The following is a 56411-nucleotide window of genomic DNA, read 5'->3' on the forward strand; positions in this document are numbered from 1 at the left end:
CCAGGACGTCGTTGCGGACCATCGTGACCTCGCCTTCCAGCACCCGGCAGCAGCAAGCGCTGCACGCACCCTCGCGGCAGGAGTACGGGGCGGGGACGCCCGCGGTGAGCAGGGCGTCGAGCAGCGGGGTCCCGGCGGGCCAGTCCACGGTGTGCACCCTCCCCTCGAACTCCACCTCGGCGGTGGCGCCGTCCCCCGCGCCGGGGGCGGAACCGGGGGCGGGGACGGGCCCCTGGCCGGAGTCGGGAGCCGGGCCGGAGGCCGGGCCGGTGAAGACGTCCCCGCTCAGGGAGAAGTACCGCTCCCGGTGGATCGTCCGGCCCCGGCCGCCCGAGGCCCGCAGCGCCGACTCCGCCGCGTCCATGAGCGGAGCGGGCCCGCACAGGTAGGCCTCGCGGCTCGCGTACGGGGCCAGGAGCGGGCCCAGCTGCGGGGCGGTCGGCAGTCCCTGGAGGGTCTCCAGCCAGTGCACGACGGTGAGCCGCCCGGGGTGTTCCTCTGCGAGCCCCCACAGCTCGTCGCGGAAGATCACCGAGTCGGGGTCGCGGTTGGCGTACACCAGCGCGACGTGACCCCCTCCGGCCACGAGCGCCGACTTCGCGAGGGAGAGCACCGGGGTGATCCCGCTGCCGCCCGCCACCAGTAGCAGGTCCAGGTCCAGGTCGGGCGGGGTGAAGGTGCCGGCGGGCGGCAGGATCTCCAGCTCGTCGCCGATGCCCACGTCCTGGCACAGCCAGCCGGAGCCGACCCCGCCGGGGACCCGTTTGACGGTGATGCGCAGCGGGTCCCCGGCGTGCGGGGAGCCCGCCAGGGAGTAGCAGCGGGCCGCGCCGCCCGCCCCGGTCGACAGGGGAAGCCGGAGGGTGAGGAACTGCCCGGGGCGGTACGGGAGTTCCGCGTCGAGTACGAGGGAGACCGCCTCGGGGGTCTCCTGGATCCGGTCCGTGACGCGGACCAGCAGCCTGCCGTCGGCTCCGCCCCGGGCGGCAGCCGGGGCCGGGCTCCGGACCTCCGCGGCGCGGGACGTCGTACGGGCGTCGGTGTCAGACATCGGCCGGCACCTCCAGGCGGCCCGAAAGGACGGCGGCCCCGATGGCCGCGCCCAGGGCCTCGCAGGAGCGGACCCGGCCGCTGGGGCGGCCCGCCCCGACCTCGGTCGCGATGCGCGGGCATCCGCCCGGGAGCACGGCCGCCTCATCGGTCCACTGGACCTGGGTGTGGGCGGGGCTGAACTTCTCGCACAGCACCTGGGTGCCGCACTCCCCGCACACCACGGGGGTCATCACGGGGTCCCGGCCGCGCGGCGCGCGAGGTTCTCGGCGACCTCGGCCTTCCAGGCGGCGGTGGCGCGGGCGGTGTCGATCTCGAACTCGAAGCGCCGGACCATCTCGTCCTTGACGTCGGCGGCGTCCACGTAGAACTGCTCGTACCAGCGGCGGAGCTGGTAGACGGGGCCGTCCTCCTCGGTGAGGAGGGGGTTGTCGATGCGGGTCTTGTTCTTCCATATCTCGACGTCCTGCTCGAAGCCCACGGCGAGGCCCTGGGAGGTGAGGCGGGCGGCTTCGGCGGCCTGTTCGTCGCTCATGCCGGGGAGCTTCTTGACGATGGTGCCGTACATGAGCATGAAGCTGTTCTCGTCGATCGGGTAATGGCAGTTGATGAGGACCGATTCGAGTTCGACGCCGCCGCCGACATCGCTCCACAGCTTGTCGATCATGTAGGAGGGGCCGTGGTACGAGGCGTCCGAGCGCAGGCCGCCGCCGGTGGAGAGGGTTCCGAGGTCCACGTCGCCGCGCGGGGTGGACTCCATGTACTGGGTGGCGACGTGGCCGTCGAAGACGTTCTTGAAGTAGTGCGGGAAGGCGTAGTGCACGTAGTAGAAGTGCGCCATGTCGACGATGTTGTCGACGATCTCGCGGCAGTTGGAGTTCTCGACGCGCAGGAAGTTCCAGCTCCAGTCGCTCCACTCGGGGTCGCCGACTCCCTCGATGACGGGGATCGTGACGGCGGGCGGCGGCGGGTTGCCCTCGGGGTCGTGCCAGACGTAGAGCTGGCCGTTGCGTTCCAGGGTGGTCCAGGCGCGGGTCCGGGCGCGCGGCGGGACGCGGCGGGCGTAGGGGATGGCGGCGCAGCGGCCGTCTCCGGACCAGCGCCAGTCGTGGAAGGGGCAGGCGACGGTGTCGCCCTTGACGGTGCCGTGGGCGAGGTTGCCGCCCATGTGGGGGCAGTAGGCGTTCAGGACGCTCAGCTTCCCGCTCCCGGCGCCCTGGAAGACGACGAGCTTCGTGCCGAAGGCCTCGATCTCGTGAGGGGCACCGTCTTTGAAGGCGGCGGCGAGGCCGAGGCAGTGCCAGCCGCGGGCGAACCTCGCGGGCACGGCGGCGGCCTCGATGACGCGGGGCGCTTCGTCGACTGCGGTCGTTTCGGCCATGGGTGGCCCTCCACTTCGTCGTGGTGTGGTGAGGTGAGGTTCGTGGGCGGGCCGGGCCGCCCACGGGGTGAGAAGACGGGGTCCCGGGCTCGGCCCCGAACCTCACACTCCGGCGGGGCTGGATGTGGCGGCGAGCTCGACCGCGATGTCGATGATCTGGTCCTCCTGGCCGCCGACGAGGCGGCGTTCGCCCGCGCGCAGGAGGATCTGCGCGCCGGAGACCCCGTAGCGCTCGGCCTGCCGGTAGGCGTGCTTGAGGAAGCTGGAGTAGACCCCGGCGTGGCCCATGAGCAGGGCCATGCGGTCGAGCGTGCACTCGTCTTCCATGACCGGGCGGACCACGTCCTCGGCCGCGTCGATGATCTTCAGGACGTCGATGCCGGTGCGGATTCCCATCTTCCGGCAGACGGCGGCGAAGGCCTCGACGGGCGTGTTCCCGGCGCCCGCGCCGAGGCGCCTGGTGGAGCCGTCGATCTGGAGCGCGCCGGCGCGGACGGCCGCGACCGAATTGCCCACGCCCAGACCGAGGTTCTCGTGGCCGTGGAAGCCGACCTGGGCATCGGTGCCGAGCTCGGCGACCAGCGCCGTGACCCGGTCGGTGACCTCGTCCATGACCATGGCGCCGGCGGAGTCTACGACGTACACGCACTGGCAGCCGGCGTCGGCCATGATCCGGGCCTGCCGGGCCAGGTTCTCGGGGGTGGTGGAGTGGGCCATCATCAGGAACCCGACGGTCTCCAGGCCCATCTCGCGGGCGAGCCCGAAGTGCTGGACGGAGATGTCCGCCTCGGTGCAGTGGGTGGCGACCCGGCAGATCTGTCCGCCGCTGCCGTGGGCGGCGCGGATGTCGTCCTTCACGCCGAGGCCCGGGAGCATCAGGAAGGCGATCTTCGCGTGGCGCGCCGTATCGGCGGCGATCTTGATGAGTTCCTGCTCGGGCGTCTTCGAGAAGCCGTAGGTGAAGGAGGACCCGCCGAGGCCGTCGCCGTGCGTGACCTCGATGACGGGGACCCCCGCGCCGTCGAGCGCGGAGACGATCGACCGTACGTCCTCGCCCGTGAACTGGTGCCGCTTGGCGTGCGACCCGTCGCGCAGGGAGGAGTCGGTGACCCGGATGTCGAGGGTGTCGGAGTAAGAGGTCGCGGGGGTTGCGGTGGCTGGGGTGGTTGCGGTTGCGCTGGTCACGGTGGTCACTTCTGCGTCCCCTTCGCGAACTCCTCGCCGACCTTGGTGGCGGCGGCGGTCATGATGTCGAGGTTTCCGGCGTAGGGCGGCAGGTAGTCGCCGGCGCCTTCCACCTCCAGGAAGATCGCGACCCTGGCCATGCCGCCGTTGAGCGGGGAGGGGTCGTCGAACTGCGGCTCGGTGCGCAGCCGGTAGCCCGGTACGTACGAGGCCACGTCCTCGGCGACCTGCTTGACGGAGGCCGCGATGGCCTCGCGGTCCGCGTCGGCCGGGATGGCGCAGAAGACGGTGTCCCGCATGATGACCGGCGGATCGGCGGGGTTGAGGATGATGATGGCCTTGCCGCGGGCGGCGCCGCCGATCTCCTCGATGCCCCGGGAGGTGGTACGGGTGAACTCGTCGATGTTGGCGCGGGTGCCGGGGCCGGCCGAGACGGAGGCCACCGAGGCGACGATCTCCGCGTAGGCGACGGGGACCACGCGGGAAACGGCGTACACCATGGGGATGGTGGCCTGGCCGCCGCAGGTGATCATGTTGACGTTGGCCCGGTCGAGGTGGGCGGTCAGGTTCGCGGGCGGGACGACGGCGGGGCCGACGGCGGCCGGGGTCAGGTCGACGGCCTTGATGCCGAGTTCGGCGTACCGCGGGGCGTTGGAGCGGTGCACGGAGGCGGAGGTGGCCTCGAAGACCAGGTCCGGCAGCTCGTCCTGGGCGAGCAGCCAGTCCACGCCCTCGGGAGAGGCTTCGAGTCCGGCGCGGCAGGCGCGGGCCAGACCCTCGCTGTCGGGGTCCACGCCGATCATCCAGCGGGGTTCTACGTGCGGGGAGCGCAGGAGTTTGTAGAGCAGGTCGGTACCGATGTTCCCGGAGCCGACGATGGCGGCGGTCGCCTTCGCCTTCTGCGTCTGCGTCGTCTTCTGCGTCTGCGTCGTCGTACTGATCGTGATCACCTCAGGAGAAGGAGAGGGACACCGGGCCGAGCCCGGTGAAGTCGGCGGTGTAGGTCCGCCCTGCGGCCACGTCCACGGCGCGGGTGCAGGACCCGGGCAGGATCAGGTGCCCCTTGCGGAGCTGGACCCCGAAACGGGCGACCGTACGGGCCAGCCAGGCGACGGAGGCGGCCGGGTCCCCGAGCACGGCGTCGCTGCGGCCGCTCGCCAGGGTGTCGGATCCGCTGGTCAGCGTGGCGTCGACGGTCTTCAGGTCCAGCTCGCGGGGATCGCGGCCCTCGCCGATGACGTATCCGGCGGAGGAGGCGTTGTCGGCGATGGTGTCGGCGATGGTGATCCGCCAGTCGGCGATCCGGCTGTCGATGAGTTCCAGGGCCGGGACGACCCGCTCGGTGGCCGCCAGTACGTCGGCGGCGGTGCAGCCCTCGCCGGGGAGGTCGGCGCCGAGCACGAAGCCGACCTCGACCTCGACGCGCGGAGCGCAGTACGCGGCAGCGGGGACCGGGGTGTCCTCGTACAGCTCCATGGACTGCAACAGGTGCCCGTAGTCGGGTTCGTCGACGCCCATCATGGCCTGCATGACGGGGGAAGAGAGCCCGACCTTGTGCCCGGTGACGCGGTCGCCGGCCGCGAGGCGGTGGCGGATGTTGAGGAGCTGGATCTCGTAGGCGTCCTCGGTGTCGATCCCCGGGAAGCGGTCACCGAGCGGTGCGACGGGCGTCCGCCCGTGCTCGGCGGATCGCAGCTGCTGCGCGACGTGAAGCCGGTGGCGGTCCGAGAGCATGTGCGGGTCCTTGCGTACGGGGGGCTGGTTCGGTGCGGCGAGGCTAGACGGCCCGCCTCCGGCGCCGGGAGGGCGTTTTCCCGGCCACCGGGAAAGGCCCGTCCGGAAGGGAATCCGCGCGTTCCGGGCAACCCCGGGAGCCGTTCGGGCCGCGGCTCGCGACTGCCCCACGCCCGTGGGGCCCGGCCGGCGCACCGCCCGGGAACACCAGGGCCGCCAGCCCCCCAGCACCAGCAGCCTGCACGAAACGGGGGCCGGCGCCCGCCCAGCCCCCGCCCCCCGCCCGGCCCCCCGCTCGCCCCGCCCGTCAGCGGGACCCGTACACCGGATGCGGCGGCTCCGACCGGGCCAGGAGCTTCGTAGTCGCCTCGCCCGCCTCCGACGGGGTCCACCTCGCTCCGCAGTCGGCCGTGGGTCCGGGCCGCCAGCCCTCCATGACCGTGATGCGGCCGCCCTCCGCCTCGAAGACGCGGCCCGTGACCCCGTCCGAGGCGTCGGAGCCGAGCCACACCACCAGCGGGGACACGTTCTCCGGGGCCATCGCGTCGAAGGCCCCGGCCTCCGGGGCGGCCATGGTGTCCGCGAAGGTCCGCTCCGTCATCCGGGTCCGCGCCGCGGGGGCGATCGCGTTGACCTGGACCCCGTAGCGGCCCATCTCCGCCGCCGACACCAGGGTCAGCCCGAGGATCCCGGCCTTGGCCGCGCTGTAGTTTCCCTGGCCCACGGAGCCGAGCAGCCCCGCCCCCGAGGAGGTGTTCACGACCCGGGCGGCCACCTGCCGGCCCTCCTTCGCCTCCGCCCGCCAGTACGCCGCCGCGTGCTTCAGCGGCAGGAAGTGCCCCTTCAGGTGGACCCGCATCACGGCGTCCCAGTCGTCCTCGTCCAGGTTCACGAGCATCCGGTCGCGCAGGAACCCCGCGTTGTTGACCAGGGTGTCCAGGCGGCCGAAGGCCGAGACGGCCGTCTCGACCAGTGACGCCGCGCCCTCCGCCGTGGCGATGTCGCCGCCGTGCGCCACCGCCTCCCCGCCCATCGCCAGGATCTCGGCGACGACCAGCGCCGCCGGGCCCTCCGGTCCCGGCAGTCCGTCCAGGCCGACCCCGAGGTCGTTCACGACGACCCGGGCCCCCTCTTCGGCGAAGGCCAGCGCGTGGGCCCGACCCAGCCCCCGTCCGGCGCCCGTCACGATGACCACACGGCCTTCGGCAAGTCCCATGTCAGCTCTCCTTGTTCGCAGTTGCCGCATCCAAAAACGCCGGCCGCTCGCCGCCCCCGTGCACGAGCAGGCTCGCCCCGCTCACGTACCCCGCCCGGCCGGAGGCCAGGAAGACGGCCGCCTCGCCCACGTCCGAGGGCTCCGCCAGCCGTCCCAGCGGCACGGTCGCGCCGACCGCCGCGATCCCGCTCTCGTCGCCGTAGTGCAGGTGCGACAGCTCGGTCCGCACCATGCCCAGGACCAGCGAGTTGACCCGCACCTCGGGAGCCCACTCCACGGCCATGGAGCGGGCCAGGTTCTCCAGGCCCGCCTTCGCCGCCCCGTAGGCCGCCGTGCCCGGCGAGGGCCGGGTCCCGCTGACGCTGCCGATCATCACGATCGAGCCCCGGGTCTCCCGGAGCCAGGAGTACGCGGCGACCGAGGCGGTCATCGGGGCGATCAGGTTGAGCTCGACGACCCGCGCGTGGCGCTGCGCCTCGCCCTCCCCCAGCAGCCGGTACGGGGTCCCGCCGGCGTTGTTCACCAGGCAGTCCAGCCGCCCGTGGCGCGCGGCGACCGATCCGAAGAACTCCTGCACGGCGGCCGGATCGCGCAGGTCCAGGGCGGTGAAGAGCGCCGAGCGGCCCGCCGCCTCGACCGGTTCGTCCGGTGGCCGGCGCGCGCAGACGACGACTTCGGCCCCCGCCGCGAGGAACGACCGCGCGATCCCGGCGCCGACGCCGCGGGTTCCGCCGGTGACGACGACAACCCTCCCGTTGAGCTCCATCGGCTGCTACCTTCCTCACCTAACAAATGTTTGGTGGAAAGGTAGCTGATCCGCTCATGGGTGTCTCCACCTCAAGCCCCGACAAGGCCATCGCACTCGTCACAGTCGACTTCCCGCCCGTCAACGCACTGCCCGTGCAGGGCTGGTACGACCTGGCCGACGCCCTGCGCGCGGCCGGCCGCGACCCCGAGGTCCGGTGCGTGGTCCTGGCCGCGGAGGGCCGCGGCTTCAACGCCGGCGTCGACATCAAGGAGATGCAGCGCGATACCGGCCACGCCTCGCTCATCGGCGCCAACCGGGGCTGCTACGAGGCCTTCGCCGCCGTCTACGAGTGCGAGGTCCCGGTCGTGGCGGCCGTGAACGGCTTCTGCCTCGGCGGCGGGATCGGCCTGGTCGGCAACGCCGACGCCATCGTCGCCTCCGAGGACGCGACCTTCGGGCTGCCGGAACTGGACCGGGGCGCCCTCGGGGCCGCCACCCACCTGGCCCGGCTCGTCCCGCAGCACCTCATGCGGACCCTGTACTACACCTCGCGCACCGCCACCGCCGCCGAACTGCACGCGCACGGCTCGGTGTGGAAGGTCGTCCCGCCGGGCGAACTGCGGGCGGCCGCCCTGAAGCTGGCAGCCGAGATCGCGAAGAAGGACGGGTACCTCATCCGGCTCGCCAAGGCGGCCATCAACGGCATCGACCCCGTGGACGTGCGCCGCAGCTACCGCTTCGAGCAGGGCTTCACCTTCGAGGCCAACCTCAGCGGCGTGGCGGACCGGGTCCGCGACACCTTCGGCGGCAGCGGTCCCTCCGGAAGCACTGAGGCAAAGGCGGAATCGGCATGACCGACAAGAGCATGACCCCGGAGGAAGCGGTCGGCCGGCTGAGCAGCGGGATGACCGTCGGCATCGGCGGCTGGGGTTCGCGCCGCAAGCCCATGGCCCTGGTGCGCGCACTGCTCCGCTCCGAGATCACCGATCTCACCGTGATCTCGTACGGCGGCCCCGACGTCGGCCTGCTCGCCGCGGCCGGCCGGATCCGCACGCTGGTCACCCCCTTCGTCACCCTCGACTCCATCCCGCTGGAGCCGCACTACCGGGCCGCCCGCGAGAGCCGCGCCTTCGCCCTCACCGAGCTCGACGAGGCCATGTTCATGTGGGGCCTGCACGCGGCCGCCAACCGGATGCCCTTCCTCCCGGTCCGCGCCGGCCTCGGCTCCGACGTCATGCGCGTCAACCCCGAGCTGCGCACCGTCACGTCCCCGTACGCCGACGGGGAGGAGTTCGTGGCGGTCCCGGCCCTGCGCATGGACGCCGCGCTGGTCCACCTCAACCGGGCCGACCGGCTCGGGAACGCCCAGTACCTGGGCCCGGACCCGTACTTCGACGACCTCTTCTGCGAGGCGGCCGACGCCGCCTACGTCTCCTGCGAGCAGCTCGTCGAGACCGCGGAGCTCTCCAAATCCGGGCCCCCGCAGTCGCTCCTGATCAGCCGCCACTCGGTCACCGGGGTCGTGGAGACCCCGAACGGCGCGCACTTCACCTCCTGTACCCCCGACTACGGCCGCGACGAGGCCTTCCAGAAGCTGTACGCGACCACCCCCTGGCCCGAGTTCGCCGAGCGCTTCCTCTCCGGCGGCAGCGAGCACGCCTACCAGTCGGCCGTCCAGGCCTGGCACGAGGAGCAGAAGTGAGCACGCCCTCCACGACGACCACGGCCGCGGTCACCCGCGCCGAGTACTGCGTGATCGCCTGCGCGGAGGCCTGGCGGGACAACGGCGAGGTGCTGGCCAGCCCGATGGGCCTGGTGCCCTCCTTCGGGGCCCGGCTGGCGAAGCGGACCTTCTCCCCCGACCTGCTGCTGACCGACGGCGAAGCCATGCTGGTCGGGCTCGACGGCTCGGCCGAGGGCTGGCTGCCGTACCGCCGTCACCTGACGATGGTCACCGGTGGCCGCCGGCACGTGATGATGGGCGCCAGCCAGATAGACCGGTTCGGCAATCAGAACATCTCCTGCATCGGGGACTGGGAGCAGCCGGCCCGCCAGCTCCTGGGGGTGCGCGGCGCCCCGGTGAACACCCTGAACAATCCGGTGAGCTACTGGATCCCCAAGCACTCCACCCGGGTGTTCGTCGAGCGCGTCGACATGGTGAGCGGCGTGGGCTACGACCGCGCCGAGGCGGCCGGGGTGACCCGCTTCCACCGGCTCCCCCGCGTGGTCAGCGACCTCGGCGTCCTCGACTTCAGCGGCCCCGGCCACGCCATGCGCCTGGTCTCCCTGCACCCCGGGGTCACGGTGGAACAGGTCCGGGCGGCGACCGGCTTCGAGCTGGACCTGCCCGAAGAGGTCCCGTACACGCGGGAGCCGACGGCGGAGGAGCTGCGGCTGATCCGCGAGGTCATCGACCCCAAGGGCCTGCGCGACCGGGAAGTGCGGGTCTGAGCCGATGGAGACGGCATTCACCGAGCTGGTCGGGGTCGAGCACCCGATCGTGCAGACGGGCATGGGCTGGGTGGCGGGTCCGCGCTTGGTGTCGGGGGCGGCCAACGCGGGCGCGCTCGGCATCCTGGCCTCGGCGACCATGACGATGGAGCAGTTGCGGGCGGCGGTCCACGAGGTCAAGTCCCGTACGGACGCACCGTTCGGGGTCAATCTGCGCGCGGACGCCGGGGACGCGGCCGAGCGCGCGCAGCTGATCATCGACGAGGGCGTCCGGGTGGCCTCCTTCGCGCTGGCCCCGTCCAAGGAGCTGATCGCGCGGCTGAAGGACGCGGGCGTGGTCGTGGTCCCGTCGATCGGGGCGCGCCGGCACGCCGAGAAGGTCGCGGCGTGGGGCGCGGACGCGGTGATCGTGCAGGGCGGCGAGGGCGGCGGGCACACCGGTGACGTCGCCACGACCGTGCTGCTGCCGCAGGTGGTCGACGCGGTGGACATCCCGGTGATCGCGGCGGGCGGCTTCAGCGACGGCCGCGGTCTGGTCGCGGCGCTCGCCTACGGGGCCTCGGGCATCGCCATGGGCACCCGGTTCCTGCTGACCTCCGACTCGACGGTCCCGGACGCGGTGAAGGCCGAGTACCTGAAGGCGACGGTGAAGGACGTCACCGTGACGACGGCCGTGGACGGGCTCCCGCACCGGATGCTGCGCAGCGAGCTGGTCGCTTCCCTGGAGCGGGCCGGCCGGGCGAAGGCACTGGCCAAGGCGGTGCGGCACGCGGCCGGATTCAAGAAGCTATCGGGTCTGACCTGGGCGGAGATGATCCGGGACGGCCTCGCGATGAAACACGGCAAGGACCTGTCCTGGAGCCAGGTGCTGCTCGCCGCGAACACCCCCATGCTCCTCAAGGCGTCCATGGTCGAGGGCCGTACGGACCTCGGCGTCATGGCATCGGGCCAGGTCGCGGGCGTGATCGAGGACCTTCCGTCCTGTGCGGAGCTCGTCACCCGCGTCATGGCCGAGGCACACGCCGTCCTGGAACGGCTGCACGGCCTCACTCCCCCACAGCGTCTTTCCCTCCCTCCGCACCCGCTCGGCACCCTGCCACCACCAGGGTGATTCCCCATCTCCGTGACAGGAGTTGCCCCAGATGAGCCGTGCCCGAATCCGCCTGGCGACCGCGGTGCTCGCTTCCGCCCTCGCCATCGGAACCCTGCCCGCCGCCGCGTACGCCGCTCCGGCCGACAGTGCCTCCGTCTCCCGCCACCACTGGCCCGCGCAGTCGACGGAAACGATCCGCCAGATCCCCCTCCAGGGCGCGGTCAACTTCCGCGACCTCGGTGGCTACCGCACGTGGACCGGAGGCCAAGTCCGTCAGGGGCTGGTCTACCGTTCCGACGCGCTGGGCAAGCTGACCGCCTCCGACGTCACCACCGTCGGCGGTCTGGGCCTCACCAAGGTCCTCGACTTCCGCATCCCGATGGAGGTCCAGTACGACGGGGCCGACAAACTGCCCGCCGGCCTGGTCTCCACCGCCCGCCCGGTCAGCGACCTCGGTCTGTACGGGACCCTGGTCGGCGCGATCGGCAGCGGTGATCCCGTGAAGCAGGAGCAGATGCTCGGCGGTGGCCGCGCCGAGGCGTACATGCGCGACATCTACCGCTCGTTCGTGACCAGCCCCGAGAACCGGGCGCAGTTCGCGACCACGCTCCGCGAGATCGCCGACGGCAGCCAGGGCCCGCTGCTGTACCACTGCACCTCGGGCAAGGACCGGACCGGCTGGATGAGCTACGTCCTGCTGAACGCCCTGGCCGTCCCGAAGTCCACGGCCGAGCGCGACTACCTGGCCTCGAACACGTTCCGCGCGGCGTACGACGCCCAGGTGCGGGCGGGCATCAAGGCATCCGGCCGGATGCAGAACCCCGATCTGCTGATCCCGCTCCAGGAGGTCCGCCAGGACTACCTGGACGCGGCGACCACGCAGATGGAGGCCGACTACGGCAGCCTCTACGGCTACCTCACCGACGGCCTCGGCCTGGACCTGCGGACCCTGGCGAAGCTCCAGGTGAAGCTGGTCCGCTAGGCACCGGCCGGACCCGGAATACACCACTGCGCCGGGCGGCGCGTGCCGCCCGGCGCAGTGGTTCGTACGTAATGCTCCAGGTCAGGCGGAGCGGCGACGGCCCTGGCCGGCGCCACCCACCCGGCTGCGTGCCGAAGCGGCGGCGGCACCACCGGAGGGAGCGCCTCCGGTACGCCGGCCGCGCTCGCCGGAACCGGCCGTGGAGCCGCCCTGCCCGCCCTGGCCACGGCGGGCCTGGCCGGAGCCGGTGGCCGGAGCCTGCCCGGCAGCGCCGCCGCCGGTGCGACGGCCGCGGCCGCCCCCGGCTGCCGGAGCCGCACCCGTGCCGGCGCCCGTACGCGGTCCGCCGGAGCGGCGGCGCGCGCCGGAGCCCGCACCCCCGCCGGCGGAGCGCTGACGCGGCGGGGTCGCCTGCGGCACCTCCATGACGACCGGGATGCCCGAGGGCTCCTTGGCGCCGGTGATGCGCACGAGCTCCTCGTCGGAGGACTTGATCTGCGCGGTGCGCGGGGAGATCCCGGCGTCCGACATGAGGCGGGTCATGTCGCGCTTCTGGTCGGGCAGGACCAGGGTGACGACGCTGCCGGACTCGCCGGCGCGGGCGGTACGGCCGCCGCGGTGCAGGTAGTCCTTGTGGTCGACCGGCGGGTCCACGTTGACGACGAGGTCGAGGTCGTCGATGTGGATGCCTCGCGCGGCCACGTTGGTGGCGACCAGCGCGGTGACCTCGCCCGTCTTGAACCAGTCGAGGGTCCGGTTGCGCTGCGGCTGCGAGCGGCCGCCGTGCAGGCCGGAGGCGCGGACGCCGTCGGCGAGGAGCTTCTTGACCATGCGGTCGACCCCGCGCTTGGTGTCGACGAACATGATCACCCGGCCGTCGCGAGCGGCTATGCGCGTGGCCACGGCCTTCTTGTCGGTCTCGTCCATGACGTACAGGACGTGGTGCTCCATCGTGCTGACCGCACCGGCGGACGGGTCGACGGAGAAGGCGACCGGGTCGGTGAGGAACATCTTGACGAGCTTGTCGATGTTCTTGTCGAGCGTCGCCGAGAACAGCATGGTCTGGCCGTCGGGCTGGACCTGCTTGAGCAGGGCGGTGACCTGCGGCATGAAGCCCATGTCGGTCATCTGGTCGGCCTCGTCGAGGACCGTGATGGAGACCTGGGAGAGGTCGGCGTCACCGCGGTCGATGAGGTCCTTCAGGCGGCCGGGGGTGGCGACGAGCACCTCGGCGCCGCGGCGCAGGGCGCCGGACTGCCGGTTGATCGACATGCCGCCGACGACGGTGGTGATCCGCAGGTTGACGGCCGTGGCGTACGGGGACATCGCGTCGGTGACCTGCTGAGCGAGCTCGCGGGTCGGTACGAGGACCAGCGCGAGCGGCTGCTTCGGCTGTGCGCGGCGGCCGGCGGTGCGGGCCAGCAGGGCCAGGCCGAAGGCCAGCGTCTTGCCGGAGCCGGTACGGCCGCGGCCGAGCAGGTCACGGCCGACGAGGGAGTTCGGGATGGTCGCGGCCTGGATCGGGAACGGCTCGGTGACGCCCTGGGCGGCGAGGGTCTTCAGCAGCGCCTCGGGCATGTCCATGTCGCCGAACGAGTCCACCGGCGGCAGGGCCGGGGTCAGCGGGTCGGGCATGGTGAATTCTTGGGGCCTGGCTACGGGGGCGGACTTCTGCCGTCCCGCGCCAGCCTTCGGACGTCCCTGAGCCGCACCTCGACCCCGGGTGGGGCGGCGGCTGGGTCGTGCGGAGCTGGAGCTGGTCATGCGAGAAAGCCCTCCTGAAACCGGCAGGTACTGCACAAAGCACTGCAAACAAATGGTGCGAAACAGCAGACAAGCCGGGGCCCGCACCTACTCGGTGCGGACCCCGGCGTGCTGACTGCCTTAGGCGGGGAGGATGTTCTCCGCCTGGGGGCCCTTCTGGCCCTGGGTGACGTCGAAGGACACGCGCTGGCCCTCGTTGAGCTCACGGAAGCCCTGGGTGGCGATGTTCGAGTAGTGGGCGAAGACGTCCGGGCCGCCACCGTCCTGCTCGATGAAGCCGAAGCCCTTTTCCGAGTTGAACCACTTCACGGTGCCAAGTGCCATTTTGAATCTCCTGAATAGGCGGCAAAGGGCCCCATCCGGAGATTCCGGCAAAACAATAAAAGCGCCTGTCGGAGCATTCCCGTCAGGCGCACATAAAGTTCATGGGTACCACAACTGCAACGAGCTCTAAGCTAGCACACGTCGGTCGGGGAGTGCCGCCGCGATCATGTGACCTCCGTCGCGTGTACCGCCCGCGCGGAGTCGCCCGCCCGCCTCCGCGAGGGCGCGCCTGAGCCCCGGAATGCCCATCCCGCCCGAGTCCAGCACGATCCGTTCCCCCTCCGGGGCGGTGTTGACCACGTCGAGGCGGACCTCCCCGTCCTCGGCGTACAGATTCATCCGGACGGCGGAGCCGGGGGCGTACTTCGCCGCGTTGGTGAGTCCCTCGCGGGCGATCCGCAGCAGCAGCCGCCCGTCGGCCGCCGGGAAGGATCCCAGGCCGGGCTGCGTGTGGTGGGTGATCTCCATGCCGGTGGCCCGCATGTTCCGGGCCAGGGAGCCCAGGAAGCGGCCCACGTCCACGGGGGAGGTGTACGCGCGACTGCCCGCGGGGTCGGTCAGCATGTCCAGCACCTCCCTGACCTCGGCCATCGCGGCCCGCGCCGACTCCTCCACGGCGCCGGCGGCCTCCCGGACCCGGGGATCGGCTCCGGCGTCCAGGCGCAGGGCGGCGGCCTGCATCGTGAGGGCGGTGAGGCGGTGGCCGAGCCCGTCGTGGGTGCGCTGGGCCAAACGGGTGCGCTCCTGGACGACGGCGAGGTCGGCCGCCTGGTCCACGGCGGCGTGCGCCTGGCGGGCCCGCTCGCGCAGCGCGGCCATGACGTGCCGGTTGCGGCGCACGGTCTCCCCGTAGAGGGCGGGCACGAGGATGGAGCCGAGGACGAAGGACGCGGGGTCGCGCCCGGCGTACCCGAGCGGCAGGAACAGGTCGCGGGTGGCCGCGTAGACGACGGCCATCAGCAGGACCCCGCCCCAGCGGTGGGCGCGGCCGTACGCGGCCAGGGCGTAGGCGGCGAAGACGAGGGGGCCGCGGTCGTCGGAGACGACGGTGGCGGCGGTGGCCGCGAGGGCCGGTATCCAGGGGTGGGAGCGGCGGCACAGCAGGGAGACGGCCGCGAGCCAGCCGGCGGCCAGGCTCGTGGAGTAGTCGCTGACGAGGCCGAAGCGGTGGACGTCGTGGAGGTTGAGGGTGGTGAGCAGCCCGCAGGCGAGGGCGAGCCAGATGTCGGTGCGGCGGGCGCGCACGGGGTCGGGCGCCCCGCCGCCCTCTCCGGTCAGGGTGCGCAGACCCCGTTCCAGCAGCTGTCCGGCGCGACCGGGCACGGCCTGCATGACTCCACCACCCCCCATGACGCACAAAAGTGCGCAGAACATGCCAAAACGTCCCCCCAGGTTGCCCTTCTTCCGCCGAAGGGGCATCCCGGGGGGACGCGCTCTTGGTGAACCGGCCCTCAGCGAACGGGCCCGCAGTGAACCGGCCCGCAGTGAACGGCTCGTTCGTTACAGGGAGACACCGAGGCCGTTCAGCCAGGTGACCGGGTTGACGTCGGCGCCGTAGCTGTTGCTGGAGCGGACCTCGAAGTGGAGGTGCGGGCCGGTGGAGTTGCCGGTGTTGCCGGAGCTGCCGATCTGCTCGCCCGCGGAGACGCGCTCGCCTTCGGAGGCGGTCGCCGAGGAGAGGTGGGCGGAGAGGGTGTAGCGGCCGTCGTCGTGCTTGACGACCACGGCGTTGCCGTACGCGCCCTGCCAGCCGGAGGAGACGACGGTGCCGGCGGCCGCGGCCCGGACCGGGGTGCCGGTGGACACCGCGAAGTCGATGCCGGTGTGGTGGCCGGCGGCCCAGCCACCCGCCTGGTGGTAACGCGCGGAGATGGTGCCGCCCGAGACGGGCAGGACGCCCTCGGCGCTGCCGCGGGAGCTGCTCTTGGACGAGCTCGACGCATCCGAGGACTTCGCGGACTCCGAGGACTTCGAGGAGCCGGAGGACTTCGAGGAGCCGGAGGAGCTGGAGGACTTCGGCGCGGCCGGGGTGGAGCCGCCGGAGTCGGAGGAGCCGCCGGAGCCGTACGCGAGGCGCTGGCCCGGGAGGATCATGTGCGGGTTGGACCCGATCACCGAGCGGTTCTCGGAGTAGAGGGTCTGCCAGCTGACGCCGAGTTCGGAGCCGATGGTGCCGAGGGTGTCGCCGCTGACCACGGTGTAGCTGTGGGCGCCCTGGGCGGGCTTCGGGGCGGCCGGGGCCGCCCGGGCCTCGACGCGCTTGCCCGCGGTCGAGGTGCCGGCGCCCTTGGCGGGGGCCTCGGGGGCCGGGCCGCCGCGCTGCAGGCCGGCGAGCTTGCCGCAGGAGGGCCAGGCGCCGGGGCCCTGGGTCGCCAGGACCTTCTCGGCTATGGCGATCTGCTGCGCCTTGGTGGCCTGGTCGGCCTGGGGGGCGTACTGCCGGCCGCCGAACTCCGCCCACGTGCCGGAGGAGAACTGCAGGCCGCCGTAGTAGCCGTTGCCGGTGTTGATGCTCCAGTCGCTGGTGGACTCGCACTGGGCGACCTTGTCCCACGTGCCGACCGACGCGGCGGACGCGGGCTGTGCCACGAGACCCACGGCGGCGGGTGCGGCGATACCGGCGACAACGAGACCGGCGAGGGTACGAGCAGACGGGAAAGACATGCGGAGTTCCTGACTTCGGGGACATTTGCGGAGGCCGGGTGCACCGGGTGAAGCGGTGGTGCGTTCGGCCTCGGTAACCACCGTCCGGGAGGACGGGGGGTCCCCGAAGTCCCCGAAAGAGGACAAGCGGGGCGGCAAAAGGGGACTGGGGAGGGAGGGTTGAGGGCACTTACGTCCCGCTCTGCCGGTAATGTCCGCAATGAGACGGAGCATCAGGGGAGGTGGGTCACATGACGATCCGCGTGATGGTGGTCGACGACCAGAGCCTCATACGGTCGGGACTCGTGACCCTGCTCGCGAGCGCGCCCGACATCGAGGTGGTCGCGGAGGCCGCCGACGGGGCCGAGGCCGTGCCGCTGGCGCGCACGTACCGGCCGGACGTGGCGCTGATGGACCTGGTCATGCCGAAGGTCGACGGCATGGAGGCCACCTTGCAGCTGCTGCGCCTGCCGGAGCCCCCGCGCGTGCTCGTCCTCACCGGCTACACGGCGGACGACCTGGTCCTGGACGCGCTGCGGGCCGGAGCGGCCGGGTTCCTGCTGAAGGACCTGCGCCCCGAGGAGCTCTTCGCCGGCATCCGCACGGTCGCGGCGGGCGGCAGCGCACTGGCTCCCGGGGTGATGCGGGTGCTGCTGGAACGGGCCGGCACCCGCACCGGTGCTCCCGACCACGCGGAGCAGCTCTCCACCCTGTCCCCCGGCGAGCGGGACGTCCTCGCACTGGTCGGCGAGGGGCGGACGAACCTGCAGATAGCGCAGGCGCTGCACCTGTCCCCGGCGAGCGTGAAGACGTACGTCTCGCGGATCCTGACGCAGCTCGACCTCTCCAACCGGACCCAGGCCGCGATCCTCGCCTACGAGGCGGGGCTGGTCCGCGCCGCGTGAGCAAGGCCCCGGAGGGGCGCAGGGCCAGGGCCAGGGCCAGGGTCTGGGTCTGGACCTCGCCGGCCTACGCGGTCACGCTCAGCGTGGCCGTCATCCGAGACGGCTCCGTGCGGGGACTAGCGGCTCGCGCCCCCGGGGCGTGAAGCTGGCGGCCATGTCGCCCTCTTCGCTGTCTCCGCCCGTCCGTGCGTTCTTCCTCGTCAACGAGGGCATCGCCTTCCTGCTGGAGCTGCTGGTCCTCTTCCTGCTGGCCTGGTGGGGTTTCACCCGGGACGTCGGATGGGCGGGGTCCCTCGCCCTGGCGGTGGCCGCCCCGGTGGCCGCCGCCGTGCTCTGGGGGATGTTCGCCGCGCCGAAGGCCCGGTTCGCCGTGCCCCTGGCCGCTCAGCTCGGGGTCAAGGCCGTGGTGTTCGGCGCCGCCGCCCTGGCGCTGCTCGCGCTCGGGCAGCGGCTGCCGGCCCTGTGGTTCACGGTGGCCGTCGTCGTGAACACCGGCCTCTCCTCGTATTACCGCAACCGCTCCTGAAGCACCGCCGCCCGGCACTGCGAGGGACTCCCCCAGGCGTCGCGCAGCGGGCGGGCCTTGCGCAGCCACAGGGAGAGGTCGAGCTCCTCGGTGTAGCCGACGGCCCCGTGGAGCTGCAGCGCGGTCATGGCTGCCGCGTACGCGGCCTCGCCCGCGGTCAGCTTCGCCGCGGCGACCTCCCCGGGGGCCAGGGAGAGCGCGGCCGCCCACAGCAGCGGCCGGGCGAACTCCAGGCCGATCAAGGTGTCGGCCAGCCGGTGCTTCACCGCCTGGAAGCCGCCGATCGCCGTGCCGAACTGGGTGCGCTGCTTCGCGTACTCCACCGTGCGCGCGAGGAGGGCCTCGCCGGCGCCGAGGCACTGGGCGGCGGTCAGCAGCCGGGCCCACTCGGCGGCGTCGTGCGCCGCCGCGGTGACCGCCGGGCCGGCGGCGAGGACTTCGCCGCCGCCGTCCGGCAGGGCCAGGCGGCGGGCGGGGTCGATGGAGGTGCGGAGCGGACCGGCGCCGGCGGCCAGCCGGAGCTCCCCGGCCGGGGACACCGTGAAGAGGTGGGTGGCCGCGTCGGCGTCCAGGGCGTACGGGGTCCCGCCGGGCAGGGTCAGGGTGGCCGAGGCCTCCCCCGCGGCCAGCCCGGGGAGGAACCGCTTGGCCAGTGCCTCGTCGCCGAGCCGGGTCAGGAGTACGGCGGCGGCGGCCGTCTCCACCAGCGGGCCCGGGACTCCGGCGCGGCCCAGCTCCACGAACCCGGTCGCCATCTCCAGGGGCATGAGGCCCATGCCCTCGTGGGCCTCGTCGGCGGCGAGGGCGAACAGTCCGGTGGCGGCGAGCCGCGCCCACAGCGCCTTGCCCGGGTCGTGGTCGCCCGCGCCCCAGGCCCGTACCGCCGCCGGGACGTCGGAGGCGGCGAGCAGGCCGCGCAGGGTGCGGGCGAAGTCCGCCTGTTCTTCGGTGGGCAGGAAGCGCATCAGCGGCGGCCCTTCGGGAGGCCGAGCAGCCGCTCGGCGATGATGTCGCGCTGGATCTCGTTGGTCCCCGCGTAGATGGGACCGGCGAGGGAGAAGATCCACGGCTCGGCCCATTCCCCGTCGGCGAGTTCCGCGTCGGGGCCCAGCAGGTCGAGGGCGCTCTCGTGCAGGGCGATGTCGTACCGGGACCAGAACACCTTGTTCAGGCTGGACTCGGCGCCGATCGTCTCGCCGGCCGCGAAACGGGAGGCGTTGGCCCAGGTGAACAGCTGGTAGGCGCGCGCTCCGACCACCGCGTCGGCGACCCGGTCGCGCAGCGCGGTGTCGGCCGGGTCCCCGTGGCTCTGCCACAGCTCCACGAGGCGGTCGGCGGCGGCGAGGAAGCGGCCCGGGGCGCGCAGGGTGAGCCCGCGTTCGTTGCCGGTGGTGGACATGGCGATCCGCCAGCCCTGTCCGGGCTCCCCGATGACGTCCGCGTCGGGGACGAAGACCTCGTCGAGGAAGAGTTCCGCGAAGGCGGGCTTGCCGTCGAGGCGGCCGATGGGCCGCACGGTGACCCCGGGGGCGTGCAGGTCGAACATCAGATAGGTGAGGCCCTGGTGCGGTTTGGGGGCCTCGGGGTCGGTGCGGAAGATGCCGAAGGCGCGGTCGGCGAAGGCGGCCCGCGAGGACCAGGTCTTCTGCCCGGACAGCAGCCAGCCGCCCTCGGTGCGGACGGCGCGGGACTTCAGGGAGGCGAGGTCGGAGCCGGATTCGGGCTCGGACCAGGCCTGCGCCCAGATCACCTCGCCGTCGGCCATGGAGGGCAGGACGCGGGCGCGCTGTTCGTCCGTGGCGTGGTCGAAGAGGGTGGGGGCGAGCAGGTTGATGCCGTTCTGCGAGACCCGGCCGGGCGCGCCGGCGGCCCAGTACTCCTCCTCGAAGACCAGCCAGTGCTCGATGTCCACGCCGCGGCCGCCGTACTCCTCGGGCCAGGACACCACCGCCCAGCGGGCGGAGTGCAGGAGCGCCTCCCATTCCCGGTGGGCGGCGAAGCCGTCCCGGGTCTCCAGGGAGGGGAGGGGGGTGGCGGGCACGTGGGAGGCCAGCCAGTCGCGCGCTTCGGCCCGGAAGGCTTCCACGTCCGCCGCATGGTTCAGGTCCATCAGCTGTTCGCCTCCTTCATCGCGAAGCCCTGCTTGGTGGCGCCCTTCATCGCGGCACCCTTCATCGCGGCACCCTTCATTCCCGATACGTCCATGCCGCCGAGCGGGTCCGCCGTCGTCTCGGCGTTGTGGGCGTGCGCGAGGTGGTGCAGTCCGAAGACGGAGTCCATGCCGGTGTGCAGGCCCTGGAGGTCCTCGGCCTGGTTGACGGCCCGCTTGGTGAGGGCGAGTCCGAAGGCGGGCATCTCGGCGATCCGCAGGGCGAGCCGGTCGGTGGCCCCGGCCAGTTCGGCCCGCTCGACGACCCGGTTGACCATGCCGATCTCGTAGGCGCGGCGGGCGGGCATCCGGTCGCCGGTGTAGAGGAACTCCTTGGCGATGCGCGGGGGCATCGCCCACGGGTGGGCGAAGTACTCGACGCCGGGGATGCCCATGCGCACGACGGGGTCGGCGAAGAAGGCGTCCTCGCTTGCCACGATCAGGTCGCAGACCCAGGCGAGCATCAGCCCGCCGGCCACGCACGCTCCGTGGACGGAGGCGATGACTGGCTTGGGCAGCTCGCGCCAGCGCCGGCACATGCCGAGGTAGACCTCGGATTCGCGGGCGAAGCGGGATTCGGCGCCGGAGCGCTGGGAGTGGTCCCACCACAGGCCGGCGCGGCGTTCGAAGGGCAGGTGCGCGTCGCGCTCCGGGGTACCGATGTCGTGGCCCGCCGAGAAGTGCTCGCCGGCCCCGGCCAGGACGACGACCTTGACCGCGGGATCGTCGGCGGCGCGGTAGAAGGCGTCGTCGAGGGCGTAGGTCATCGCGCTGTTCTGGGCGTTGCGGTATCGGGGGCGGTTCATGGTCACGTACGCGACCGGGCCGCGGCGCTCGTAGAGCACGGGGGTGTCATCGGGCATCCCTGGATCCTTCCCTAACAAGTGTTTGGTAGGTTAACGTACGGCCATGAGCAGCGTCGAGGAGTTCCGCACCGAGGTTCGGAGATGGCTACGGGCCCACCTCACCGGCGAGTTCGCCGCCCTCAAGGGCCGCGGCGGACCGGGCCGGGAGCACGAGGCCTTCGACGAACGCCTCGCCTGGGAACGGCACATGGCGGCGCACGGCTGGACCTGCGTGGGCTGGCCGGTCGAGTACGGCGGCCGCGGCGCGAGCACCGGGCAGCAGATCGCCTTCCACGAGGAGTACGCGCTGGCCGGCGCGCCCGCGCGCGTGAACCACATCGGCGAGCAGCTCCTCGGCCCCACCCTCATCGCGCACGGCACCGAGGAGCAGCGGCGGCGCTTCCTGCCGCCCATCCGGGCCGTGGAGGAGCTGTGGTGCCAGGGCTACAGCGAGCCCGACGCCGGCTCGGACCTGGCGAACATCCGCACCCGGGCCGCCCTGGTGGACGGCGCGTGGGTGGTGGACGGCCAGAAGGTCTGGACCTCTCTGGCCCACGCCTCGCAGTGGTGCTTCGTCGTCGCCCGCACCGAGCCGGGCTCCCGCCGGCACGCGGGACTGTCCTACCTGCTGGTCCCGATGGACCAGCCCGGGGTGGAGGTGCGGCCCGTCGTGCAGCTGACCGGGACCTCGGAGTTCAACGAGGTCTTCTTCGACGGGGCCCGCGCCGACGCCGCCCACGTCGTCGGCGCTCCCGGCGAGGGCTGGGCCGTCGCCATGGCCACCCTCGGCTTCGAGCGCGGGGTCTCCACCCTCGGCCAGCAGGTCGGCTTCCGCCGCGAGCTCGAAGACCTGGCCGCGCTGGCGAAGCGCAACGGCGCCATGGCCGATCCGCTGGTCCGCGACCGGCTCGTCCGGGCCTGGATCGGCCTGGAGACCATGCGCGCCTCCGCGCTGCGGCCCGGGGTCGCCCCGTCCACGGCCAAGCTGTACTGGGCCCGCTGGCACCGGGACCTCGGCGAACTCGCCATGGACGTCCGCGGAGCCGCCTCGCTCCTCGCGGCGGGGGCGCACGGGGACCCGTACGACCTCGACGACTGGCAGCGGCTCTTCCTCTTCTCCCGCTCCGACACCATCTACGCGGGCTCCGACGAGATCCAGCGCACCATCGTCGCCGAGCGCGTCCTCGGCCTTCCCAAGGAGGTACGAGCGTGAACGCGATCGGCAACGCACCCGCGTACGTGGCGGGGCACGGGCTGCTGGCCGGCCGGAGCGCCGTGATCACCGCGGCCGCCGGGGCCGGCATCGGCGGGGCCACCGCGCGCCGGTTCCTGGAGGAGGGCGCCCGCGTCCTCATCGGCGACGCGCACGCGCGGCGGCTGAAGGAGAGCGAGGAGGCGCTGGCCGCGGAGTTCGGCGCGGACCGGGTCGCCTCCCTGCCCTGCGACGTCACCGACGAGGAGCAGGTGGGCGCCTTCTTCGCGCTCGCCGAACGGCTCCACGGCCGCCTCGACCTCGTCGTCAACAACGCCGGGCTCGGCGGCACCGCGAACCTGGTCGACATGACCGACGACCAGTGGTCCCGCGTCCTCGACGTCACCCTGAACGGCACGTTCCGCTGCACCCGCGCCGCCATGCGCTCGATGCAGGCCTCGGGAACGGGCGGGGTGATCGTCAACAACGCCTCCGTCATCGGCTGGCGCGCCCAGACCGGGCAGGCCCACTACGCCGCCGCCAAGGCCGGGGTGATGGCGCTGACCCGCTGCGCGGCACTGGAGGCGGCGGAGTTCGGCGTACGGATCAACGCGGTGGCGCCGAGCCTGGCCATGCACCCGCACCTGGTGAAGGTCACCAGCCAGGAGCTGCTCGCCGAACTGACCGCCCGCGAGGCCTTCGGCCGGTACGCCGAACCCTGGGAGGTCGCCAACGTCATCGTCTTCCTGGCCAGCGGCTACTCGTCGTACATGACGGGCGAGACCGTGTCGGTCAGCAGTCAGCACGCGTAGGGCGTCGGATGACCGGCCGGGGCGGTACCAGAATGGACGCGTGCCCACGAACAAGCCGATCGCACCGACGGCCAAGAAGAAGCCCCAGGTGACGGCGTCGCCCGAACGCCGCCGCGAACTCCTCGACACCGCCGCCGAGGTCTTCGCCGCGCAGGGCTACAACGCCACCACCGTCCGCAAGATCGCCGACGCCGCCGGCATGCTCGCCGGCAGCCTCTACTACCACTTCGATTCCAAGGAATCGATCCTCGACGAGATCCTCTCCGCCTTCCTGACCGAGCTGTGGGACGGGTACGACACCGTCCTCGCCGCAGGTCTCGGACCCAGGGAGACCATCGAGGCCCTCGTCACCGAATCGTTCCGGGAGATCGACCGGCACCGCGCCGCCGTCGCCATCTACCAGAAGGAATCCCGGCACCTGTCGGTCCAGCCCCGCTTCCACTACCTCTCGGACTCGCAGGTCAAGTTCGAGAAGGCGTGGCTGGGGACGCTGGAGCGCGGGGTCGCGGACGGGGTCTTCCGCGCCGACCTGGACATCCGCCTCACCTACCGCTTCGTGCGCGACACGGTGTGGGTGGCGGCGTCCTGGTACCGGCCGGGCGGCCAGCACAGCCCCGAGGAGATCGCCCGCCAGTACCTGTCCATGGTCCTGGACGGCATCGCCACACGAACGTAACCCTGAGGAGTTCCGATGCCCGAGGCCTACATAGTCGAAGCGGTACGCACCCCCGTGGGGCGGCGCAAGGGAGGCCTGTCCGAGGTCCACCCGGCCGACCTGGGGGCGCACGTCCTCAAGGCCCTCGTCGAACGGTCCGGGATCGACCCGTCGGCCGTGGAGGACGTGGTCTTCGGCTGCCTCGACACGGTGGGGCCGCAGGCGGGCGACATCGCCCGGACGGCCTGGCTGGCCGCGGGGCTCCCCGAGGAGGTCCCGGGCGTCACCATCGACCGCCAGTGCGGATCCTCGCAGCAGGCCGTGCACTTCGCGGCGCAGGGCGTCATGTCCGGCACTCAGGACCTGGTGGTCGCGGGCGGCACCCAGAACATGTCGATGATCCCGATCGCCTTCGCCTCGCGGCAGGCCGCGGAGCCGCTGGGCTTCACCGAGGGCCCGTACCCGGGGTCGGCGGGGTGGCGCGCCCGGTACGGGGACTCCCCCGTCAACCAGTTCTACGGGGCCCAGCTGATCGCCGAGAAGTGGGGCATCTCCCGCCTCGACATGGAGGAGTTCGCGCTGCGCTCCCACCGGCGGGCGCTGCGCGCGATCGACGAGGGCCGCTTCGAGCGGGAGATCGTGCCGTACGGGTCGGTGTCGGTCGACGAGGGCCCGCGCCGCGACACCAGCCTGGAGAAGATGGCGGGCCTGAAGCCGGTCATGGAGGGCGGCACGATCACGGCGGCGGTCTCCTCCCAGGTGTCGGACGGCGCGGCGGCGATGCTGCTGGCCTCCGAGCGGGCGGTACGGGAGCACGGGCTGCGCCCCCGGGCCCGCATCCACCACCTGTCGGTCCGCGGCGAGGACCCGATCCGCATGCTGTCGGCGCCGATCCCGGCGACGGCGTACGCCCTGAAGAAGACCGGCATGTCCCTCTCCGACATCGACCTGGTCGAGATCAACGAGGCCTTCGCCCCGGTGGCCCTGGCCTGGCTGAAGGAGACGGGCGCGGACCCGGAGCGGGTCAACGTCAACGGCGGCGCGATCGCCCTGGGCCACCCCCTGGGTGCGACGGGCGTCAAGCTGATGACGACCCTCCTGCACGAACTGGAGCGCACGGGCGGCCGCTTCGGCCTCCAGACGATGTGCGAGGGCGGCGGGCAGGCCAACGTCACCATCATCGAGCGGCTGTAGCCTCCGGCGGGACGCGGGCCGGCGTCAGCCCGCACGTGCACGCGGGGCTGGAAATCCAGCCCCGCCGGCGTGTGAGGCCCGGGGTCTGGGGCGAAGCCCCGGGGAACGGTGCAAGGGCGGGGAGGGGACGATCCCCCCGACCCCTCTCACGCGTGGAACTCGCGCACTGCTTCGATGCGCCCCACGATGTGCGAGTTGAACTCGTCCAGCTCCTCCGCCGGGACCCACAGCTCCAGGATGGTCTCCCCGCCGGCCTGCTGGACCGGGTAGCGCTCCAGGAACGCCGAGTCCACCTCGAAGCGCGTCACGAACCCCGCGCCGTCGTGCTTGACGTTCCAGTCCCTGGCGATGCGGACCGCGTAGTCCTCGTTCAGGACGGGGTAGAAGATGGGCTGCTCCGGCAGCCGCGGCGGCCAGGCGCGCCAGTCGAGGTCACGGACCAGTCCGAGCTCCACCGGGCCCGTCGGGCGCCACAGGGTCGTCGTAGGGGACATGGGCGCAGCGTAGGTGGGTGGGCACGGCCCCGGCCAGGCCCTTTCAGGCGGTTAGGCGGCGGGAAAGGCGGGTCAGGGAGACCGTCTGGGTCAGGAGCAGGGCTCCGGTCAGGATCTGCCAGAGGAGCGGGTCGGGGGCGTCCAGGGCCCGGGCCGCGGACAGGGTGATCGCCACCGCGCCGGCCGCGAGCACGATCCGGTGGACGAAGCCGGCGTCCGTGCCGTGCGGCAGTCCGGACACGAGGGCGACCAGCGCGAGCATGACCGGCAGCCAGTGCGGCTGGGAGCCGCGCATCAGGAGCGCGGCGGCGAACTCCGCTGCGAGGGCGAGGGAGTTGCGCGCCAGGGCCCCCTGGACCGATATCGACATGTGCACATCATGCCGGGGATATTCGGGTGCGCGTCCGGCGGGGCCGCGCCTAGGATCCGGCGCAAGGGCTGGGTCGTAGCACAGAGGTAGTGCGCCTACACAGCATGGAGGAGGACGCCGGTTCGAATCCGGCCGCCCGGCCCCCCTCTCTCCTCTACGGCGCACCCGTCGCCGCCACCCACGCCCCCGCCGCCGCGATCGCCGCGGCCGCGGCGGGGAGCGGCAGGCCGAGGAATCCGTGGAAGACCCCGGGGACCAGCTGGATCCCGCAGTCCACGCCCGCCTCCGCCAGCCTTCGCCCGTAGGCCAGGCCCTCGTCCCGCAGGACGTCGCAGTCGGCCAGGACCAGCAGGCTGCGCGGCAGCCCCGAGAGGTCGGCGGCCCGCAGCGGGGAGACGTGGGGGTGGGCCGGGTCGCCGCCGTACTGGTCCCAGTACCAGGCCATGTGGGCGGCCGTGTGGAAGTACCCCTCCGCGAACTCGGCTACGGACGGGTGCTCCATCGAGGCGTCCAGCGGCGGGTAGAACAGCAGCTGGCCGGCGACCAGCTCCGGGGCCCGCAGGGCCGTCACGGCCGCGAGGTTGCCACCGCTGGAGTCCCCGGCGACGACAAGCCGCGCGGGGTCGCAGCCCAGTTCGGCTGCCCGGGCCCGGGCCCACAGCAGCACCGTCAGCGCGTCGTCGGGCGCCGCCGGCCACGGGTGTTCCGGGGCGAGCCGGTAGTCCGCGGAGACCACCACCGCTCCCGAGGCCGCGGCCAGCGCCCGGCACAGCGCGTCGTGGGTGTCCAGGCCGCACATCACCCAGCCCCCGCCGTGGAAGAACACCGCCAGCGGGCGGCCCCCGGCGCCCGGCGCCGGGTCGTAGATCCGGACGGGGACGCCGTCCGCGACCGCGTCCCGTACGGAGGCCACCTCCGCGCCGCCGCCGCGGGAGCCCGACGCGGCCGCGCGCAGGGCGGCCAGGTCCCCCGGGCCGGGGAAGAAGGCCGCCATCGCGTCGCACAGCCGGCGGGCCGCCGGGGACAGGGAACCGGTTCCGGTGCCGCTCATCGCGCCGTCATCCCGCCGTCGACGGTGAACTCCGCGCCCGTGATGTACGAGGACCCCTCCGAGCAGAGGAAGAGGACCAGCTCCCCGACCTCCTCGGGCCGCCCGATCCGCCCCAGCGGCAGGTGCGACCAGTCCCGCCCCGCGACGGCCTCGCTGACCATCGGGGTGTCGATCGCCCCCGGATGCACGGAGTTGACCCTGATCCGGTCCCCCGCCAGGTCCAGCGCGGCCGACTTCGTCAGCCCGCGCAGGGCGAACTTGCTCGACCCGTACGCCGCGTGGCCCGGGATGCCGACCAGTCCGGCGGTGGAGGAGACGTTGACGATGGAGCCGCCTCCCGCCGCGCGCAGCACCGGGGCCACCGCCTGGATGCCGAGGAACGGGCCGAGCAGATTGACCCGGAGCAGGGCTTCGAAGTCTTCGAGGCCCTGGCGCTCCACGTGGGCCGTGCGCCACAGCGCGGCGTTGTTGACCAGGGCGGAGACCGTGCCGAAGGCGCGTACGGCCTCGCGGACCACCTCCGCCCAGCTGTCGGCGTCGGCCACGTCGTGGCACACGTAGAGCCCCTGGTCTGCGAGGGAGTCGGCGACCGCGCGGCCCTCCTCCTCCCGGACGTCGGTGACCACGACCCGTGCTCCGGCCTCGGCGCACAGCCGGGCCTCGGCCGCGCCCTGGCCGCGGCCTGCGCCGGTGATGACGACGACCTTGCCGTTGAGAGAGACGGTCACCGGTCAGCCCTCCAGGGCGCGGAAGTGCGGGATGACGCTCTCGCCCCACTGGCGGATGGTCTCCATGCAGGCCTCCTGCGGGACGGTGCCCATCTGGATCAGGCACATGACCTCGTCGACGCCGATCGCGCGGAGCTGCTCGACGTAGGCGATGGCCGTCCGGGCGTTGCCGTAGGCATGCTCGGCGTTGTAGGTGCCGGTGTCTACGGGGCGGGCCGGGATGTTCGCCTCGTGGAGCTTGGCGACCAGCTCGCTCCGGCCCTTCTCCAGCGCGGCCACGTGCTCCTCGGCGGTCTCGTCCTCGGAGTAGCCCGTCGGCTCGGGGGCGTTGCCGTACCAGTGGGCGATGGACTCGGCGAAGAAGCGCTGGCCGCGGGTGCCCAGGCGCAGGGCGCGCTCGGCGTCGTCGAGGACGATGGTGGGGCAGAGCGCGGAGAGGTGGTCGTTGACCTCGGTGGAGACGAAGCGGTCCCCGCTGCGGGTGGCGATGGCCTCGTCGTAGACCTTGCGCATCGTGCGGACGTCGTCGGCGCCGGCGAAGCCCATCACGAGGGCTCCGATGCCCAGTTCGGCGGCGAGCTTGAGGGTGTCGTGTTTGGAGCAGGCCATGAAGAGCGGCGGGTGCGGGTCCTGGACCGGGCGGGGCAGGATCGCGCCGGGGCCGATGTCGATGGAGCCGTGCCACTCGAACTTCTCCTCGCGCCACGCGGAGGAGAAGATCCGCAGCGCCTCTTCCATCTGCGGGTAGGTGTCCTCGGGGCGGACCCCGTACATGGACATCTCCTGGCGGGTGGCGCCGCGGCCGGCGCCGATGTCCACGCGGCCGCCGGAGAGCACGTCGAGCATGGCGGCGCGTTCGGCCACGCGCACGGGGTGCTGGTAGCCGAAGGGCATGGTGACGACGCCGTGGCCGATGCGGATCTTCTCGGTCCGGGCGGCGACCCAGGTCAGGAAGATCTCGGAGGCGCTCATGTGGGCGTACTGGGTGAGGGCGTGGTGCTCCACGGCCCAGATCCGGTCGAAGCCCATCTCCTCGGCGAACACGGCCTGTTCGACGCAGTCGTGGATGACCTGGCGCTCGCGTTCGGGCGTCGGGTCGACGAGCTGCGCCTCGAAGATCATCGAGAACTTCACGGGGGACCTCCCAGCCGTGCGCTGCGCACGGCACGTCGGGGATGTATTTCGAATAGGAATACTTCTAGCAGTCATGCCTTGTCAGGGGAAGGGTCACCACGAAGACCGGTCGTAGACTGCGCTGCGTGACGAACGAGGCGGCAGAAGAGACGAACGGGCGCACGCTCCCCGCGACCAGCTGGGCGGTGCTCGGGCTGCTCTCCTTCGGGGAGGAGCTCTCCGGTTACGACCTGAAGAAGTGGTCGGACTGGTCGCTGCGCTTCTTCTACTGGAGCCCGTCCTTCAGCCAGATCTACAGCGAGCTCAAGCGGCTGGAGAAGGCCGGCTACGCCTCGTCGCGGATGGTCGCCCAGGAGACCGGCACCCGCGACAAGCGGGTGTACCGGATCACCGGCGAGGGCATGGCGGCCGTACGGCGCTGGGCGCGCGAGGCGCCCGTCGACCCGCCGGTGCTCAAGCACGGGCCGATGCTGCGGCTGTGGCTCGGCCACCTGCTCGAGCCGGAGCAGATGCGCGAAGTCCTCGTACAGCACCAGGAGTTCGCGGAGAATATGCGGCGGCGCGCGGTGGCCGACGCGGACGGAGCCAAGGAAGAGGCCGCGTGGGCGTACCCGACGCTCACCCTCAAGTGGGCGGAGCGGTACTACGCCTCCGAGCGCGACCTGGCGGCCGCCATGCTCGACGACCTCGCCGAGGTCGCTGCGCGGGAGGGCGGGCGCGGCCCGGCCCCGGACCTGGGGTCGGTCCCGGGCTCTGTCCCGGACCCGGCCCCGGACCCGGCGCCGGCCACAGCCCTGGACCCGGCGCCGGGCAAGACCGGCAAGCGCCCGTAGGTGCGCCGGAAGTAGAGCAGCGGCGCGCCCTCGCGGCGTGCCGTCAGGGCGGTGACCCTGCCCAGCGCGATGGCATGGTCGCCGCCGTCCAGGACGGCCTCCAGATCGCATTCGACGGTGGCGAGGACCCCGTCCAGCAGGGGCGCGCCGTTGCCGCCGGGCCGCCAGGCGACCCCGGCGAACTTGTCGCCCCCGGTGACGGCGAACCGGCGGCACAGCTCCTGCTGGTCGGCGGCGAGGATGTTGACGGCGAAGGTCTCGGCCGCCCGGATCCGGGGCCAGGTGCTGGACGTGCGCGCCGGGCAGAAGCAGACGAGCGGCGGGTCCAGGGACACGGACGAGAAGGACTGGACGGCCATCCCGACGGGACGGCCGTCGGTTCCGCATGCCGCGATGACGGCGACGCCGGTGCAGAAGCTGGACAGGACCGACTTCATGTCGGACATGACTTCCTCCCTCATGTGAACCCTCCCTTGATTATGTCTACTAGGTATATGCCTAACCGAAACACCTGTGATTGGATACCGCCCACGCTCGCTCGTCAAGTAGGGAGGGTCCGATGCCACCACCACCCCCGCCGCAGCCACCCGCCACGCTCGCCCGGCTCCCCCAGTACGCCGCCGCCGCGTACGGGGAGCGCGAGGCGCTCGCCGACGGAGAGGTCCGGTGGACCTTCGCCCGCCTCGCCGCCGAGATCTCCGCCGCCGCCCGCGCCGCCATCGCCCACGGCATCCGGCCCGGCGACCGGGTCGCGATCTGGGCCCCGAACAGCCGCCGGTGGATCACCGCCGCCCTCGGCGCGGTCGGCGCCGGAGCCGTCCTCGTACCGGTCAACACCCGCTACAAGACCGCCGAGGCCGCCGACATCATCCGGCGCAGCGGCGCCCGCGTCCTGCTCACCGAGCGCGGGTTCCTCGGCACCGACTACGCCCGCGACCTGCACGCCTCCGGCGAGGACCTCGGGGCGCTCGGCTCGATCGTGATCCTGCGGGACGGGCGCGAGGAGCGCGGGGCGGGCGGCGACGCGGGTCCCGACGGCCCGGCCGGGACCCTCTCCTGGGAGGCGTACCTGCGCGCCGGCGAGGCCGTCCCCGACGCCGAGCGGGCCGCGCGCGCCGCCGCCGTACGCCCCGAGGACCTCAGCGACATCCTCTACACCTCCGGCACCACCGGCCGCCCCAAGGGCGTCATGACCACCCACGGCCAGACCGTCCGGCTCTACGCCTCCTGGTCCGACCTCGTCACCCTGCGCCCCGGCGACCGGTACCTGCTGGTCAACCCCTTCTTCCACACCTTCGGCTACAAGGCCGGCGTGCTCGCCTGCCTGCTGCGCGGGGTCACCATGCTCCCCGAGGCGGTCTACGACACCGACCGCATCCTGCACCGCATGGCCGCCGAACGCGTCACCTGCCTGATGGGCCCGCCGACCGTCTTCCACGGCCTGATCCGCCACCCCGCGCGGGCCGCGCACGACCTGTCCGCGCTGCGCCTGGCCGGCACCGGAGCCGCCTCGGTGCCCGCGTCCCTCGTCGAAAAGATCCGCGGCGAACTGGGCGCGCCCGACGTGTTCACCGCGTACGGGCTCACCGAGTCCGGCGGGGTCGTCTCCGTCTGCCCCACCGACGCCGACGCCCGGACCCTCGCCCACACCGTCGGCCCGCCGCTGCCGGACACCGAGGTACGGATCACCGACCCGCTCGGCGCGGTGCTGCCCGCCGGGGAGCCCGGCGAGGTGCAGGTCCGCGGCTACCACGTCACCGCCGGCTACCTGGATGACCCGGCGAGCACCGCCGAAGCCGTGCTGCCCGGCGGCTGGCTGCGCACCGGGGACATCGGCGTCCTCGACGGGCGCGGCTACCTCGCCATCACCGACCGGCTGAAGGACATGTACGTGGTCGGCGGGTTCAACGCCTATCCGGCGGAGGTGGAGAACGTGCTGCTGACCCACCCCGCCATCACCGACGCGGCGGTCGTCGGCGCCCCCGACGAGCGGCTCGGCGAGGTCGGGGTGGCCTACGTCGTCACCACCGGGCCGGTCACCGCCGAGGAGCTGACCGCCTGGACCCGGGAACGGCTGGCCAACTTCAAGGTGCCGCGGCGGTTCACCCGGCTGGAGGAGCTCCCGCGCAACGCGGGCGGCAAGCTGCTGAAGACGGAGCTGCGCCGCACGGCGCGAGGGGAGTCGGCGTGAGGCCGCTGGAGCCGACGGTCGAGCAGGATGAACTCCGGGACGCGGTACGGGCGGTCCTGGCCCGGCACCCCGGCCACGCGGCCTGGGCTCCGCTGACGGCGCGGATCGGCGCGGCCGCGCTGGCGGTCCCCGAGGAGTACGGCGGGCTCGGCTGCGGGCCGAGGGAAGTCGGGGTGGTCATGGCGGAGCTGGGGCGCGCGCTGAGCCCCGTACCGTACCTGGGCTCGGCGGTGCTGACCGCGGGGGCCCTGCTCGCGTCCGGGGACCGGGAGGCCTGCGCCAAGCACCTGCCGCACCTGGCGGAGGGCACCCTCGTCGGCGCCCTGGCCTGGGCGGAGACCCCTGGACCCGGACCCGGTACGGGGCCCGGGTCCGGCGTCCCGCGCGGGGGCTGGGAGGCCCGCGAGCTCGCGGCCCGGGCCGAGCCGGCGGGCTCCGACTGGCTGCTCACGGGAACCAAGCGGTACGTCCTGGCCGGGCCGGCGGAACCGCCCCTGCTGCTGGCCTTCGCCAGGATGCACCCGGCCCCGGGCACGGCCGGCGGACCCGGTACCACGCCCGGCCGGGGACACGGGCGGCTCGGGCTGTTCGAACTCGTCGCCGCACCGGCGGCCTTCACCGCACGGTCCACGATGGACCGCACCCGCCCCCTCGCGGAGCTGACCCTGGACCGGACCCCGGCCCGGCTGCTGTCGGCCGACGGCGCCGGGGTCCTCGCCCGGGTCCGGGACCTGGCCTGTACGGCGCTCGCCGCCGAGCAGGCGGGCGCGGCGGCACGGGCGCTGGAGGCGACGGTCCGGTACGCGAAGGAGCGGGTGCAGTTCGGGCGGCCCATCGGCTCCTTCCAGGCGGTCAAGCACCGGCTCGCCGACCTGCACACCGCGGTGGAGGGCGCCCGCTCGCTCGCCCTCGCGGCGGCCGCCGCCGACGCGGCCCCGGAGCTCGCGGCCGCCGCCAAGTCGGCCTGCTCCGAGGCCTTTGCGTACGTGGCGGGCGAGATGATCCAGCTGCACGGCGGCATCGGCATCACCTGGGAGCACGAGGCGCACGAGTACTTCAAGCGGGCACACGGCTCGGCCCTGCTCTTCGGCTCCCCCGCCGCACACCGTGAACGGCTGGCGGCCCGGCTGGGGTTCCTCCCGAACGACGGCGTGGGGACCGCGGACTGCCGTACCCTCGGCCCATGACCGGCAGCGCGATTGACCTCCGGAAGATCGAAGAGACCGCTCCGGCGCTGGTGAGCCTGTACAAGAGCGCCGGGACCTCGCTCCTCGCACACGGCCTGGCAGGCGGGCGGGCCGCGGTGTACCTGGTCCTCGACTACTCCGGCTCGATGCGCCCGTACTACGACGACGGCAGCGTGCAGGCCCTCGCCGACCGGGTGCTGGGGCTCTCCGCCCACCTGGACGGCGATGCCCGCGTGCCGGTCGTCTTCTTCTCCACCGAGGTCGACGCGGTCGAGGAGATCTCCCTGGCCGGCCACGAGGGACGAGTCTCCGCGATCGCCGCCGGCCTCGGCCACATGGGCAAGACGGCCTACCACGCGGCGATGGACGCGGTGATCGACCACTACCTGGACTCGGCGTCGGTCCTCCCCGCGCTCGTGGTCTTCCAGACCGACGGCGGCCCGATCAACAAGCTCGCCGCCGAGAAGTACCTGTGCAAGGCGGCCCGGCTGCCGCTCTTCTGGCAGTTCGTCGGCTTCGGCAACACGCGCAGCTCGCAGTTCGACTTCCTGCGGCGGCTGGACGAACTGCCCGTCCCGCAGAAGCGGGTGGTGGACAACGCGGGCTACTTCCACGCCGGGTCCGACCCGCGGGCCGTCACGGACGCGGAGTTGTACGACCGGCTGGTCGGGGAGTTCCCGGCGTGGCTGGCCGCGGCCCGGGCGGCGGGAATCGTGCGCGCCTGACCGGCGGCCGTCGGTGCCCCGCGCTTTGATGGTCGTATGACGACGAACAACTGGGCCGTATTCGAAAAGGCGGAACCCGACTTCGCGGCGGCCGTGCGGGCCCGCTTCGCACAGTTCCCGCACCACGTCCTGGCGACCCTGCGCAAGGACGGCTCGCCCCGCGCGACCGGGCTGAATGTCGACATCCGCGGCGGCGAGCTGTGGCTGGGCATGATGCCGGGCTCGATGAAGGGCAAGGACCTGCGGCGCGATCCGCGCTTCGCCCTGCACACCAACCCGGGTGCGGGCGAGACGATGCCCGACGGGGACGTACGGATCTCCGGGCGGGCGGTGGAGATCGTGGAACAGCCCGAGCTCCACCGGTACGCGGAGGAGGCCGAGGAGAACGACACCCCGCACCCCTTCGACCTGTTCCGCGCCGAGCTGACGGAGGTGGTCCACGTCGGCGTCGAGGGCGACGACCTGGTGGTCCGCTCGTGGACCCCGGAGCACGGACTGCGCACCGTGCGCCGGGGCAATGACGACGAGCCGGCCCGCGAGGAGCCTGCGGCGGGCTGAGCCGGGCCGGGACGGGCTGGACTAGGCGCGGCCCACGGTCTTCGCCGGGGCTTTAGGGGCCTGGGCCGGGACCTTGGCCGGGGTGTTGGCGGGAGCCTTGGCCGGGGCCTTGGGGGTCTTGGCCGGGGCCTTGCCCGAGGCCTTCGGGGTCTTCGGGGTCTTCTGCGGGACCTGCGGCACCGGGGCCGGGGCCGCGGTCTGGGCGCCGACGTCCAGCCAGCTCCGGTCGATGTTGAGCGTCACGCCCCCGTACGTGGCGTCGTGGTCCCCGCGGAACTGGTGGGCGCGGCGGCCCCCCGTCCACTGGCTCGTACCTGCGGGCAGCCCCAGGTCGGCGTCGGTGACGGAGGCCACGCCGTTCCAGCGGGCCACCCACAGCACGTCGGGCATGGCGTCCGGGGCCTGGGCGTAGTGGGCGCTCAGCGCCTTGGCCCCGGAGCTCGCCGCGACGTAGGCGGCGGCGCCGTAGCCCAGTTCGTGCAGCCGGACCGTCCAGGCCGTGAGGTAGGCGACGACCGGGGCGTCCCACGTGGCCCGGTCCGTGTAGTTCTCCAGGTCGTTGTAGAGGACCGTGCCTTCCGCCATGCCCAGGGCCGCGGCCGCGTGGGCCGCGCCCTCGGCCTCGGCCCGGCCCTGCTCGTTGGCTTCTGAGGGGTCGGTGGAGAGACCCGTGGAGGAGCTCTTCCAGGGCTGGGGGCCGACCCAGATCGGCATGAGGTGCCAGCCCGCCCCGGCCTGCCGGCTCACCCATCCGGCGGTGAGCTGCGACTGGGCGCAGGCGCGGGCGCGGCCGCCGATGTAGACGCCGACGGCTCCGAAGGGCGAGTCGGTCCGCCAGGCGTTCATGGTGCGCTGCGTGGGGGCCGTGCAGGCGTCGAAGCCCTCGCCGGTGAAGGGCGCCTGGACGGTGGTACGGGGACCCCCGCCGACCACGCCGATCGGATCGACGGGGACCGGGCCGGGGGCGGCCGGGGGTGTGAGGGCGCGGGCCCGGGTGAGGACCGCGCGGACGGCCTGGGGGGTGGACCCGTAGGAGACGGTGGCCATCACCCCGGCGCGGCGCAGGGCGTAGCGGATCTCGTTGCTGTCGCCCCGGACCTTGGGGAGGGGGTCGCCCTCGTCGCCTCCGACCGTGGGGATGTCGGCGCGCGGCGGGGCCCCGTCGAGCGGCTCCAGGTGCAGGGTGTCGGAGCGGGGGGCGGCGGCGCGGGCGGCTCCGCACTCGCCCTGGGCGCCGGCGTGCCCGAGGTAGAGGGTGGGCACGTCGAGGCGCAGGCAGGCGTCGGGATTCCGGTCGAGGTCGACGACCCGCCAGTCGGCGGGGACGGTGAGGCGCAGCCCGCGGTAGTCGACGGGCCGGCCGTCGGCGGGGTGGCCGTCGGCGGCCCCGAGGGGGACGGGAGCGAGCAGCGCGGCGCCCAGCAGGCAGCTCAACAGCATGTGGGAGGGGAGCATGTGACCCACTGTTACCAGAAGGCCCGCAGGCTTACGCAGAGGCACGAGAGCCCGCGGTCACGTGTTGACGGGACGGCCGCACGGCACTGCGGACAACCCCCTCGCTCCCCTCCCGTACCGTGTCCTCCTCGCGCTGCTCGGCCGGTGGGCCGCCGCCCTCCGCCCGCGACTCCCGCTCCGACTGCTCCTCCCCTACTCCCCCTGCTCCCCTACTCCGCCTCCGCCTCCGCCTCCTGCTCCTGCTCCTGCTCCTGCTCCTGCTCCTGCTCCTGCTCCTGGAAGGCGGGAAGGGCGAAGATCCGTTCCTTCCCCGCCTCCTCCATGAGCTCGACGAGCGGCAGCACCAGCTCCCACAGGTCCTGCTTGTCGACCTCGCGCACGAGTCCTTCCAGCTCCGCGTCGCCCAGCCCGGCGGCGGCATCGGCCACCACCTTGCGCGACTCCTCCGGCAGTACGCCGACCAGCGGCAGGAAGGCGCCCCACAGGGCGGTCGCCACGACGGCCCGTACCACGCCGGCCAGCACGAGCGGGTCGCGCAGGGAGTCCAGCCGGGCCACCGCGATCCGGTCCTCCTCGCCGAGCAGCGCCACGAGCGGGAGCAGCGACTCCCACAGCCCCTCGGCGTGCGTCACCCGTACGAGCGAGTCGAGCTCGGCCGCGTCGAGGCGGGCGGTGAGCTCGGCGATCCGCAACCGCTGGTCACCGCCGACCATCGCGGCGACGCCGAGGGCTTCCTCCCAGAGCCCCTCGGCGGCCGCGGCCCGTACCACCGCGCCGAGGCGGTCGTCGCCCATGAGCTCCAGGATCCGGGGCAGCCGCTCGGGCAGGTCGACGTAGAAACCGGCGCGCAGCACCGCCGCGTCGTCCACCTGGTCCAGGATCCGGCCGAGCACCCGGTCCCGCATGTGGCCGACGAACCGGCCCATCGTGAGGTGGTCTCGGTTCTCGGCGAGGGTGGTGGCGATGCGGACGACGAGACCCTCGTCGAGCCGGTCGACGATCCCGGAGATCTTCCGGGGGTCCAGGTGTCCGCAGGCCTCGGCGGTGAAGGAGACGGGCAGCTTCTCGATGATGGCGGCGGCCCGGCCCGCCTCCAGCCTGCCGGCCACGCCGGCGGCCAGCCGGGGTCCGAGCGCCTTCTGCGAGATGGCGGCCGCCACCCCGGCCGGCACCAGCTTGGTCGCGGCGGCGACCCGGTCGAGCATCTCGGGTGCGCCGTCGTTGAGCACGCCGCTGACCTGCTCCCGGAACGCCCGCACGTCCTCGTCCGGGAGCCCGCGCAGGAAGCCGAGTTCCCCGGCGTCCGCGCCCACCAGCCGGGCGATCTTCTCCACTTCGGCGCGGCTCACCGGAACAGCACCTTGCGCACGGCCCCGCGCGCGAGGGCGGGGACCAGCCCCAGCGCCTCCTCGGCGGCCCGGTTCAGGCCCTCGGCCTGACGCGCCCGCTCCGCCTTGAGCGCCTCGGCGAGCAGCGCGAGCTCCCCGGCGTCCAGCTCCGCGAACGATGCGGGAGGCCGGGCGCCCCCCAACTCCCCGCTCAAACGGCCCATTTCCTCATCTGTACGCACGGGACGACCTCCCACACCAAAGACGACACGACGGCTCGCTCCGAGCGTGAGGCCGTGTTGACTATTAGTCAATACTCGCGGGTAAGGCCGGCGCCGGCGCGATGGCCGCGCAGCCGAGGGGCGGTCGAAGCCGGTCTCGTGCCGGCTCCGACCGCCCCTTCCTCTTCCTCGTACCGGTCAGGTCAGGCCCCGGCGGCGGCCCGTTCCAGCACCTCCAACACGGTGTCCCGGAACAGCGTGGCCTTGTACCCGGTCTGCGGCAGCGGGCGGCAGCGGGCGAGTACCGTCGCGGCCGCTGCCGCGAGGACCTCGGGGGTGGCCTCGCGACCGGTCAGGGCCGCTTCCACCTCCGGCAGCCGCAGCGGAACCCGCGCCACCCCGCCCGCCGCGACGGCCGCGTGCGTGATGGTGGCGCCGTCGAGCGCCAGCCGGGCGGTGGCCTCGACCAGGGGCCATTCGCCGTGGGCCCGGCTGGTGGCCCGGTGGCAGGCGGCGCGCTCGCCCGGCAGGGCCGGCGGCAGCAGGACCGCGGTGAGGATGCGTTCCGGTGCCAGCAGGTGGTCGACCTGGTGGAGCCGGTCGCCGTCCCCGTACAACTCGGCTACCGTGCGCTGCGGTTCGCCGTGGATCTCGGCTCCGGCGTCGTAGGTGAGCAGGGCCATCGCGAGGGTGGACGGGTGCGGGGCGACGCACGGACCGTTGCCGCTGACCACGCCGAAGTGGTGATCGCCCTCGCGCGCGGGGCAGCCGGAGCCGCCCTTCTGGAGGCAGCTGAAGTGCGGATTGCGGTAGTACCAGCAGCGGTTGCGCTGGAGCAGGTTGCCGCCCAGGGTGCCGGCGGCTCGGATCTGCGGGGTCGCCGCGGTCCCGGCCGACACCGACAGGGCGGGCCACCCGGAGCGCACCCGCGGATCGGCGGCAACGTCGGCGAGCGTGGTCAGCGCGCCGATCCGCAGCCCGCCGCCGGGCAGCTGCGTGCAGCCGCGCAGGCCGGCCGCGCCGTCGAGGTCGGTGAACGGGCCCGGGGAGATGCCGGTGCGCTGTCGGGCGGTGGTGTCGGTGCCGCCTGCGCGCAGCTCTCCGCCGCGGGCCAGGACGGCGGCCGAGAGGTCGGTGAGGGTGGCGTCGGTGCTCACGGAGCCAGTCCTTCCAGGAGCCGGTCGGGGCGGATGGGCATGTCGTACGGGCGCCAGCCGGTCGCGTCGTGGACCGCGTTGGCCAGGCAGGCGGCGGTGGGCAGGGTGGCGATCTCGCCGAGTCCGACTCCGCCGCCGGGGACGTGCTCGAAGCCCTCCTGGTGGAAGTGGACGGTGATCTCGGGGGTGTCTCCGATCCCGGGGATGCGGTAGTCCTCCAGGTTGTCGGTCAGCACCCGGCCGGTGGCGGGGTCGGTGCGCCGCTCTTCGAACAGGGCGTAGCCGACGCCCTGGATGACGGCGCCCTCGCACTGGCTCCGGGCGAGGCGGTCCTCGTGGATGCGGCCCGCGGCGATGCCGCTCCACACCCGGAGCGGGCGGATCCGGCCGAGCCGGGTGTCCACCTCCACCTCGGCGACCTGGACCGATCCGGTGAAGCCGCGGCCGATCGCCACGCCCCCCATGGTCAGGTTGAGGGGGGTCACGAAGCCCCGGTGGTCCCGGGTGCGCCGGCCGGTGACCCGTACGCCGTTCGCCCCGTCCAGCCGGGCGGCCACGCCCCCGTGACCGTGACGGCCGCCACCGCCGAGCGCCTCGCGCAGCCGGGCGGCGGCGTCCGCGGCGGCGGGCACGATCGACGGGGTGGTGCGGCTGCCGCCGGAGGTGGGGCCGTGGACGGTGTCGCTGTGCCCGACCTCGGAGCGCACCCTCTCCTCCGGTACGCCGAGTCCTTCGGCGACGGCCCGGCGCAGTACGGTGCGCGCACCCGTGCCCATGTCCTGCACGGCGCAGCGGGCGACGACGATCCCGTCCTCGACGGTGAGCTCGACCTCGGTGCCGGGGTCGAGGAAGTACAGCCAGTTGGCCGCGGCCACGCCGACGCCCCGGCGGAACCTCCCGGTGCCGCCGCGGGTGCCCGACCAGGCCGGGAGGGCCGCCGCCAGGTCGTACAGCGCGTGGCGTTTGGGGTTGCCGTCCCAGCGGCGGCGCAGGGCGATGGGGTCCTGGCCGAGCTTGTGGGCCATCTCGTCGACGGCCTGCTCCAGGGCCCAGCACATCGTGGGTCCGCCCGGGCCGCGGAACGGGGCGCCCGGCGGCCGGTGGGTGACCGTGTCGAAGTCGCGGAGGCGGCGCGGGGCCTTGCCGTACATGAACCGGGCCAGCGCCGCGACGGTGCCGCCCACCGAGACCCCGCCGTCGGTGTCCACGTCCCATGGCCAGCGCGCTCAGCTCGCCTGCGGCGTCCGCGGCCATCGCCAGCCGGATCCGGGTGCCGGGCCGGTACCCGCCGTCGGTGAGCTCCTCGTCCCGGTCCAGCACCACCCGCACCGGGGCGCCGTGCAGCCGGGCCAGCTCCGCCGCGGCGACGACGTCGGAGGTCAGGCCCATCTTGCAGCCGAAACCGCCCCCGACGTGGACGGCCCGGGCCACCACCCGTTCGAGGGGCACGCCGAAGCGCTCGGCGGCGAGCTCGGCCACCTGCTTGACCGACTGCGTGGACACCTCCAGGTGGAGGGTGCCCTCGTCCCACCGGGCCAGGCAGGCGTGCGGCTCGAGCGGGGTGTGGGTCTGCGCGGCGGTCGTGAACACGCCCTCGACCACCCGCTCGGGGCTGCTCTCCCGTGCCTCGATGATGCGGCGCACGGCCTTGGCGGGCCGCTTGCTCATGGCGGACGGCCCCCGCCGGTTGCCGCGCCAGCGGGCGGGCGTCAGCTGCGGGGCCTCACCGGACCCGGGCGCCCGCTTCCGCGCCGCCTTGTCCTCGTAGACCAGCGGCCCCTCGCCTGCCCGGGCCCGGCCCACGTCGAGGGCGGCCGGCAGCACCTCGTAGTCCACCGCGACCCGCTCGGCGGCCGCCCGGGCGGAGGCCCGGTCCGCCGCGGCGACCGCCGCCACGGGCTGGCCGACGTACCGCACCACGCCGTCGGGGGGCAGCAGCGGGACCAGCGCCAGGTCTCCGGCCTCCAGGGACCGTACGTGCGCGTGCGCGTGCGGCGAGCGGATGATCACCCCCTCCAGCAGCCCCTCGGGCCGCTGATCGGTGGTGTACCGGGCCGACCCGTCGACCTTCTCCGGAGCCTCGGCGCGCGGAACGGCCGCGGCCGCCTCCCCGTCGTACTCCCCCGCACAGGCCGCCGCCACGGCGCTGAAGATCCCCTCATAGGCGCCGCACCGGCACAGGTGCCCCGCCAGCGCCTCCGCGATCTCCTCCCGCCCCGGCCTGGTCCGCCCGTGCGCGGCCCGCCACCGCTCGAAGAACGCCGCCGCCTCGACCACGAACCCGGGCGTGCAGTAGCCGCACTGAAGGGCGTCCTCCCCGGCGAAGGCACGCCCGACCGGGTGACCGGCCAGCCCCTCCACCGTCGTCACCCGCCGCCCGGCCAACCGGGCCGCCGGCGTCAGACATGCCACCCGCGGCTCACCGTCGACCTGGATCGTGCACGCCCCGCACACCCCGCCGGCGCAGACGAGCTTGGTCCCGGTCAGCCCCAACTGCTCCCGCACCACCTCCACGGCAGCCGGATCACCGTCCACGTCCACCGCACACGGGACGCCATTGACCTCGAACTCCACGCGACGCACTCCTCAACCGTGGGGGCGACGACCCCCACACCACCCGGGCTCGCCTTCACCCCCCTTGATAACCCGCCCCCACCCACCCCGCAGCTCGGCACGGCGGACGGCCCCGCGCCGCCCGGAACGCCACAACGCCCGGGTCACGGACGTGGCGGGCGCTGCGCCACCGTCACTCACCTCACGCCGAGACCAGCTTGAACCCGACCCAGATCGTTTTGCCCACCCGCTCGTCACGGATCTGGAACTCGTCCGCAAGCTCGGCCACCAACCACAGCCCCCGGCCGCTCCGGGCATCGAGCCCGGGCTCCTGCACGACGGGGCGATCCGGCCCGCTGTCGCGCACCTCGATCGCCACGATCCCACCCGCACACTCCAGACGCACGGAGAACTCCCGCCCCGACGGGACCCCGTGCAGAACGGCATTCGTGGCGAGTTCTGAAACGCAGAGCCGTATGTCGTCCCGACGCTCGCACACGCCCCACTCACCGAGCGCGTCTCCTACGAACTGACGGGCCGCGCGCACCGAGGCACGGGCCCGAGGGAACCGCTGCTGCCGGGAAAAGGACATAGCACCCCACCGCCTTAACGCTGAGCTTCCAAGGCCACACAGAGCGTGTCGCTATTCGCGAAAAGCAGCAAGGGTGCGGGCTGGGATTACGTAAAGGCGTCGCTTAACGTGGGCACCGGCGGAGAGCGGCGGACATTCAGGAGGCGGCGTGAGCGGCAGCGGATGGACCAGCACGTCGATGCCCTACCTGACCCCTCGCGCCGACGGGGAGGCGGACGCCTGGACCGCCGAGGCCAAGGCCGCAGGCCGTCGCGGCGCACAGCGCATCCTCCGCGCCGGCGACCACGACGCCCCGGCCGAAGTTGCCCGGATGCTCGACCTCGCGACCGGGCAGACCGCCATCATCCGCCGCCGGATCATCGAACTCGACGGCGAACCAACCGAGTTGACCGACACCTATTACCCTGTCGACATCGCCGCAGGCACCCCGCTGGCCGGCACGGCAAAGATCCGAGGCGGTGCGGTGACCCTGCTGGCCGGGCTGGGGCACATCGGCGTACGGGTCGTCGAGAACGTGACGGCGCGAATGCCCGGCCCCGAGGAGCGGGAGCACCTGCGCCTCGGACCGGCAGAACCGGTCCTCCAACTAGCCAGAACCACCTACGACTCGACGGGCCGGCCGATCCAGGCCGATGTGATGGTCATGCCTGCCGGACGCCAGCAGTTGCGGTACGAGATCGACATCGAGGTGGCATGACCCTGCCCAGTCCCGAATCCGCGGGCCCCGACCCCCGGTCGCTCCACGCCCGCATCGCCGCCGATCTGCGGGACGAGATCATGAGCGGCGGCCTCGCGCCTGGATCGAAGCTGCCTTCGACAGCGCAGCTGAAGATCCGGTTCGACGCGTCCAACGCCACGATCCAGAAGGCCGTCCAGCTCCTCAAGGACGAGGGACTGGCCCTGGGCCGTGCGGGCTCGGCAGTGACCGTACGGGACACCCGGCAGCGGACCGTTCGCCCGGCCGGCTCCCTGACGCCGGCCGTGGACGGGGCGGCCTACCCGTGGCTCGCCGAAGCATCGGAACCGGCCCGCGCGGCCCAAAGCACCCTACTGGCGGTGGAAGACGTGCCCGTCGTCGGGGATGTCGCTGCCGCGCTCAGCCTCCCCGAGGGCAGTCCGGCCGTGTGCAGGCGGCAGCTGATCACCATCGACGGCGAACCCGCCGAGCTGGTGAGCTCGTACTACCCGCCGGACCTCGCGCGCGGCACCGCCCTCGCGGAGCCCCGCCGGATCCGGGGCGGCACTCCGACCCTACTGGCGGAACTCGGCTTCCCGCCCCACCGCAGCGTGGACCGACTCTCCGCCCGCGTGGCGACGCAGGAGCAATACACCGCCCTGCGACTCCCCGGCGACCTGCCCGTCCTGCGGACCCTCCGCACGGTGTACAGCGCCGAGGGACAGCCGATCGAAGTCACCGTGATGGTGAAGGCAGGACACCTGTACGAGCTCCAGTACGAGTTCGCGCCCGAAGCCTGACCGCCCCCGGAACGCCACGACGCCCGCCACCCCTGGTCGGGGACGTGGCGGGCGTCGTGTCGCGTGCCGTACTTCGTTGTACGGACCGTATGAGGGGTCCCGGCCGGGGCCGGGGGTACTGCTAGACCTCAATGACCACCACCCGACGGCCGGAGGCCGGCGCAGCCGGGCGAAGCCCGGGAGGCCGCCTGCGGCCGAGCGGTGCGCGAGCACGGCGTCCAGAAGGAGTCGTGGCGGGCGTCGTGTCGCGTGCCGTACTTCGTTGTACGGACCGTATGAGGGGTCCCGGCCGGGGCCGGGGGTACTGCTAGACCTCAACGACCACCACCCGACGGCCGGAGGCCGGCGCAGCCGGGCGAAGCCCGGGAGGCCGCCTGCGGCCGAGCGGTGCGCGAGCACGGCGTCCAGAAGGAGTCGTGGCGGGCGTCGTGTCGCGTGCCGTACTTCGTTGTACGGACCGTATGAGGGGTCCCGGCCGGGGCCGGGGGTACTGCGGGTCAGGCGGGTGCTGCGGGTCAGACGGTGATGGAGCGGTCCGTCGGCTTGACCGGGTACGGGAGGGCGCTGGTGCCGGTCAGGAAGCGGTCCACGCCGCGGGCGGCCGAGCGGCCTTCCGCGATGGCCCAGACGATCAGCGACTGGCCGCGGCCGGCGTCGCCGGCGACGAAGACGCCGTCGACGTTGGTCGCGTAGGAGGCGTCGCGCTCGATGTTGCCGCGGGCGTCCATCGCCAGGCCGAACTGCGCCGTCAGGCCGTTCTCCTGGTCGGTGCCGGTGAAGCCCATCGCCAGGGTGACCAGCTGCGCGGGGAGGACGCGCTCGGTGCCGGGCTTCTGGACGAGCTTGCCGTCCTCGAAGGCGACCTCGACCAGGTGGAGGGCCTGGACGTTGCCGTCCTCGTCGCCCTCGAAGTGGGTGGTGGAGACGGAGTAGATCCGCTCGCCGCCCTCCTCGTGGGCAGAGGTGACCTTGTACAGCATGGGGAACGTCGGCCAGGGCTGGCCGGCCGGCCGGTCCTCGGACGGACGCGGCATGATCTCCAGCTGCGTGACCGAGGCCGCGCCCTGGCGGTGGGCGGTGCCCACGCAGTCCGCGCCGGTGTCGCCGCCGCCGATGACGACCACGTGCTTGCCCTCGGCCGTGATGGGGGGCGCCATGAAGTCGCCCTCCTGGACCTTGTTCGCGAGGGGGAGGTACTCCATCGCGAAGTGGATGCCCTTGAGGTCACGGCCCGGGACCGGGAGGTCGCGGGAGACCGTCGCACCCGCCGCGATGACCACCGCGTCGAACCGCTTGCGCAGGTCGGTGGCGGTGACGTCGCGGCCGACCTCGACGCCGGTACGGAACTTGGTGCCCTCCGCGCGCATCTGCTCGATGCGGCGGTTGATGTGCACCTTCTCCATCTTGAACTCGGGGATGCCGTAGCGCAGCAGCCCGCCGATGCGGTCGGCGCGCTCGTACACCACCACGGTGTGGCCGGCCCGGGTCAGCTGCTGGGCCGCGGCGAGACCCGCCGGGCCGGAGCCGATGACCGCGGCCGTCTTGCCCGACAGGCGCTCGGGCGCCTGCGGGGTGACGTCGCCGTTGTCCCACGCCTTGTCGATGATCGAGACTTCGACGTTCTTGATGGTGACGGCCGGCTGGTTGATGCCGAGCACGCAGGCGGACTCGCACGGCGCCGGGCACAGCCGCCCGGTGAACTCCGGGAAGTTGTTCGTCGCGTGCAGCCGCTCGGAGGCGGCGGTCCAGTCCTCGCGGTACGCGAAGTCGTTCCACTCGGGGATCAGGTTCCCGAGCGGGCAGCCGTTGTGGCAGAACGGGATGCCGCAGTCCATGCAGCGGCCGGCCTGCTTGCTGATGATCGGCAGCAGCGAGCCCGGAACGTAGACCTCGTTCCAGTCCTTGAGGCGCTCGGCCACAGGACGGGTGCAGGCGGTCTCGCGCGGGGTGGTGAGGAAGCCCTTCGGGTCAGCCATTGGTCGCCGCCTCCATCATCTTCTCCGTGGTCTCGGACTCGGAGAGTCCGGCGAGCTCAGCGGCGTCCTTGGCGGCGAGCACTGCCTTGTACGTGGTCGGGATGATCTTGCTGAAGCGGGCCGCCGAGGCGGTCCAGTCGGCCAGGAGCTTCGCGGCCACGGTCGAGCCGGTCTCCTCCTCGTGGCGGCGCACCACATCGTGCAGCCACTGGGCGTCCGTGTCGGAGAGGGCCTCGACCGCGCCCGTGTTGCCGACGTTGACGTTGGCCGGGTCGAGGTCGATGACGTACGCGACGCCGCCCGACATGCCCGCCGCGAAGTTGCGGCCCGTCTCGCCGAGGACGACCGCGGTGCCGCCGGTCATGTACTCGCAGCCGTGGTCGCCCACGCCTTCCGAGACGACCAGGGCGCCGGAGTTGCGGACGCAGAAGCGCTCGCCGGTGCGGCCGCGCAGGAACAGCTCGCCGCCGGTGGCGCCGTAGCCGATCGTGTTGCCCGCGATGGTCGAGTACTCGGCCAGGTGGTCGGCGCCGCGGTCGGGACGGACCACGACGCGGCCGCCGGAGAGGCCCTTGCCGACGTAGTCGTTGGCGTCGCCCTCCAGGCGCAGGGTCACGCCCTTGGGCAGGAAGGCGCCGAAGGACTGGCCGGCGGAGCCGGTGAAGGTCAGGTCGATGGTGTTGTCGGGCAGGCCCGCGCCACCGAACTTCTTCGTGACCTCGTGGCCGAGCATGGTGCCGACCGTGCGGTTGATGTTGCGGATCGCGACCTGGGCGCGGACCGGCAGCGCGGTCTCGGCCGAGTCGGCGTTCAGCGCGTCCGCGGCGAGGCGGATGAGCTCGTTGTCGAGCGCCTTCTCCAGGCCGTGGTCCTGCTCGATCAGAGCGTGGCGGACCGCGCCCTCGGGGAGCTCCGGCACGTAGAAGAGCGGCTCCAGGTCGAGACCCTGCGCCTTCCAGTGCGTGACGGCCTTGCTGGTGTCGAGGAGTTCGGCGTGACCGACGGCCTCCTCGATCGTGCGGAAGCCCAGCTCGGCGAGGAGTTCGCGCACCTCCTCCGCGATGAACTCGAAGAAGTTGACGACGAACTCGGGCTTGCCGGAGAAGCGGTCGCGCAGGACCGGGTTCTGGGTGGCGATGCCGACCGGGCAGGTGTCCAGGTGGCAGACGCGCATCATGACGCAGCCGGAGACGACGAGCGGCGCGGTCGCGAAACCGAACTCCTCGGCGCCGAGCAGCGCGGCGATGACGACGTCGCGGCCGGTCTTGAGCTGGCCGTCCGTCTGGACCACGATGCGGTCGCGCAGCCCGTTGAGCAGCAGGGTCTGCTGGGTCTCGGCGAGGCCGAGCTCCCAGGGACCGCCCGCGTGCTTCAGCGAGGTGAGCGGGGAGGCGCCCGTACCGCCGTCGTGGCCGGAGATGAGGACGACGTCCGCGTGGGCCTTGGAGACACCGGCCGCGACCGTACCCACGCCGACCTCGGAGACCAGCTTCACGTGGATGCGGGCGACCGGGTTGGCGTTCTTGAGGTCGTGGATCAGCTGAGCCAGGTCCTCGATGGAGTAGATGTCGTGGTGCGGCGGCGGGGAGATCAGGCCGACGCCCGGGGTGGAGTGCCGGGTCTTGGCGACCCACGGGTAGACCTTGTGGCCGGGCAGCTGGCCGCCCTCGCCGGGCTTGGCACCCTGCGCCATCTTGATCTGGATGTCGTCCGCGTTGACCAGGTACTCGCTCGTGACACCGAAGCGGCCGGAGGCGACCTGCTTGATGGAGGAGCGGCGCGCCGGGTCGTACAGGCGGTCCGGGTCCTCGCCGCCCTCACCGGTGTTGGACTTGGCGCCCAACTGGTTCATGGCGATGGCGAGGGTCTCGTGCGCCTCCTTGGAGATGGAGCCGTACGACATGGCGCCGGTGGAGAAGCGCTTGACGATGTCGGCGACCGACTCGACCTCGTCGATGGAGATCGACGCACGGTCCTCCGTCTTGAAGCCGAACAGGCCGCGGAGCGTCATCAGGCGCTCGGACTGCTCGTTCACCCGCTCCGTGTACTGCTTGAAGATGTCGTACCGGCGGTTGCGCGTGGCGTGCTGCAGGCGGAAGACCGTGTCCGGGTCGAACAGGTGCGGCTCGCCCTCGCGGCGCCACTGGTACTCGCCGCCGATCTCCAGCGCGCGGTGCGTGGCCGCGATGCCGGAGGCCGGGTACGCCTTGGTGTGGCGCGCGGCCACCTCCTTGGCGATGACGTCCAGGCCGGCGCCGCCGATCTTGGTGGCGGTGCCCGCGAAGTACGCCGCGACGAACTCCTCGTTCAGGCCGACGGCCTCGAAGACCTGCGCGCCGCGGTAGGAGGCGACGGTGGAGATGCCCATCTTGGACATGACCTTCAGGACGCCCTTGCCGAGCGCGTAGATCAGGTTCTTGATGGCCTGCTCCGGCTCCAGGCCGGACAGGAAGGTACCGGCGCGCAGCAGGTCCTCGACGGACTCCATGGCGAGGTACGGGTTGACCGCGGCCGCGCCGTAGCCGATGAGCAGCGCGACGTGGTGGACCTCGCGGACGTCGCCGGCCTCGACCAGCAGGCCCACCTGGGTGCGCTGCTTGGTGGCGATGAGGTGGTGGTGCACGGCCGAGGTGAGGAGCAGCGACGGGATCGGCGCGTGCTCGGCGTCGGAGTGACGGTCCGAGAGGACGATCAGGTGCGCGCCGTTCTCGATGGCCGCGTCGACCTCGCCGCGGATCTCCTCGATGCGGGCGGCCAGCGCCTCGCCGCCGCCCGAGACCCGGTACAGGCCCGAGAGGGTGGCGGCCTTCATGCCCGGCATGTCGCCGTCGGCGTTGACGTGGATGAGCTTGGCGAGCTCGTCGTTGTCGATCACCGGGAACGGCAGCGTGACGCTGCGGCAGGACGCGGCGGTCGGCTCCAGCAGGTTGCCCTGCGGGCCGAGCGAGGACAGCAGCGAGGTGACGAGCTCCTCGCGGATGGCGTCCAGCGGCGGGTTGGTGACCTGCGCGAAGAGCTGGGTGAAGTAGTCGAAGAGCAGCCGGGGGCGCTCGGAGAGGGCCGCGATCGGGGAGTCCGTACCCATGGAGCCGAGCGGCTCGCCGGCGCTGCGGGCCATCGGCGCGAGGATGACGCGGAGCTCTTCCTCGGTGTAGCCGAAGGTCTGCTGGCGGCGGGTGACCGAGGCGTGGGTGTGCACGATGTGCTCACGCTCGGGCAGGTCCGTCAGCTCGATCTCGCCCGTCTCCAGCCATTCGGCGTACGGGTGCTCGGCGGCCAGCGCGTCCTTGATCTCGTCGTCTTCGATGATCCGCTTCTGGGCGGTGTCGACGAGGAACATCTTGCCGGGCTGCAGGCGGCCCTTGCGGACGACCTTGGCCGGGTCGATGTCCAGGACGCCGACCTCGGAGGAGAGCACGACGAAGTCGTCGTCGGTGACCCAGTAGCGGCCGGGGCGCAGTCCGTTGCGGTCGAGGACCGCGCCGACCTGGGTGCCGTCGGTGAAGGTGACGCAGGCGGGGCCGTCCCACGGCTCCATCTGCGTGGAGTGGTACTTGTAGAACGCGCGGCGGGCCGGCGACATGGAGGTGTGGTTCTCCCACGCCTCCGGGATCATCATCAGCACGCTGTGCGGGAGGGACCGGCCGCCGAGGTGGAGCAGCTCCAGGACCTCGTCGAAGGAGGCCGAGTCGGAGGCGTCCGGGGTGCAGATCGGGAAGATCCGCTCGAGGGCGCCCTCGCCGAAGAGACCGGAGGCCAGCTGGGACTCGCGGGCCCGCATCCAGTTCCGGTTGCCCTTGACCGTGTTGATCTCGCCGTTGTGCGCGACGAAGCGGTAGGGGTGGGCCAGCGGCCACGACGGGAAGGTGTTCGTCGAGAACCGGGAGTGGACCAGGGCGATCGCGGAGGCGAAGCGGCGGTCCGAGAGGTCCGGGAAGAAGGGCTCGAGCTGGCCGGTGGTCAGCATGCCCTTGTAGACGATCGTGCGGGCGGAGAGCGAGGGGAAGTAGACCCCGGCCTCGCGCTCGGCGCGCTTGCGCAGCACGAAGGCCTTGCGGTCCAGCTCGATGCCGCTCGTCCCGTTGCTCACGAAGAGCTGCGAGAAGGCCGGCATGGTGGCGCGGGCGCCGTTGCCGAGCAGGTCGGGGGTGACCGGAACCTCGCGCCAGCCGAGAACCGTGAGGTTCTCCTCGGCGGCGATGGCCTCGATCTGCTCCACGGCGACGGCCTGTGCGGGGCCGTCGGCGGGGAGGAAGGCGATGCCGACGGCGTACGCGCCGGCCTCGGGAAGGTCGAAACCGGCCACCTCGCGCAGGAACGCGTCCGGGACCTGGGAGAGGATGCCGGCGCCGTCGCCCGAGTCGGGCTCGGATCCGGTGGCGCCTCGGTGCTCGAGGTTCCGCAATACGGTCAGCGCCTGCTCGACCAGCGTGTGGCTGGCCTCGCCGGTGAGGTTGGCCACAAAGCCGACGCCGCAGGCGTCGTGCTCGTTGCGCGGGTCGTACATGCCCTGCTGGGCGGGGCGACCGTCCATGGGCGACCAGGCGGTGGTGCTGAGGCCGGTCGCGGAGTGCGTGGATGCGGAACGCATCGGCTCTCCCGTCGTCGTCGTGGCATATGTGCATAGCCGAGGGACGACGTTGGCCCTCTGCGAAATTTCGTGCAGATTACATGATGACGACAATCCCGCGAAGCGGATACGTCATTCCAGCATGCGGACACTGCACGGAGCAGACAAGAGGGGACTTTCGCAGGTGTCCGACCATCGGGACACGGGACGAAGGTCCCGGTACGGGGCGGGCCTCATTGCCCGGCGCCAGGGTCTGATGCCCGGCGGACACGGAAACGAAACCGCCGAGTAACTGACTACTTATGTTGTCTACTGCATAGTGTCTCACTCCCCGCACGGTCAGCCTACGGCTCCGCCGATCCAGGTTCCCAGGATGTACGTCACACCCGCGGCCGCGCCACCCAGGACGAGCTGGCGCACCCCGCTGTACCACCAGGACCGGGCCGTGACCCGGGAGACCACCGCGCCACAGGCGAAGAGGCCCAGCAGTGCCAGCAGGACCGCCGGCCACAGGGTGACCGCTCCGAGCAGGTACGGCAGCAGCGGGATCAGCGCGCCGAGCGCGAACGAGCCGAAGGAGGACACGGCGGCGACCATCGGCGACGGCAGGTCGTCCGGGTCGATCCCGAGCTCCTCGCGGGCGTGGATCTCCAGCGCCTGCTCCGGGTCGCGGGACAGCTGCATGGCCACCTCGCGGGCCAGCGCCGGCTCGACGCCGCGCGAGACGTAGAGCTCGGCCAGCTCCTCCATCTCGTCGATGGGGTGCTTGCGCAACTGCTGGCGCTCTATGTCCAGTTCCGCGAGCACGAGCTCGCGCTGCGAGGCGACCGAGGTGTACTCCCCCGCCGCCATGGAGAAGGCGCCGGCGGCGAGGCCGGCCAGGCCGGTGACGACGATGACGTGCGGGGCGACGGCGCCGCCGGCCACGCCGGTCATCAGCGCGAGGTTCGACACGAGTCCGTCCATCGCACCGAAGACCGCCGGGCGCAGCCATCCGCCGTTGACGTCACGGTGGGTGTGGTTGTCGCGGTGGGCGGTGTGAAGCGGTGCTTCTATGTCGATGATGGACATGCGGAGTTTCTCCCCTTTTGTACGAGTGGGTACGCAGCAGTGCGCCACGCGCGACGCGCGGACACCCACTCCCCCGGAACACCTCGAAACTACGCACGATTTTTGCCGCCCGCCAGCAAGGAAGGCCGTACTTACCTGGGGTTTTGGGGATCGGCGACCGGGTGACGGCGGCCCGCGGCGGGTGTTTCGCGACGAGCGACAAACCACATGCCATGGCACAAATCCCCCAAGGGCTCAATATGAGTCCCATCAAGTGGAGAGGCGCGCCATGGAGCTGATTGCATGCAATCCGCAGGTCCTCCTCGAACGGGCCCGGGGCGCTCTTCTCGGACTCGCGGTGGGTGACGCGCTGGGCGCCCCCGCGGAGAACATGAAGCCGTCGGAGATCCGGGCGAAGTGGGGCCGGATCGAGGGCTTCGTCTCGGACGACCCGGCGGGCACGGACGATACGGAATACGCGATCTTCTCGGGCCTGCTGCTGGCCCGCCACGGGTCGGCGCTGACGGTCGCCCACGTCGAACGCGCGTGGCACCACTGGATCGCGGACCTGGACGAAGGCCCGTTCCGCGGGGCGGGCTTCTCGGAACGCGGCACCCTGGAGAACCTCCGCCGCGGCCTGGCGGCCCCCATCTCCGCCCAGCACCGGCACGCCTGGTCGGACGGTCTGGCCATGCGGGCGGCCCCCTTCGGCGTCTTCGCGGCGGGCCGCCCGGCGGAGGCGGCACGACTGGTCGCCATCGACGGCTGCGTCAGCCACGACGGCGAGGGCATCTACGGCGGCCAGGCCGTCGCGGCGGGGGTCGCGGCGGCGATGGCCGGGGGCTCCGCGGCCTCCGTCGTCTCGGCGGCCCTCTCCGTCATCCCCTCGGACTCCTGGACGGCCCGCTCCCTGCGCCGGGCCGTGACGGCCGCCCCGCGCGGCGAGCGGGCGGTCCGCTCGGCGGTGGTCATCGGCGGCTACCCCTGGACGGACCTGGCCCCGGAGGCGGTCGGCCTGGCCTTCGGCGCCTTCGCCTCGTGCGGTGGCGACTTCCCCTCCTCCGTCCTCATGGCGGTCAACATGGGCCGCGACGCGGACACCACGGCGGCCGTGGCCGGCGCGCTCGCCGGCGCGATGTCCGGCGCCCCCGCCATCCCGGCCGCCTGGTCCTCCGCGATCGGCCCGGTCCGCGGAAGCTGCCTTCCCTCGATGCGCGGCTACCACGTCCTGGACATCGCGGACCTCCTCACCCCGGAAACCGAGACCCCCCGATGACCCTGACCCCGACCACCCCGCCCCCGACGCCCCCACCCCTCCACCCCGAGACCCCGCTCCTGGCGGGCCCCCTGCCCGAGCCGCCCCCGGGGGACACCACCGGACCCGGCCGGGAACCCGGGGACGACGCCCCGTCCGTGCCGACCCCGGGCGCCGGCGCGGAGTCCACCGCCGTACGCGGTGCAGCCCCCCTGGCGGAGGCGGGACTCCCGGATCCGGCCGGCGGCCCGGCAGTGCCCGGGGAACCGGGCGGGCCCGTCGCCACGGACGGCGGGCCCTGGCAGGGCCCGGGCCGGTGGGCCGGCGGCACGCCGGTGCCCGAGTTCCTTCGATCCGCGAGCGCGGTACGGGGCCACGCCGGCGCCGGGCCCGCGGAGCGGTCGGCCGCTCGGGTCCGGGGGCCCGGGGGCGCGCCCCCGGTTTCGGGACGGGGCGGGTACGGGGAGAGTCCCCCCGCCCCGGAGCCGCCCCCCGCCGGGCCCGACACCCCGCCACGCACGCGGGCCCGTACCGCCGATGCGCTGCACGGGCCCGGGCCGGGAACCCAGGCCCCCGCCCCCCAGGCCGGGAGCACCTCCGGCCGGAGCGCCCCGGCGACCGACACCCCGGGCCTGACCGCCCAGCCCCGCACCACCCCGGCGGAAGCCACACCCGGCCCGCTCACCACCTCCCCCCAGGGGGCCCGGACCGCCCCCACCCCCGACACCGCCGACCGATCGGCCCCGGCCGAAGCCGCGCCCGGCTCGGTCGCCGCCCCGCGGGGCGCGCAGCCCCGTACGGCCACGGCGGCCCCCGGGGCCGCCCCCGCGGAGCCCCGCCGGATCGAGGGGCTGCTCCTCGGGCTCGCCGCGGGTGACGCCGCCGGGTGGCCCGCGGCCCGGCACCGCGCCAGCCGGATGCCCGAGTGGACCCGCCGGCTCACCCGCGAGCTCGACACCTTCGCCGAGCAGAACGCCACCACCACCCTCCCCGTCCCCATCGCCCTCAACCAGCCCCCGGAACCGCTCCGCCTCGGCCCCTCCGACGACGCCGAGTGGGCGGCCTTCGCCGCCGAATCGGTCCTCACCGCCGCCGGCGTGCTGCTCAGCGACCTCTCCCGGTCCCGCCGGATGCGCGCCGCCATCGACCTCGCGTGGAACGCCCTGGCCAGCGAGGTCGCCGCGGCAGCGGAACGCGCGCCCGAGGTCGAGTCCGCCGTCCTCCCCCTCCGCGCCCGGATCTCCGTCCGCGCCGGCCTCGGCAACCTCGCCGCCGGCCTGCGCCCGCCCGCCACCGGCCACGACAACCCGCACTACTTCGACGACGCCGCCTGCATCCGCGCCTGCGTCCTCGCCGTCGTCCATCCCGGGGACCCCGACGCCGCCGCCGACCTGGCCGAGTTCGACGCCCGCTACACCCAGGACGGCGACGGGGTCCACGGCGCCCGCGCCATGGCCGCCGCCATCGCCACCGCCCTCGCCGGCAGCGGAACGTGCACGGCCGCGGACACCGACGCCGCCGTCGACGCCGCACTCGCCCAGCTCCCGGAGTCCACCGAGATCGGCCGCAACGCCCGGCACGCGGTGAAACTCGCCCGCGCCGAGACGACCGGCGGAGCCTTCGCCATCGTCCCGCTCCTGGAGCACCAGATCGTCGACCACGTCTACAGCTACGGGATCGCCGCCGCGGAAACCGTCCCCGTGGCCCTCGCCCTCGCCACCGCCGCCCGCGGCCGGGTCTGCGAGGCGGTCCCGGCCGCCGCCTGCCTGTCGCGCGTCGCGGACTCCGCCCCCGCCCTCGCCGGCGCGCTGACCGGCGCCCTCGGCGGCGGCGACTCGCTCCCCGCCGCCTGGCACGAAGCCTGCCGCACCCTCTCCGGCTGCGCCCTCCCCCGCCTCGCGGGCACCGACCTCGTCGAACTGGCCGCGCTGCTCGCCCGTACGGAACTCACCTCACCCAAGCCCCGAGGAAAGCCCCGGACATGACGACCCTGACCCCCGCAGGCCCCACCCCCCACACCCACACCACCTCCCCCGCCCTGGAGGACCGGATCACCGGCGCCCTCGTCGGCGCGGCCGTCGGCGACGCGCTGGGCGGCCCGGTGGAGGGCTGGACCCCGGAACAGATCGTGGAGCGGCACGGCGGCCGGGTGCGCGGCATCGTCGGCCCGTGGCACGAGGACTGGCGCACGGCCCGCCCGATCGCCCCGTACCACAAGGGCGATGGCCACGTCACCGACGACACCCTGATGACGCACGCGCTGGTACGGGTCTACGAGGCCGTACGCGACCACCTGGACGCGTACGCGATCGCCGAGCACCTGGTGCCGGACCTGATGACGACGCCCCGCTGGATCCCGGAGCTGGAGGCGGACGCCCTCCCCCTCCAGCGCCTCTTCCTCGCCGAGAAGTGGATCGTGACCCGGCTGCACTACGCGCACGCGGATCCGCGGGAGGCGGGCAGCGGCAACATCGTCAACTGCGGTGCGGCGATGTACATGGCGCCGGTCGGCCTCGTCAACGCGGGCAATCCGGCCGGGGCGTACGCGGAGGCGCTGGACGTCACGGGCGCGCACCAGTCCTCGTACGGGCGGGAGGCGGCGGGCGTGTTCGCGGCGGCGGTGGCGGCGGCCTGCGTGCCGGGCGCGACGGCGGCCTCGGTGGTGGACACCGCACTCTCCCTGGCCAAGGACGGCACCCGCGCGGCCATCGCGGCGGTCTGCGAAGTGGCCGTCGGCCACCGGGACTTCGAGTCGGCGCTGGCCCCCCTCCGGGCGGCCGTCGCCCCGTACGACTCGGTGGGTCCGGACTACCGCACGCCCTCCCTGGGCGCGCGGCGCCCCTCCCGCCTCCACTCCATCGAGGAACTCCCGGTAGCGCTCGGCATGTTGCTCGTCACCGAGGGCTGCTACGAGACCTCCGTGCTCGGCGCGGTCAACTACGGCCGGGACTGCGACTCCATCGCCACCATGGCCGGTGCGATCGCGGGCGCCCTCTCGGGCGGGGCGGCGGTCCCGGCCGCCTGGGCGGACCGGGTCGCGGAGGCCAGCCGCCTGGACCTGCACGCACCCGCCGCCTCGCTGGCCGCGGTGACCCGTGAGGTCTTCGCGCGCGACCGCTCCCGGCGCCTCGCGCACGAAGCCGCCTTCGCCGCCCTGACGACCCCCCGATGACCCCCGCCTCCCCGATCTCGCCGCCACCGTCGAAGTCGGCCTCCGCGGCCCCGTCCCGGAGTCCGGCTCCGACGCCTACCGTCCCGACACTGGGAACGCGCGCGGCCCCGGGCACCCACGGAGCCACGGAACCGGCGGCCCCGGGGGCGGCCCCGCCTGCGCCCGCCGCCGGTCCGGTAGCCCGCGGCCCGGTCCGGTCCGGGGGCGGCGGTTCCCCCACCCCGCCCCTTCCCGAAACCGGGGGCGCGCCCCCGGCCCCCTTGCCCCTGGGGCTGCCCGCCCCGGACGGCGAGGCGGCCCAGCCGCCCGGATCCGGGCCCGGCAGGCCCGTCCGGCTGACCTGGGTGCAGCCCGAGGACCTGGTCGGCCACGAGTTCCGGCAGGCCTCCGAGGACGGCCGCGGGGAGGCCGCGGAGCCGTTGCTGCGCGTCTGGCTCGCGGCGGGCGGCCACCTCGCCCCCGCCCGGGCGGGTGCCTCCCCCACCCCGGCCCCACCGGAGCTCCGGGCCCTGGCCTCCGACCTCCTGACGGCCCTCGCGGCCCTCCCCGCTCCCGCCGAACCGGCCCTGTGGCCCGACCCCCCGGGTCACGGGGCCGCCGGCGCCCCGGGGTCGAGGGGCCTGCCCCCGGTTCCGGGAAGGGGCGGGTTGGGGGAACCCTCCCCCACCGCCGGCCACGCCCCCGGCACGCACAGCGCACCCCACCCCGCCGAAGCCGGACCGGGGCCAGAGCCGGGGCCGGGGCCAGGACCAGGGCCGGGGCCAGGACCAGGGCCAGGACCAGGGCCAGGACCAGGGCCAGGGCCGGGGCCGGGGCAAGAGCCGGGGCCGGGGCCAGGGTCCGCGAGCCCGGGGCCGGCCCCGGCCCCACCCGCGAGCGGCACCTCCCACGACCCCGCCCTGCGCCGCAGGCTGGAGGCCGCCTGGCTCGGCCGCGCCGTCGGGTGCGTGCTCGGGAAGCCCGTGGAAAAGCTGCCCCTGCACGGCATCCGGGCCCTGGCCCGGGCCGCCGGGAACTGGCCGCTCGACGACTGGTTCACCGAGCGCGGCGTACCACCGGAGGTACTCGCCGCCCACCCCTGGAACCGCCGCTCCGCCCCCACCTCCCTCGCCGAGAACATCGACGGCACCCCCGAGGACGACGACCTCAACTACCCCCTCCTCGGACTGCTCCTCCTCCAGCGCCACGGCAAGGGCTTCACCACCGCCGACGTCGGCCGGCTCTGGCTCGACGAACTCCCGGCCGGCCGGACGTTCACGGCCGAGCGGGTCGCGTACCGCAATCTCCTCCAGGGTCTGGAGCCCCCCGCCACCGCCACCCACCACAACCCCTTCCGCGAATGGATCGGCGCCCTGATCCGCGCCGACGTCCACGGCTGGACCAACCCGGGCGCCCCGGCCGCCGCCGCGGCCCAGGCGTACCGGGACGCCGCGCTCACCCACACCGGCAACGGCGCCCACGCCGCCGCGTTCGTGGCCGCCGCCAC

Annotated in this window: 51 protein-coding genes, 1 tRNA gene and 2 pseudogenes (2 of these 54 only partly in view); 23 read left to right on the forward strand and 31 right to left on the reverse strand. The window is 73.3% G+C overall.

Annotated features, from left to right (window positions below):
* From AC6CKD_RS09660 to AC6CKD_RS09695, 8 genes are all read right to left on the reverse strand, one after another.
* Positions 1-1051, reverse strand: the 5' portion of a protein-coding gene (locus tag AC6CKD_RS09660) for a 2Fe-2S iron-sulfur cluster-binding protein (RefSeq protein WP_498326521.1). Its footprint begins 86 nt before the window's first position; the window shows 1051 of its 1137 coding nt (coding positions 1-1051); it begins with the start codon at positions 1049-1051; its stop codon lies beyond the left edge, outside the window.
* Positions 1044-1283 carry a hypothetical protein gene (locus AC6CKD_RS09665; protein WP_498326522.1) on the reverse strand — a complete coding sequence of 80 codons (240 nt, stop codon included), beginning with the start codon at positions 1281-1283 and terminating at the stop codon, positions 1044-1046. Before AC6CKD_RS09665 ends, AC6CKD_RS09660 begins: the two co-directional genes overlap by 8 nt.
* Entirely contained in the window at positions 1283-2431 is a 1149-nt protein-coding gene (locus AC6CKD_RS09670) for a 3-ketosteroid-9-alpha-monooxygenase, oxygenase component (protein ID WP_498326523.1), read from the reverse strand. Before AC6CKD_RS09670 ends, AC6CKD_RS09665 begins: the two co-directional genes overlap by 1 nt.
* 102 nt (positions 2432-2533) lie before the next feature.
* Positions 2534-3616, reverse strand: a complete 1083-nt coding sequence (gene dmpG / locus AC6CKD_RS09675) for a 4-hydroxy-2-oxovalerate aldolase (protein WP_498326525.1) — start codon at positions 3614-3616, stop codon at positions 2534-2536.
* 5 nt (positions 3617-3621) lie between these two features.
* Entirely contained in the window at positions 3622-4566 is a 945-nt protein-coding gene (locus AC6CKD_RS09680; RefSeq protein ID WP_498326526.1) for an acetaldehyde dehydrogenase (acetylating), read from the reverse strand.
* Position 4567: 1 nt separating this feature from the next.
* Positions 4568-5350, reverse strand: a complete 783-nt coding sequence (locus tag AC6CKD_RS09685; protein WP_498326527.1) for a 2-keto-4-pentenoate hydratase — start codon at positions 5348-5350, stop codon at positions 4568-4570.
* Positions 5351-5657: 307 nt separating this feature from the next.
* On the reverse strand, positions 5658-6566 hold the full coding sequence (locus AC6CKD_RS09690) for an SDR family oxidoreductase (protein WP_498326528.1): 909 nt from the start codon (positions 6564-6566) through the stop codon (positions 5658-5660).
* A 1-nt stretch (position 6567) separates the two neighbouring features.
* Entirely contained in the window at positions 6568-7332 is a 765-nt protein-coding gene (locus AC6CKD_RS09695; RefSeq protein ID WP_498326529.1) for an SDR family oxidoreductase, read from the reverse strand.
* Between the two features lie 56 nt (positions 7333-7388).
* Between AC6CKD_RS09695 and AC6CKD_RS09700 the strand changes: the two genes are divergently transcribed.
* From AC6CKD_RS09700 to AC6CKD_RS09720, 5 genes are read left to right on the forward strand one after another with little or no spacing between them, the layout of a single operon-like run.
* Positions 7389-8168 (forward strand): enoyl-CoA hydratase family protein, encoded by a 780-nt coding sequence (locus AC6CKD_RS09700; RefSeq protein ID WP_498326531.1) that lies wholly within the window; start codon positions 7389-7391, stop codon positions 8166-8168.
* Complete coding sequence (locus AC6CKD_RS09705) at positions 8165-9016, forward strand: CoA transferase subunit A (protein WP_498326532.1); 852 nt, start codon at positions 8165-8167, stop codon at positions 9014-9016. The genes AC6CKD_RS09700 and AC6CKD_RS09705 overlap by 4 nt, the downstream gene beginning before the upstream one ends.
* Positions 9013-9765 (forward strand): CoA-transferase subunit beta, encoded by a 753-nt coding sequence (locus AC6CKD_RS09710; protein ID WP_498326533.1) that lies wholly within the window; start codon positions 9013-9015, stop codon positions 9763-9765. The genes AC6CKD_RS09705 and AC6CKD_RS09710 overlap by 4 nt, the downstream gene beginning before the upstream one ends.
* A gap of 4 nt (positions 9766-9769) precedes the next feature.
* On the forward strand, positions 9770-10876 hold the full coding sequence (locus AC6CKD_RS09715; protein ID WP_498326534.1) for an NAD(P)H-dependent flavin oxidoreductase: 1107 nt from the start codon (positions 9770-9772) through the stop codon (positions 10874-10876).
* Positions 10877-10907: 31 nt separating this feature from the next.
* Positions 10908-11840, forward strand: coding sequence for a tyrosine-protein phosphatase (locus tag AC6CKD_RS09720; RefSeq protein WP_498326535.1), 933 nt, complete (start codon positions 10908-10910; stop codon positions 11838-11840).
* An 81-nt stretch (positions 11841-11921) separates the two neighbouring features.
* Here the strand turns inward: AC6CKD_RS09720 and AC6CKD_RS09725 are convergent, their stop codons facing one another.
* The 4 genes from AC6CKD_RS09725 to AC6CKD_RS09740 form a co-directional block, all read right to left on the reverse strand.
* Positions 11922-13604, reverse strand: coding sequence for a DEAD/DEAH box helicase (locus AC6CKD_RS09725; RefSeq protein WP_498326536.1), 1683 nt, complete (start codon positions 13602-13604; stop codon positions 11922-11924).
* A 120-nt stretch (positions 13605-13724) separates the two neighbouring features.
* Entirely contained in the window at positions 13725-13928 is a 204-nt protein-coding gene (locus tag AC6CKD_RS09730; RefSeq protein WP_112447913.1) for a cold-shock protein, read from the reverse strand.
* Between the two features lie 126 nt (positions 13929-14054).
* Positions 14055-15251, reverse strand: coding sequence for a sensor histidine kinase (locus AC6CKD_RS09735; RefSeq protein WP_498326537.1), 1197 nt, complete (start codon positions 15249-15251; stop codon positions 14055-14057).
* Between the two features lie 177 nt (positions 15252-15428).
* Positions 15429-16592: a peptidoglycan DD-metalloendopeptidase family protein gene (locus AC6CKD_RS09740; RefSeq protein WP_498326538.1), complete on the reverse strand. Its 1164-nt coding sequence runs from the start codon at positions 16590-16592 to the stop codon at positions 15429-15431.
* A 230-nt stretch (positions 16593-16822) separates the two neighbouring features.
* Here AC6CKD_RS09740 and AC6CKD_RS09745 point away from each other — a divergent pair, with 230 nt between their 5' ends.
* Together AC6CKD_RS09745 and AC6CKD_RS09750 are read left to right on the forward strand one after the other, a co-directional pair.
* Complete coding sequence (locus AC6CKD_RS09745) at positions 16823-17476, forward strand: response regulator transcription factor (RefSeq protein ID WP_498326539.1); 654 nt, start codon at positions 16823-16825, stop codon at positions 17474-17476.
* 154 nt (positions 17477-17630) lie between these two features.
* The gene (locus AC6CKD_RS09750) at positions 17631-18002 is read left to right on the forward strand and encodes a YrdB family protein (RefSeq protein WP_498326540.1); all 372 of its coding nucleotides are present in this window, start codon (positions 17631-17633) and stop codon (positions 18000-18002) included.
* Here AC6CKD_RS09750 and AC6CKD_RS09755 read toward each other — a convergent pair.
* Genes AC6CKD_RS09755 through AC6CKD_RS09765 form a run of 3 tightly spaced genes read right to left on the reverse strand, consistent with a single transcriptional unit; the run spans position 17984 to position 21014 of the window.
* Positions 17984-18967, reverse strand: a complete 984-nt coding sequence (locus AC6CKD_RS09755; RefSeq protein ID WP_498326541.1) for an acyl-CoA dehydrogenase family protein — start codon at positions 18965-18967, stop codon at positions 17984-17986. The genes AC6CKD_RS09750 and AC6CKD_RS09755 overlap by 19 nt on opposite strands.
* Positions 18967-20112 carry an acyl-CoA dehydrogenase family protein gene (locus AC6CKD_RS09760; protein WP_498326542.1) on the reverse strand — a complete coding sequence of 382 codons (1146 nt, stop codon included), beginning with the start codon at positions 20110-20112 and terminating at the stop codon, positions 18967-18969. Before AC6CKD_RS09760 ends, AC6CKD_RS09755 begins: the two co-directional genes overlap by 1 nt.
* Complete coding sequence (locus AC6CKD_RS09765) at positions 20112-21014, reverse strand: enoyl-CoA hydratase (RefSeq protein WP_498326544.1); 903 nt, start codon at positions 21012-21014, stop codon at positions 20112-20114. Before AC6CKD_RS09765 ends, AC6CKD_RS09760 begins: the two co-directional genes overlap by 1 nt.
* 46 nt (positions 21015-21060) lie before the next feature.
* On the opposite strand from AC6CKD_RS09765, the gene AC6CKD_RS09770 reads away from it, so the two are divergent.
* The 4 genes from AC6CKD_RS09770 to AC6CKD_RS09785 are packed head-to-tail and all read left to right on the forward strand — an operon-like array spanning position 21061 to position 24849.
* The gene (locus AC6CKD_RS09770; RefSeq protein ID WP_498326545.1) at positions 21061-22209 is read left to right on the forward strand and encodes an acyl-CoA dehydrogenase family protein; all 1149 of its coding nucleotides are present in this window, start codon (positions 21061-21063) and stop codon (positions 22207-22209) included.
* 5 nt (positions 22210-22214) lie between these two features.
* A complete protein-coding gene (locus tag AC6CKD_RS09775; protein ID WP_498326942.1) occupies positions 22215-23000 on the forward strand; it encodes an SDR family oxidoreductase in 786 nt (261 codons plus the stop codon).
* A 40-nt stretch (positions 23001-23040) separates the two neighbouring features.
* Entirely contained in the window at positions 23041-23676 is a 636-nt protein-coding gene (locus AC6CKD_RS09780; RefSeq protein WP_498326547.1) for a TetR/AcrR family transcriptional regulator, read from the forward strand.
* 15 nt (positions 23677-23691) lie between these two features.
* A complete protein-coding gene (locus AC6CKD_RS09785; protein ID WP_498326548.1) occupies positions 23692-24849 on the forward strand; it encodes an acetyl-CoA C-acetyltransferase in 1158 nt (385 codons plus the stop codon).
* Between the two features lie 146 nt (positions 24850-24995).
* On the opposite strand, the gene AC6CKD_RS09790 is transcribed toward AC6CKD_RS09785, so the two are convergent.
* Both AC6CKD_RS09790 and AC6CKD_RS09795 read right to left on the reverse strand, forming a co-directional pair.
* Positions 24996-25343 carry a hypothetical protein gene (locus AC6CKD_RS09790; RefSeq protein ID WP_498326549.1) on the reverse strand — a complete coding sequence of 116 codons (348 nt, stop codon included), beginning with the start codon at positions 25341-25343 and terminating at the stop codon, positions 24996-24998.
* A 43-nt stretch (positions 25344-25386) separates the two neighbouring features.
* Complete coding sequence (locus AC6CKD_RS09795; RefSeq protein ID WP_498326550.1) at positions 25387-25713, reverse strand: hypothetical protein; 327 nt, start codon at positions 25711-25713, stop codon at positions 25387-25389.
* Between the two features lie 67 nt (positions 25714-25780).
* Here AC6CKD_RS09795 and AC6CKD_RS09800 point away from each other — a divergent pair.
* Positions 25781-25855 (forward strand) — tRNA-Ala (locus tag AC6CKD_RS09800).
* A gap of 12 nt (positions 25856-25867) precedes the next feature.
* Here AC6CKD_RS09800 and AC6CKD_RS09805 read toward each other — a convergent pair.
* From AC6CKD_RS09805 to AC6CKD_RS09815, 3 genes are read right to left on the reverse strand one after another with little or no spacing between them, the layout of a single operon-like run.
* Positions 25868-26764: an alpha/beta hydrolase gene (locus AC6CKD_RS09805; RefSeq protein ID WP_498326552.1), complete on the reverse strand. Its 897-nt coding sequence runs from the start codon at positions 26762-26764 to the stop codon at positions 25868-25870.
* Positions 26761-27492, reverse strand: coding sequence for an SDR family NAD(P)-dependent oxidoreductase (locus AC6CKD_RS09810; RefSeq protein WP_498326553.1), 732 nt, complete (start codon positions 27490-27492; stop codon positions 26761-26763). The genes AC6CKD_RS09805 and AC6CKD_RS09810 overlap by 4 nt, the downstream gene beginning before the upstream one ends.
* A 3-nt stretch (positions 27493-27495) precedes the next feature.
* Positions 27496-28626, reverse strand: a complete 1131-nt coding sequence (locus AC6CKD_RS09815; RefSeq protein WP_498326554.1) for an LLM class flavin-dependent oxidoreductase — start codon at positions 28624-28626, stop codon at positions 27496-27498.
* 125 nt (positions 28627-28751) lie between these two features.
* On the opposite strand from AC6CKD_RS09815, the gene AC6CKD_RS09820 reads away from it, so the two are divergent.
* The gene (locus AC6CKD_RS09820; protein ID WP_498326556.1) at positions 28752-29459 is read left to right on the forward strand and encodes a helix-turn-helix transcriptional regulator; all 708 of its coding nucleotides are present in this window, start codon (positions 28752-28754) and stop codon (positions 29457-29459) included.
* Between the two features lie 47 nt (positions 29460-29506).
* On the opposite strand, the pseudogene AC6CKD_RS09825 reads toward AC6CKD_RS09820, so the two are convergent.
* Positions 29507-29920, reverse strand: a pseudogene (locus AC6CKD_RS09825) (flavin reductase family protein); the annotation flags it as partial.
* 98 nt (positions 29921-30018) lie between these two features.
* Between AC6CKD_RS09825 and AC6CKD_RS09830 the strand changes: the two are divergent.
* From AC6CKD_RS09830 to AC6CKD_RS09845, 4 genes are read left to right on the forward strand one after another with little or no spacing between them, the layout of a single operon-like run.
* The gene (locus tag AC6CKD_RS09830) at positions 30019-31650 is read left to right on the forward strand and encodes a FadD3 family acyl-CoA ligase (RefSeq protein WP_498326557.1); all 1632 of its coding nucleotides are present in this window, start codon (positions 30019-30021) and stop codon (positions 31648-31650) included.
* The gene (locus tag AC6CKD_RS09835; protein ID WP_498326558.1) at positions 31647-32837 is read left to right on the forward strand and encodes an acyl-CoA dehydrogenase family protein; all 1191 of its coding nucleotides are present in this window, start codon (positions 31647-31649) and stop codon (positions 32835-32837) included. The genes AC6CKD_RS09830 and AC6CKD_RS09835 overlap by 4 nt, the downstream gene beginning before the upstream one ends.
* Entirely contained in the window at positions 32834-33562 is a 729-nt protein-coding gene (locus tag AC6CKD_RS09840; protein WP_498326559.1) for a VWA domain-containing protein, read from the forward strand. Before AC6CKD_RS09835 ends, AC6CKD_RS09840 begins: the two co-directional genes overlap by 4 nt.
* A 36-nt stretch (positions 33563-33598) precedes the next feature.
* Complete coding sequence (locus AC6CKD_RS09845; RefSeq protein WP_498326560.1) at positions 33599-34120, forward strand: pyridoxamine 5'-phosphate oxidase family protein; 522 nt, start codon at positions 33599-33601, stop codon at positions 34118-34120.
* Positions 34121-34141: 21 nt separating this feature from the next.
* Here the strand turns inward: AC6CKD_RS09845 and AC6CKD_RS09850 are convergent, their stop codons facing one another.
* The 7 genes and pseudogenes from AC6CKD_RS09850 to AC6CKD_RS09880 all read right to left on the reverse strand — a co-directional run bounded on the left by AC6CKD_RS09850 (position 34142) and on the right by AC6CKD_RS09880 (position 41426).
* On the reverse strand, positions 34142-35575 hold the full coding sequence (locus AC6CKD_RS09850; RefSeq protein WP_498326561.1) for a DUF1906 domain-containing protein: 1434 nt from the start codon (positions 35573-35575) through the stop codon (positions 34142-34144).
* A gap of 209 nt (positions 35576-35784) precedes the next feature.
* Positions 35785-36924 (reverse strand): hypothetical protein, encoded by a 1140-nt coding sequence (locus AC6CKD_RS09855; RefSeq protein WP_498326562.1) that lies wholly within the window; start codon positions 36922-36924, stop codon positions 35785-35787.
* Positions 36921-37145: a hypothetical protein gene (locus AC6CKD_RS09860; RefSeq protein WP_498326563.1), complete on the reverse strand. Its 225-nt coding sequence runs from the start codon at positions 37143-37145 to the stop codon at positions 36921-36923. The genes AC6CKD_RS09855 and AC6CKD_RS09860 overlap by 4 nt, the downstream gene beginning before the upstream one ends.
* Before the next feature lie 182 nt (positions 37146-37327).
* Entirely contained in the window at positions 37328-38281 is a 954-nt protein-coding gene (locus AC6CKD_RS09865; protein WP_498326943.1) for an FAD binding domain-containing protein, read from the reverse strand.
* Positions 38278-39489, reverse strand: coding sequence for a xanthine dehydrogenase family protein molybdopterin-binding subunit (locus AC6CKD_RS09870; protein WP_498326564.1), 1212 nt, complete (start codon positions 39487-39489; stop codon positions 38278-38280). The genes AC6CKD_RS09865 and AC6CKD_RS09870 overlap by 4 nt, the downstream gene beginning before the upstream one ends.
* Before the next feature lie 16 nt (positions 39490-39505).
* Positions 39506-40864, reverse strand: a pseudogene (locus tag AC6CKD_RS09875) ((2Fe-2S)-binding protein); the annotation flags it as partial.
* A 172-nt stretch (positions 40865-41036) separates the two neighbouring features.
* On the reverse strand, positions 41037-41426 hold the full coding sequence (locus AC6CKD_RS09880) for an ATP-binding protein (RefSeq protein ID WP_498326566.1): 390 nt from the start codon (positions 41424-41426) through the stop codon (positions 41037-41039).
* 148 nt (positions 41427-41574) lie between these two features.
* On the opposite strand from AC6CKD_RS09880, the gene AC6CKD_RS09885 reads away from it, so the two are divergent.
* Complete coding sequence (locus AC6CKD_RS09885) at positions 41575-42123, forward strand: GntR family transcriptional regulator (protein WP_498326567.1); 549 nt, start codon at positions 41575-41577, stop codon at positions 42121-42123.
* The gene (locus AC6CKD_RS09890; RefSeq protein WP_498326568.1) at positions 42120-42902 is read left to right on the forward strand and encodes a GntR family transcriptional regulator; all 783 of its coding nucleotides are present in this window, start codon (positions 42120-42122) and stop codon (positions 42900-42902) included. The genes AC6CKD_RS09885 and AC6CKD_RS09890 overlap by 4 nt, the downstream gene beginning before the upstream one ends.
* A 515-nt stretch (positions 42903-43417) precedes the next feature.
* On the opposite strand, the gene AC6CKD_RS09895 is transcribed toward AC6CKD_RS09890, so the two are convergent.
* From AC6CKD_RS09895 to AC6CKD_RS09905, 3 genes are all read right to left on the reverse strand, one after another.
* Entirely contained in the window at positions 43418-44878 is a 1461-nt protein-coding gene (locus AC6CKD_RS09895) for a glutamate synthase subunit beta (RefSeq protein WP_382981193.1), read from the reverse strand.
* Positions 44871-49412 (reverse strand): glutamate synthase large subunit, encoded by a 4542-nt coding sequence (gene gltB, locus AC6CKD_RS09900; RefSeq protein ID WP_498326944.1) that lies wholly within the window; start codon positions 49410-49412, stop codon positions 44871-44873. Before gltB ends, AC6CKD_RS09895 begins: the two co-directional genes overlap by 8 nt.
* A 375-nt stretch (positions 49413-49787) precedes the next feature.
* Positions 49788-50519 carry a VIT1/CCC1 transporter family protein gene (locus AC6CKD_RS09905; RefSeq protein WP_498326570.1) on the reverse strand — a complete coding sequence of 244 codons (732 nt, stop codon included), beginning with the start codon at positions 50517-50519 and terminating at the stop codon, positions 49788-49790.
* Positions 50520-50787: 268 nt separating this feature from the next.
* On the opposite strand from AC6CKD_RS09905, the gene AC6CKD_RS09910 reads away from it, so the two are divergent.
* The 4 genes from AC6CKD_RS09910 to AC6CKD_RS09925 form a co-directional block, all read left to right on the forward strand.
* The gene (locus tag AC6CKD_RS09910; RefSeq protein ID WP_498326572.1) at positions 50788-51774 is read left to right on the forward strand and encodes an ADP-ribosylglycohydrolase family protein; all 987 of its coding nucleotides are present in this window, start codon (positions 50788-50790) and stop codon (positions 51772-51774) included.
* Positions 51775-52295: 521 nt separating this feature from the next.
* Positions 52296-53738: an ADP-ribosylglycohydrolase family protein gene (locus AC6CKD_RS09915; protein ID WP_498326945.1), complete on the forward strand. Its 1443-nt coding sequence runs from the start codon at positions 52296-52298 to the stop codon at positions 53736-53738.
* Positions 53735-54925 (forward strand): ADP-ribosylglycohydrolase family protein, encoded by a 1191-nt coding sequence (locus AC6CKD_RS09920; RefSeq protein ID WP_498326573.1) that lies wholly within the window; start codon positions 53735-53737, stop codon positions 54923-54925. The genes AC6CKD_RS09915 and AC6CKD_RS09920 overlap by 4 nt, the downstream gene beginning before the upstream one ends.
* A gap of 272 nt (positions 54926-55197) precedes the next feature.
* Positions 55198-56411, forward strand: the 5' portion of a protein-coding gene (locus AC6CKD_RS09925; RefSeq protein WP_498326946.1) for an ADP-ribosylglycohydrolase family protein. The gene runs 478 nt beyond the window's last position; the window shows 1214 of its 1692 coding nt (coding positions 1-1214); it begins with the start codon at positions 55198-55200; the stop codon falls past the right edge of the window.

Source organism: Streptomyces sp. GQ60, from assembly GCF_059758875.1.

Coding starts and splice junctions, on each gene's coding strand:
- AC6CKD_RS09665 (WP_498326522.1), bottom strand. CDS start 1,283: ATGACCCCCGTGGTGTGCGGGGAGTGCGGCACCCAGGTGCTGTGCGAG.
- AC6CKD_RS09670 (WP_498326523.1), bottom strand. CDS start 2,431: ATGGCCGAAACGACCGCAGTCGACGAAGCGCCCCGCGTCATCGAGGCC.
- AC6CKD_RS09685 (WP_498326527.1), bottom strand. CDS start 5,350: ATGCTCTCGGACCGCCACCGGCTTCACGTCGCGCAGCAGCTGCGATCC.
- AC6CKD_RS09690 (WP_498326528.1), bottom strand. CDS start 6,566: ATGGGACTTGCCGAAGGCCGTGTGGTCATCGTGACGGGCGCCGGACGG.
- AC6CKD_RS09695 (WP_498326529.1), bottom strand. CDS start 7,332: ATGGAGCTCAACGGGAGGGTTGTCGTCGTCACCGGCGGAACCCGCGGC.
- AC6CKD_RS09700 (WP_498326531.1), top strand. CDS start 7,389: ATGGGTGTCTCCACCTCAAGCCCCGACAAGGCCATCGCACTCGTCACA.
- AC6CKD_RS09705 (WP_498326532.1), top strand. CDS start 8,165: ATGACCGACAAGAGCATGACCCCGGAGGAAGCGGTCGGCCGGCTGAGC.
- AC6CKD_RS09715 (WP_498326534.1), top strand. CDS start 9,770: ATGGAGACGGCATTCACCGAGCTGGTCGGGGTCGAGCACCCGATCGTG.
- AC6CKD_RS09720 (WP_498326535.1), top strand. CDS start 10,908: ATGAGCCGTGCCCGAATCCGCCTGGCGACCGCGGTGCTCGCTTCCGCC.
- AC6CKD_RS09725 (WP_498326536.1), bottom strand. CDS start 13,604: ATGACCAGCTCCAGCTCCGCACGACCCAGCCGCCGCCCCACCCGGGGT.
- AC6CKD_RS09730 (WP_112447913.1), bottom strand. CDS start 13,928: ATGGCACTTGGCACCGTGAAGTGGTTCAACTCGGAAAAGGGCTTCGGC.
- AC6CKD_RS09740 (WP_498326538.1), bottom strand. CDS start 16,592: ATGTCTTTCCCGTCTGCTCGTACCCTCGCCGGTCTCGTTGTCGCCGGT.
- AC6CKD_RS09745 (WP_498326539.1), top strand. CDS start 16,823: ATGACGATCCGCGTGATGGTGGTCGACGACCAGAGCCTCATACGGTCG.
- AC6CKD_RS09750 (WP_498326540.1), top strand. CDS start 17,631: ATGTCGCCCTCTTCGCTGTCTCCGCCCGTCCGTGCGTTCTTCCTCGTC.
- AC6CKD_RS09755 (WP_498326541.1), bottom strand. CDS start 18,967: ATGCGCTTCCTGCCCACCGAAGAACAGGCGGACTTCGCCCGCACCCTG.
- AC6CKD_RS09760 (WP_498326542.1), bottom strand. CDS start 20,112: ATGGACCTGAACCATGCGGCGGACGTGGAAGCCTTCCGGGCCGAAGCG.
- AC6CKD_RS09765 (WP_498326544.1), bottom strand. CDS start 21,014: ATGCCCGATGACACCCCCGTGCTCTACGAGCGCCGCGGCCCGGTCGCG.
- AC6CKD_RS09770 (WP_498326545.1), top strand. CDS start 21,061: ATGAGCAGCGTCGAGGAGTTCCGCACCGAGGTTCGGAGATGGCTACGG.
- AC6CKD_RS09785 (WP_498326548.1), top strand. CDS start 23,692: ATGCCCGAGGCCTACATAGTCGAAGCGGTACGCACCCCCGTGGGGCGG.
- AC6CKD_RS09790 (WP_498326549.1), bottom strand. CDS start 25,343: ATGTCCCCTACGACGACCCTGTGGCGCCCGACGGGCCCGGTGGAGCTC.
- AC6CKD_RS09795 (WP_498326550.1), bottom strand. CDS start 25,713: ATGTCGATATCGGTCCAGGGGGCCCTGGCGCGCAACTCCCTCGCCCTC.
- AC6CKD_RS09805 (WP_498326552.1), bottom strand. CDS start 26,764: ATGAGCGGCACCGGAACCGGTTCCCTGTCCCCGGCGGCCCGCCGGCTG.
- AC6CKD_RS09830 (WP_498326557.1), top strand. CDS start 30,019: ATGCCACCACCACCCCCGCCGCAGCCACCCGCCACGCTCGCCCGGCTC.
- AC6CKD_RS09840 (WP_498326559.1), top strand. CDS start 32,834: ATGACCGGCAGCGCGATTGACCTCCGGAAGATCGAAGAGACCGCTCCG.
- AC6CKD_RS09845 (WP_498326560.1), top strand. CDS start 33,599: ATGACGACGAACAACTGGGCCGTATTCGAAAAGGCGGAACCCGACTTC.
- AC6CKD_RS09850 (WP_498326561.1), bottom strand. CDS start 35,575: ATGCTCCCCTCCCACATGCTGTTGAGCTGCCTGCTGGGCGCCGCGCTG.
- AC6CKD_RS09880 (WP_498326566.1), bottom strand. CDS start 41,426: ATGTCCTTTTCCCGGCAGCAGCGGTTCCCTCGGGCCCGTGCCTCGGTG.
- AC6CKD_RS09890 (WP_498326568.1), top strand. CDS start 42,120: ATGACCCTGCCCAGTCCCGAATCCGCGGGCCCCGACCCCCGGTCGCTC.
- AC6CKD_RS09895 (WP_382981193.1), bottom strand. CDS start 44,878: ATGGCTGACCCGAAGGGCTTCCTCACCACCCCGCGCGAGACCGCCTGC.
- gltB (WP_498326944.1), bottom strand. CDS start 49,412: ATGGACGGTCGCCCCGCCCAGCAGGGCATGTACGACCCGCGCAACGAG.
- AC6CKD_RS09905 (WP_498326570.1), bottom strand. CDS start 50,519: ATGTCCATCATCGACATAGAAGCACCGCTTCACACCGCCCACCGCGAC.
- AC6CKD_RS09910 (WP_498326572.1), top strand. CDS start 50,788: ATGGAGCTGATTGCATGCAATCCGCAGGTCCTCCTCGAACGGGCCCGG.
- AC6CKD_RS09920 (WP_498326573.1), top strand. CDS start 53,735: ATGACGACCCTGACCCCCGCAGGCCCCACCCCCCACACCCACACCACC.